This window comes from Cognatishimia activa, assembly GCF_017798205.1.
GTDB lineage: Bacteria > Pseudomonadota > Alphaproteobacteria > Rhodobacterales > Rhodobacteraceae > Cognatishimia > Cognatishimia activa_A.
On record NZ_CP060010.1, the window covers coordinates 3,103,587 to 3,160,152 of the forward strand.

A 56,566-nucleotide genomic window follows, 5' to 3' on the forward strand; every position below is an offset into this window, starting at 1 on the left:
TATTTTTCCTTGTGGTGTTCTTGGCAGTGGGCCTTGTGAGCTATGCCTATATCGGCCCGATCTTTGGCGCTGATTTCAGCGCACCGCAGGCGGAAATCAGACAGTCGGTCACGCTGGATGGGAATTAGACATCCTCTACTGGCATTGATCGCGGCGCTTGCCGCAGGATCCGCGACGGCGCAGGCGCCTTTGTCGGCGATTGATTGGCTTAGCCAGACCCCAACAGTTGCTCTGGACGTTGCGCCTTTTGTCGAAGAACCCCCAATAGATCAAGGCGTTACGACGCCCGAGGTCACGGTCTCGCCGCTTGGAAACGTGGGGCGCGACGCCGTTGGCCTGTTGCCCAGTTCCGTTACGGGTTTGCCGAGCGCCTTGTGGTCGGAAAGCCCCGCGCAGACCTTGGCGGACAGGATTACTGACCTGCGAGTCGAAGGCTCTCCGGCCATGCAGGCACTGCTCTATACGTTGCTTTTGGCCGAGGCGAACCCGCCGCAAGACGCTGGCCAAGCCGATGCGCTTTTGCTGGCGCGGGTCGACAAGCTGGTGGCACTGGGCGCGATTGAGCAAGCCAATGCGCTGCTGGAGCGCGCGGGCCCCAATACTGAAACCCTCTTTCAACGGTGGTTTGACGTAACACTCTTGCTGGGCGAGGAACAACGCGCCTGCGAGGCCCTGAACCCTGCCCCGCATCTATCGCCATCCTACGCCGCTCGGGTATTCTGCCTTGCGCGGGCGGGTGATTGGACGGCGGCGGCGCTGACTTTGGAAACGGCCAATCTGTTGGGGCTTTTGACGCTTGAGGAAGATGCGCTTTTGCTGCGGTTCCTTGACCCAGAGATCTCGGAAGGCGAACCGCTCTTGGTGACGCCAAACGATCCGACCCCGCTGACCTTCCGCCTTTATGAGGCCATCGGAGAGCCTCTGCCCACGACAAGCCTGCCCCGCCCCTTCGCCCATGCAGATCTGCGCAGCACATCGGGATGGAAAGCGCAGCTTGAGGCGGCGGAACGACTGGCTAGCGTCGGGGCTTTGCCCGAAAACCGACTACTCGGGATCTACACAGAGCGACAACCTGCGGCTTCGGGTATGATCTGGGATCGTGTGGATGCCCTGCAAGCCTTTGACGAAGCCGTCGAAGCGGGAGATAGGACAGCCGTAGAAGAAACGCTCGCAGCCGCCTGGAGCGCAGCTCAGCAGGCGCGCGTTGAGGTGCCATTTTCCCGCATTTACGGCCCGGTTCTGGCCGATCTGTCCCTGACAGGCGTTGCGCAAGTGCTGGCGCGCGAAGTTCAACTCTTGTCCCCCGCCTATGAGGTTGCCGCGCAATCAGGACCACGGGATTTTCTGGCAGGTCTTGCACGCGGGTCGCCGCCCAGACGCGGGCAAACGCCCGAGGAACAGGCCGTCGCAGAAGCCTTCAACGGCGCGGGTGTCCCCCAGTCTTTCAGCCACAAACTGGCACGTGGCCAGCTGGGCGAGGTGATTTTGGCCGCGATGGCGCTGTATGAACAGGGGCTGTCAGGTGATCTACGGGCCCTGACCGAGTCGCTGGCGACCTTCCGCGCCTTGGGGCTTGAGGACACAGCGCGACAAGCGGCCTTGCAAGTTCTTCTGTTGGATCGCCGCACATGAGCCTGCAGTGGATTTCGACTTTCCTTGAGGCGCAGGCCGCTGAATTGGGGGCCGCGACCAACACGCAATTGGCCTATGCCCGCGACCTGCGGGATTTCTCAGATTGGCTGAACGGCCATGGCACGGCGTTTGATGCAGTAAGCCGCGACGTGATTGAGGACTATCTGGTCTTTTGCGACGCGCAAGGATTGGCGAAATCCACACGCGCCCGGCGGCTGTCCGCTATCAAACAGCTTTTTCGGTTTGCCTTTGAAGAAGGCTGGATGGAGACAAACCCCGCGATTCAAATCCGCGGACCCGGACGGGACAAACGCCTGCCGAAAACTCTTGAGGTCATCGAGGTGGACCGCCTGATCGGAGCTGCTGAAGCTTCGGGCCGCAACCCGCTGGAAAACGCCAGAAATATCTGCTTAATGCAGTTGCTTTACGCGACCGGAATGCGGGTCAGCGAGCTTGTATCGCTGCCTGTCAGTGCTGCACGCGGAGACCCTCGGATGCTGCTCATTCTGGGCAAAGGCGGCAAGGAACGCATGGTGCCTCTTTCCGGTGATGCGCGCGCGGCTTTGGCGCATTGGCTGACGGAACGTGACGCGGATGAGGTGAAGAAACGAGAAAAGGGGTTGCCCGCGTCAAAGTTCCTTTTCCCAAGTCGAGGCAAGTTGGGTCATATCACCCGCCATCGGTTCTATGCCTTGATCAAGGAACTCGCCGTCGCTGGCGGCGTGAGCCCCGACAAGGTCACGCCCCATACGCTGCGCCACGCTTTCGCAACGCATCTTTTGGCCAATGGCGCCGATTTAAGGTCTATTCAGGTTCTGCTTGGCCACGCCGATGTGGCAACGACAGAAATCTACACCCATGTGTTAGATGAGAGGCTAAAAGAACTGGTGCTGGACCATCACCCTCTGGCGAAAGACTAGCGCCGTAGGGCTTCGGGCAAGACATCCTCGGATGGCCAGATGCCCGTTTGCAATGCGATGTCATAGCCCTGCACCAATCCGACCTCAGTCATGCGCGCTTTTGCTCCCTCGACGTCATAGCTCAGCTCGCAAATCTCGGCCTGCCCCTCTGACAGAACAGCATAGCGCACCTGTACCGCGCCATCATGCGGAGGCATCCCGATCACGCCTGCATTGACCCAGGTGACGCCAACCACGTCTTTGACAAAGGGAATACCGGAATGGCCCGCGATCACGACATCAACCTCTCCGACATGCGCCCGAAGGGCGTCGACTTCTTCGGTGAAAACCTCATCAGTCGACGCGGACCAGATGAAACGGGCGATGTCGGTCACGCCGCCATGGATAGCAGCGAACCTTTTGCCTGATTGCGAAAACAAAATAATATCAGGGCATTGCGCCATGAATCTGCGGTGTTCCAATGACACCTCAGCATTGGCATGCGCATACCAACCCGCGGACAAGAGATCACAGGTCGTCCCGCTCTCAAACCCGCAACCGCAATCCAAAGCCCCTGCAGCCAGTTGCTTTTCGCAATTGCCCGCCACAATCGGAATACCTGCGTCCATGATCAAATCAACCGTCGCAGCCGGATCTCCGCAATAGGCCACGAGATCGCCGGTGCAGACCATATGCTCCGCGTCAATGCCCCTGTGTGCGGCTTCGATCAACAATGCCTCGGTCGCCTGCAGGTTCGAATAGGGTCCGCCAAACAGCAGCATATCCCCATCAATTTCGCCCAGATCTTTGACGTTCATTTCCGAAGCTTTCCCTTGAACCAAGGCGCGCGCGTGCCCATAACACAGTGCAGATAAAGGGATAGCTTACACAATGGAAATCACAACTCCGGTACTGGATTCAGCCTTTTGGATCATGGCAGGCGGCATTGCGCTTTTGCTCATGATGTCGGCGTTTTTTTCCGGTAGCGAAACGGCGCTGACAGCGGCCTCGCGCGGCAAGCTGCGCACGCAGGCCGACAAAGGCTCACGCGGCGCAAAACGTGCGCTCAAGATCACCGAGGACAGCGAGCGTCTGATCGGCTCGGTACTGCTCGGCAATAACCTTGTGAACATCCTGGCAACGTCGCTTGCGACCAGCCTTCTGACACAGGCTTTTGGCGACAGCGGCGTCGCCTTGGCGACCCTCGTGATGACCCTTTTGGTTCTGATCTTTGCCGAAGTGCTGCCCAAGACCTACGCGATCACCGCGCCCGAAACGGCGGCATCGCGCGTCTCTGGAATCATTCAGATCGTTGTCGTGCTCTTTGCACCTGTTGTGTCCGCCGTCCGCCTCTTGGTGCGTGGCGTGTTGCGCATTTTTGGCGTGCGCACGGATCCCGACAGCCAGATCCTCGCCGTTCGCGAAGAAATCGCGGGCGCGCTGCAACTTGGTCATTCCGAAGGGATCGTGGAAAAAGAAGACCGCGACCGAATTCTCGGCGCGCTCGATCTGGGCGAACGCACGGTTGAGGAAATCATGCTGCACCGTTCGGGCATTGAGATGATCAATGCTGACGACGCGCCTGCTGAAATCCTAAGCCAATGTCTGGAAAGCAACCACACCCGCCTGCCCGTCTTTAAAGATGATCCGGAAAACATCGTCGGCGTTGTGCACGCCAAGGACCTGTTGCGCGCGATGCATGCCCATGTCGCAGACAGTGACGGCGCGCCGGATCTTTCCAAATTCAGCCTCTCGGACGTGGCCAAGACGCCCTATTTCGTCCCCGACACCACGTCGCTGGACGACCAGATGCGTCAATTCCTGAAACGCCGCAGCCACTTTGCGCTGGTGGTCGACGAATACGGCGCGCTGCGCGGATTGATCACGCTGGAAGACATCCTTGAGGAAATCGTGGGCGAGATCACCGACGAATTTGACCCTGCGGCCGAGCACCCGATCCGACAGTCCGAGGACGGCCAGTTCCTGATCGACGGGGCCATGACGATCCGAGACCTCAACCGCGCCAGCGACTGGAACTTGCCAGATGAAGAGGCCAACACCGTCGCAGGCCTCGTGATCCACGAAGCCCAGACGATCCCGGTTGTGGGTCAGGTCTTTGCCTTCCACGGGTTCCGGTTCGAGGTCATGGCGCGCAAGGACAACCGGATCACCCGGCTCAAGGTGCGGCCTTTGCAGAAGTAGCCCACCGGGCAAAATTGATTAGCGACACAATGTGTCGCTTTCGGCGCAGCACACTTCGAGCGAAATGGCGAGACCTCTATTGTCTACACAAAACTCGGAGGCCCATATGAAAACCACCACGCGTGTTTGTGTCATCGGCGGCGGCGTCGTTGGCTGTTCTGTGCTCTATCACCTGACCAAGCTGGGTTGGTCTGACGTGATGCTGCTCGAGCGTTCGGAACTGACCTCTGGGTCCACATGGCATGCGGCAGGCGGCTTTCATACGCTCAATGGCGACACCAATATGGCCGCGCTGCAGGGCTATACGATCAAGCTCTACAAAGAACTCGAAGAGATCACCGGCATGTCCTGCGGGTTGCACCATGTCGGCGGTGTGACGCTGGCCGACAACCAAGACCGCTTTGACATGCTGGTCGCAGAACGTGCGAAACACCGGTTTATGGGGCTTGAGACCGAAATCGTTGGCCCCGAAGAGATCAAAAAGATCGCGCCTGTCACCAACACAGACGGCATCATCGGCGCGCTGTATGACCCGCTTGATGGCCACCTTGATCCCTCGGGCACCACCCACGCCTATGCCAAAGCGGCCCGCATGGGCGGCGCGACGATTGAGATCCACACAAAGGTTCTGGAAACCAACCAACGCGCAGATGGCACTTGGGATGTCGTGACCAACAAGGGCACCATCCACGCCGAACATATCGTCAACGCAGGCGGCCTCTGGGCGCGCGAGGTCGGCGCGATGGCCGGGATCTACTTCCCGCTGCACCCGATGGAGCACCAATATATCGTCACCGACGATGTTCCCATGATCCAAGAGATGATGGCCAATGGCATCGAGCACCCCCATGTGATGGACCCCGCTGGCGAAAGCTATTTGCGTCAGGAAGGCCAAGGTCTCTGCATCGGCTTTTATGAACAACCCTGCCGCCCTTGGGCAGTGGATGGCACGCCTTGGGATTTCGGGCATGAATTGTTGCCCGATGATTTCGACAAGATCGAAGACAGCATCGAGTTCGCCTACAAACGCTTCCCCGCATTGGCTGAAAGCGGCGTCAAATCTGTGATCCATGGGCCGTTCACCTTTGCGCCAGACGGCAACCCTCTGGTCGGCCCTGTGCCGGGCGTCAGGAACTACTGGTCCGCCTGTGCGGTCATGGCAGGCTTCTCGCAAGGCGGCGGCGTCGGGCTCATGCTCGCGCAATGGATGGTTGAGGGCGAATGCGAACGCGACACCTCGGCGATGGATTGCGCACGCTACGGCGACTGGATCACACCGGGCTACACGCGGCCGAAAGTCATCGAGAACTACCAGAAACGCTTCTCGGTCGCCTACCCGAACGAAGAACTCCCCGCCGCACGCCCGTTCCGCACAACGCCTATGTATGACATCTTCACGGAGATGGGCGCGGTCTGGGGCCACCAATACGGCCTCGAGGTCGTGAACTACTTCGCCGAAGGCGATGAACCGCGCTTTGAAACCCCGTCATTCCGCCGCTCCAACGCCTTTGACGCCACCGCACGTGAGGTGAAGGCCGTCCGCGAAGCCGTTGGAATCAATGAGGTTCACAACTTTGGCAAATATATCGTCAATGGCCAAGGCGCGCGCGCCTGGCTTGACCGCATCATGGCAGGCCGCGTGCCACAACCCGGGCGCCTCAGCCTGACACCGATGCTCTCTCCCAAGGGCCGCCTCATCGGAGATTTCACGATCTCTTGCCTCACAGAAACAGAATTCCAATTGACCGCCAGCTACGGCAGCCAAGCCTACCACATGCGATGGTTCCTGCAGAACCTGGATGAGGGCGTCACAATTGACAACGTCTCAGACACCCGCAATGGTTTCCAAATCGCGGGCCCCAAGGCGCGCGATGTCCTTCAAGCCTGCACCCGCCAAGACATCAGTGACATGCGCTTCATGGACATCCGCCGCGTCACCGTCGGCATGGTAGACTGCCTCATTCAACGGGTCAGCTATACCGGAGACCTCGGCTACGAGATCTACTGCGACCTCCCCTCCCAACGCGCGCTCTGGGATGTGCTCTGGACCGCGGGCCAACCTCACGGGATGAAGCCCTTCGGCATGCGCGCCATGATGTCACTGCGTCTGGACAAATCCTTCGGCTCGTGGCTCAGCGAGTTTTCCCCCGACTACACCGCCGCCGAAACCGGCCTCGACCGCTTCATCTCGTTCAAAAAGAACGTCGAATTCATCGGTCGTGCCGCAGCTGAAGAGCACAAAACACAAGGCCCAACTCGCAAACTCTGCACCTTCGAAGTCGACGCTGACGACGCCGACGTCAACGCCTATGAACCCATCTGGGTCGGTGACGAGGTCGTCGGTTTCTGCACCTCCGGTGGCTACTCGCACTATGCGGGCAAATCCATCGCCATCGGCTTCCTGCCAGTCGACATGATCGACCCAAGCATCAATGCGGAAATCGAGATCCTCGGATCCCGCCGCAAAGCCACGCTTTTGACCGACGTACTCTTTGACGCAGACGGCGCGCGTATGCGGGGCTAGCCAAACGGGCTTTCTCTTGCCAAAAATATCCCCGCCGGAGGCTCCCACCCACGCCTCCGGCGGTTTCGTTTCTAAAGGCACCCTATGCTCGCAATCCTTATTCTTGCTGCCGGTCAATCCTCGCGCATGCGTGGAGCCGACAAGTTGTTGGAAGAGGTTGATGGCCAGCCCCTCTTGCAAAAGATCACATCCCACGCGCTAGATACTTGCGCGCACGTCTATGTGGCTTTGCAACGCGCGGACGGTCGCCGCGCTGCTGTGCTCCCTCATGGGGTGCAGGTCATAGCTGTACCGCAGGCAAGTGAAGGTATGGGCGTTACGATCGCCACGTCGATTGTGCAATTGCCAGAAGCAGCTTCAGCCTTGATGATCGTTCCGGCGGACATGCCAGAGCTCAGCGCAGAGGATCTCGTCGCGATGAAATCCGCCCATGAGGCCGCTCCAGATCAAATTCTGCACGCCATGTCGGGGGATACTCCTGGCCATCCGGTTGTCTTTCCACGCCGATGTTTTGACGCGCTGAAAACCCTGTCAACAGACCAAGGCGCGCGCGAGGTTATCAAATCTGAAAGCAACAATTTGGGTCGTGTCGCACTTCCGATAGGCCATGCAATCACGGATCTGGACACACCAGAAGACTGGGCCGCCTGGCGGGCCCGGCAAAACCAAAATTAAGGGATTAGATCGTCTTTATTCGGCGCACCTGTGCAAAGACTGAAGGGCGCACGACATGGGCGGCCGCCTGCGACGGGCGGTCGATCATTGGTGACTGAATCTGAATATCTTCGCAGATATCCGTAAAAATATTGTCCGCCAGAGACTCATAAGCCACGGCGGGCTTTGGCCTCTGATTAATCACTCGGATTCTCATAATAGAGCCTTGTTCTGCAGTGCTCGGCATCCGCTTCTGCAGCATGCACGAGCTCGGTTCTACTGATTGAACTGGGCGCAAATTGGGCCAAATCGCGAAGAATTAAGGCAAAATCCCACGCATCCAGCCCAAGAAATCTCTGCACAATCACCGAATTTCTTTCACAGTCCTGCCCCATTTCCGCATCAAAAAGGCCTGTAAATAAGTGCGCCCAAAGCGCCGAAGAGATTTGAGGACGAGACACTATGCCCGTCGTAAATACATTGGATTGGTCCACCGCCAGCGCCAATGGCTCCTATCAAATAGGCGCTGCTGGCGAAGAGATTGGCGTGACGATAGCGACGACCACGAACATCAATGGCCGCACCGCAGCCGTAGATACGCGCGGCACACCATCTGAAGAAGGCCTCTGGGTCTCTGGCCTCAGTGAACCTGTTACCACAGAACTGACATTCGACAGCCCGACAGCGAATGTGTCCTTTGAACTCTTCGATGTAGATCAGGGCGCAAGCTGGGACGATATGGTCACGGTCATCGCCTATGACATCGACGGCAATCCGGTCGAAGTTCAATTTTCTGATCTCGATGGGCTTCATACAGTCACGGGCTCTGTGGTGGACGCAGACGGCGCCGCGAGCGCTGGCGTAGAAACCACTGGAGCCGATGATTCAGTCACAGTTACAATTCCAGGACCTGTGTCTCGCATCGAAGTGATTTTCGACAATGGCGAGTCCAGCACTACCACCGGCTCCATCGGCCTCAGCGACATCACATTCTCTCCTGCCCCTGACGGCATCGTCGAGGGCGATGACACCGCCAATGTGATCGACACGGCCTATCTGCTCGATCCCGAAGGCGACATGGTCACGGATTCCGACACGGTGATTCACGCAGGCGGCGGTGATGATTCCGTGGAGTCCGGCGAAGGCAATGACACGATCCTAGGTGGCGCAGGCAATGACACGATCAAAGGCGATGCGGGCAACGACAGCATCGACGGCGGCACCGGAAGTGACAGCATCGAAGCGGGATTCGGAGACGACACCATAATCGGTGGTGAAGGTGACGACACCGCCAACGGCCATTATGGCGACGATATTCTGGACGGCGGTCTAGGGAATGACTCGATCCGCGGGTCCTGGGGCAATGACACGCTCTATTCCGGCGGCACAGGCGAAGGCGATGATTTCATCTGGGGCGGCTGGGGTGATGACCGCATCATCATGGAAGAAGGGTTCGGCAACGACACCATCCTTGGCGACACCGAGGACGAAGTCTATGGCGATACGCTGGACTTGACCGGAGTCACCAGCGACCTGACCGTCGATATGACCAGCAGCGCTGCAGGCACGGGCACTGTCAGCGACGGAACCAGCACAGCGAACTACACCGATATCGAGCATATCGAGCTGGGCGCAGGCACGGATACGATTGTGCTGGCCGATGGCTCTGGCAGCGACCGTGTCACAGGCTTCACCACCCCGACCGACAATGGTGACGGAACCTATACATCCGGCGATATGCTTGACGTCAGCGCTCTGACCAACGACGGCGGCAGCACCCCTGTGACCTATGAGGATGTCACCGTCACAACCGACGGCGACGGCAACGCAGTCCTGACCTTCCCCGGCGGCGAAAACCTGACTTTGGTTGGCGTTTCAGCCGCAGATGTCTCGTCCAACGAGGCGCTTATGGCCATGGGCTTTCCTGCCCCTCCGGATGGGATCGTCAGCGGTACAGGCGGAGACGACCTGATCAACTATGCCTTCGTGGACGCCGATGGTGACGCGATCGACGCCAACGACGCGCGTTTGCCCGGGTTCACGGGCGATGACGACTATATTCAAGCGGGCGCTGGTGATGACACCGTGGACGCAGGGGCAGGCAATGACTCGGTCGAAGGCGGCATTGGTGCAGATGGTCTGTATGGCGATGCTGGCAATGATCACCTGTTGGGTGAAGACGGTGACGACACTCTGGTCGGCGGCACGGGCAATGACACGCTCGATGGCGGCATCGGCGCGGATTTCATCGATGGCGGCGCGGATCGCGATCTCTTTGTGAATGTGAATTCAGGCGATGAAATCGTGGGCGGTGAGACTGGCGACGACTATGATACGCTCGACCTCACCGGCGCTGGCCCTCTGTCGATCGCCTATAGCCCCGGCACAACCGAAGACGGTGTCGTGACATTCCTTGACGCCCACGGCAACCCAACCGGAACGCTGGAATTCAGCGGTATTGAACACATCGTGCCTTGCTTCACCCCGGGCACGATGATCGCAACAGTCAATGGACTGCGCCCTGTCGAACACCTCGACGTCGGCGACCAGGTCTTTACCCGCGATCACGGCGTGCAAGAGATCCGCTGGATCGGCCACAAAAACGTCAGCGCCAAAACCCTGACTGAGGCAAGCTTCCTCGCCCCAATCCGCATCAAAAAGGGTGCTCTCGGCAATGATTTGCCAGAGCGCGATATGCTGCTGAGCCCCAACCACCGCGTCATGGTCAGCGCGCCAGACCTTGAGATGATGTTTGGCCAATCCGAAGTCCTTGTGGCCGCGAAACACCTCACCCGCATGAAAGGTATCCGCCGCGTCAGAGCCAATGAGGTAACCTATATCCACCTGATGTTTGATCGCCACGAGATCATTTGGTCTGACGGCATCTGGTCCGAAAGCTTCCAGCCCGGCTCTATGGCCTTGGCAGGACTTGAGACCGCGCAACGTGATGAGATCTTTGCGCTTTTCCCAGAGCTCGCGACCCAGAAATCCCCAGCCTACCGCGCCGCGCGTCGTATATTGCGCAAACATGAGGCGGCTTTGCTGCCGCGGGGTCAGGGATAAAAAACAGATCATCAGGACGCCGGATCTGGCGTTCTGAAAATCTAACTTTGCGGAAAATTGGTACCCAAGGCCGGACTCGAACCGGCACGCCCGCAAAGGCGGGGGATTTTGAATCCCCTGCGTCTACCATTCCGCCACTTGGGCACGCTTGACGGGTCTAGCGAAGCCCCGCGCCAAGGTCCAGAGCGAAAACGCACGAAGTCCGCGCAAATTTTACTTGAACTTAGCCGTCAAAGGTCGCAGGCAAGGTCAGGGTAATCAGGAGCAGTCATGCTGAAGCCTTTGTACGATTGGACCATGCGGTTGGCCGAACATCCGCGGGCGCTTTGGGTTCTGGCGATCATCAGTTTCGTCGAAAGTTCGGTTTTTCCGATTCCACCGGATGTCTTGATGATTCCGCTGATCTTGGCCACGCCGCATCGCGCGTGGTTGATCGCACTGGTGGCGACAGTCTCCTCGGTCCTGGGCGGGCTTTTGGGCTACGGCATCGGCTTCTTTGCCTTTGAGCAGATCGGGCAGCCGATCCTTGAGGCGCTTGGCAAGCTGGACCGCATCGAGGAATTCAACGCAACCTTCAATGACGCAGGATTCTGGGCCGTTCTGGGCGCGGGCATCACGCCGTTTCCGTACAAAGTCATCACGATCATGTCGGGCTGGACCGGCATGCCGATCATGACCTTCCTTGTGACCTCAATCGTCGCACGCGGGCTACGGTTCTTTATTGTCGCTGCTTTGCTGTGGAAATTCGGCGCGCCAGTGCGCGACTTTATCGAGCGTCGCTTAGGCCTTGTATTCACAGTGTTTTTCGTGCTTTTGATCGGCGGATTCTTGGCCCTGAGGTTCCTGTAATGCCAAACTCGAAAACGATGACACTGCTGTTGGCTTTGGCCTCTGCAGCCATGCTGATCAGCGCCTGGACTTTTCAGTATTTCGGCTATCCGCCCTGTAAGATGTGCTATTGGCAACGCTACCCGCATATGGCCGCCGTGGCGATTGGGGCGCTCGCCTATGCGCTTGGTCAGCGCTGGCTCGCTTGGCTAGGAACCGTCGCGATGCTGGTCACCTCGGGGATTGGCGTCTATCACTCAGGCGTTGAACGCAAGCTTTGGGAAGGCCCCAGCAGCTGTACCTCCTCAGGGTTTGGCGGCCTGTCGTCTGAGGAACTGTTCGACCAGATTATGAACGCGCCTCTGGTGCGCTGCGACGATATCCCTTGGCAGATGTTTGGGTTCACCATGGCGAATTTGAACGCAATCTTTTCCCTGATCTTCGCGGTCTTGTGGATCCGAGTTGCGCTCAGCCGCGATTAAGTCTGCTTGCGCGTGTTGAGCAAAAGGTTCGTCTCGCTGGTCGCGACGCCTTCAAACCGTCGAATGTGAATGAGGATGCGGTCGAGCTCTTCAAGCGTGTCCGTGCCCAGTTCCACGATCAGATCCCAACGCCCATTGGTGGTGTGAATATTGCGCACGGCAGGAATGCCCCCCAATTGGCGCACGATGCGGTCAATGCCCCTGCCCTCGATACCGATCATCATCAACGCGCGGACCGGATCACGCTGCGCTTCCTTAAGGACCACCGTAAAACCGACAATATCGCCCCGCTGTTGCAGGCGTTCTATCCGCTGCCGCACGGTCGTGCGCGTCACACCAAGCGTGATCGCAAGATCTGACAAAGAAGCGCGCGCGTTATGGCGCAACTCTGAGATGAGGCTTTGATCGAGGCTGTCCATTTCGACACTCATTGGTTTCGTTTTGGGTATTTTACTTTCTTTTTGATCATTTTACCATCTCAATCTCTGCACGTTTCGGGTCGATACTCTGGGAAACCAAGACCCACGAGACACCAATGACCCCGAAAAAATGCATCCTCATCGGCGCACCGATTGATAGCGGCAAACGCCGTCGTGGCTGTTTGATGGGCCCCGATGCGCTGCGCACCGCTGGGCTTGTCGAAAGCCTCTCTGATCTGGGCCATGAGGTCACAGATCTGGGCAATGTAACCCCCGATGTCCCTGCTGTGACTGCACCCGACCAAAAGCTGCACCAATGGGCCGAGAATATCGGCTGGACCCGCGCGCTCTCTGACGCCTCTGAGAGCGCCCTAAAGAATGGCCTCCCGATTTTCATGGGCGGAGATCACTCGATGGCGTCAGGCACTGTGCGCGGCGCGGCGCTGCATGCGCAGGCCGTTGGGCGGCCCTTATTTGTGCTGTGGCTGGACGCCCATAGCGACTATCACACGCCCCAGACCACGGATTCCGGCAATCTGCATGGCACGCCTGTGGCCTATTTCACCGGGCGCGATGGGTTTGACGGCTATCCGGAGGTGACAGCCCCCGTGCCGCAGGACAATATCTGCATGATCGGCCTGCGGTCCGTGGACGCAATGGAACGTGAAGCGTTGCAGGCAGGCCAAATCCATTTCCACGACATGCGCCAGATCGATGAGACCGGCATCGCGAGGCCTTTGGCGACCTTCCTAGATCGCGTCTCCAAGGCAAACGGCATGCTGCATGTGTCCTTGGACGTGGATTTCCTAGACCCCGACGTCGCCCCTGCGGTCGGAACAACTGTGCCCGGCGGCGCGACCGTGCGCGAGGCGCATCTGGTGATGGAGATGCTGCACGACAGCGGTCTTCTCACCTCACTCGATCTGGTCGAGCTAAACCCTTTCCTCGATGACCGCGGCAAAACCGCGAAACTGCTGGTCGACCTCGCGGCCTCGGCCCTTGGCCGACGCGTCTTTGACCGCCCTACCCGGAGTTTCTAATGAGCACCCCTTCTGACAAAGCCCTTGTCCCTTTCGTATCCGTCGACAACATGATGCGGCTGGTGAACAGTGTTGGCATCCCTGAAATGCTGCGTGGCCTGACCGCCTATATCGAAGAAGATTTCCGCCGCTGGGAACTGTTTGACAAAACCCCGCGTGTCGCCAGCCATTCCGACGTCGGCGTGATTGAACTGATGCCAACCAGCGATGGCGAGGCCTATGGGTTCAAATATGTGAACGGTCACCCAAAAAACACCGCCGAAGGCCTGCAGACTGTGACCGCTTTCGGCCTTTTGGCGGATGTCTACACGGGCTATCCCGTGCTTTTGACCGAGATGACCATCCTGACCGCGCTGCGGACTGCTGCCACATCAGCTATGGCCGCTAAGCTATTGGCCCCAAAGGGCGCAACCACGATGGCTATGATCGGCAATGGCGCGCAATCCGAGTTCCAATGCATGGCGATGCAGGCGATTTTGGGGATCCAGACCGTCAAGCTATATGACATCGACCCAAAAGCCACCGCGAAATGCGCAGCAAACCTTGCAGGTACAGGCTTGAACGTCGTGACCTGCACCAGTCCCGAGGCTGCCATCGAAGGCGCTCAGATCCTCACGACCTGCACGGCGGACAAACAATACGCCACGGTTCTGAGCGACAATATGGTCGGCGAAGGCGTTCATGTTAACGCCATTGGCGGGGATTGCCCTGGCAAAACAGAGCTGGCGGCGGGGATCCTCGCGCGCTCGGATGTCTTCGTGGAATTCCCGCCTCAAACCCGCATCGAAGGCGAGATTCAGCAGATGGACGACGATTTCGCAGTCACTGAACTCTGGCAGGTTTTGACGGGCGAAAAACAGGGCCGCATCAGTGAAAAGCAGATCACACTGTTTGACTCTGTGGGCTTCGCGATCGAGGATTTTTCGGCACTGCGTTTCGTCCGCGACAAAATAAAGGGCACTGATTTTTACTTTGATCTCGACATGTTAGCCGATCCGGACGATCCACGTGACCTTTTTGGTATGGTCGGACGCGCAAATGAAACTACTTGCCTCTAGCGTCCAAATTCTGTGGCATACGAGGGGTGTGTCGCAGAACGCAGTGGGCGGGCTCTAGCTTGGTGGGCCCGCCTGCACCTTAGGCATCAAGTTCGGCATCCCAATAAAGGAAATCCATCCAGCTTTCGTGCAAGTAATTGGGCGGGAACTTGCGTCCCATATTGCGCAACTCCTCCGCCGCAGGCTGACGCGGAGGCTTGTTCAGATGCATATTGGCCTGCCGCAGACTTTTAGAGCCCTTTTTCAGGTTACAGCGTGAACAGGCCGCGACAACATTCTGCCAGCTCGTGATGCCGCCAGCCGCGCGCGGAACCACATGGTCAAAAGTCAGATCACCCTTTGCGCCGCAGTACTGACAGCAAAATTCATCCCTCAAGAAAAGATTAAAGCGCGTGAAGGCCACGCGCTTTACCGGTTTGACGTAATCTCTGAGGACGACCACAGAGGGGATTTTGATCTCGGTACTCGGAGAATGAACCCAGGCGTCGTATTCCGCCACGATGTCCACCCTGTCCATATAGACCGCTTTGATCGCATCCTGCCAGGGCCAGAGGCTGAGGGGGTAATAGGACAGCGGACGATAATCCGCGTTCAAAACCAAGGCCGGGTGTTGTTTCAGCCCGCCGGGTCTATGTACAAATTCTGTCCTAAAGTCTCCGTCCATGGGGATCGCGCCCTCCACCATTTGCCTGTTTACAGCATCCGGACGGGGGACACCCGTCCCTGCTCTTATATCTACTATATGTCGGGGAAATCGATAAGCAACCCCCACGATACAGTGGATAGGCTTTAGTTAGGGCGATTCCGTAACGGTGGCGTGACAGCGAAAACCGAGCGGGCGCGAGGGCTGAGGGATCAGAGCCCCAGCTTGTCGCGCATAAAGGCCAAGGCCACGCTCAGACCATCGGGCGCAATGCCATGGGCGGTGCCCTTCATGATATGGGCGAAAACGTCTTTAAAGCCTGCCGCCTGCAAAGCCTCAGCGGCCTCAGGCAAGGATTGCACCGGCACCACGTCGTCCTGATCCCCGTGCACCAACAAGACCGGCGGGCGGCTAACAACCTCATCCGCCAAAAGATCTGGTTCCAGCAGCCGACCGGAAAAGGCCACAACGCCCGCGACCTCATCTTCGCGGCGAGGCGCGACATGCAGGCTCATCATGGTGCCTTGGGAAAAGCCAAAGAGCACAACTTGCTCGGGCAGCACATCCTCATCCACCATCAGCGCATCAAGGAAAGCGTTGAAATCATCGACTGCGGCCATCATCCCGCGGCGGCTTTCTTCCTCAGAGGAGCCATCAATCCAAGGGATCGGAAACCACTGACGGCCCATCGGCATGCCGGGGATTTCTTCGGGCGCGTCGGGAGACAGAAACAACGTATCGGGCAGATGTTCCGCCAGAGGGTCCGCCAGACCAATCAGATCCTGCCCGTTCGCGCCATAGCCATGCACAAAAACAACTACAGAGCGGGTTGTCCCCGACAGCGGCTCTTTGCGCAGCGTATTCAAAACCCGAGTCATCTGATGCCTTCCTTTTGTTTCACCACCCGGTAGTAGGCCCAGAGCGCCCGCGCTGCAACCGATCTCCAGGGGGACCATGGCTCGGCCAAGGTGCGCATTTCACGTTCGGTGGGACGTTTGTCGAGGTTCAGCATATGTTTTGCGGCCTCTTGCAGGGCCAGATCACCATGCGCAAAGACATCGGCGCGGCCAAGGCTGAACATCGCATAGATCTCTGCGGTCCAAACGCCGATCCCGGTAACTTCGGTCAAAGTGGTGATGACCTCATCATTTGGCGCATCGCGCAAGCCTTTGAAATCAATACGAGCCTCGGCCAAGGCGCGTGCATAGCGCACTTTTTGAGAACTCAGCCCTGCGGCACGCAGCTCTTCGTCTTTGGCCCACATGATCTTGCGCGGCCCCGTTAATTTGGCGGCTTCCAACCGCCGCCAGATCGCATCTGCTGCGGCAACAGACACCTGCTGGCCGACGATGGCATTCAACAGCGTTTCAAACCCGTCCTTTTTGCGACGGAGCGGCAGATCCGGGCAGGCCTCAAGCACGGGGCCGAACTCTGGGCGATTAGCGCGCAGCCACTCTACCCCCTCGCCCACGCACTCCAGCGTTTCAATGATACGTCCGACCATGCCTGCCCCCTATCCTCAGCGCACTGTCCCGCGCAGACCCCACACAAGTCAAACCGCTTTTTGCGCTTTATTTTACCCCTCTCAAGAATCCGCTTTTCATTCCACTGAGAGCGCTTTAGCCATTTCACCATGACACAACTCATCGACGATACCCGCGCGAAGAAGACGGTTTTCATTCTGGTGCTGGCGCAAGCCATTATCGGCGCGCAGATGCCGATGATTTTCACCATCGGAGGCCTTGCAGGCCAGTCTTTGGCAAGCAATGCCTGCTACGCGACCCTGCCGATTTCCTTGATCGTTCTGGGCTCCATGTTGGCTGCGAACCCAATGTCGTCGGTGATGCAGCGATTTGGACGTAGGGTCGGCTTCCTCATCGGGGCCCTCTTCGGAGCGCTTGGCGGCATCGTCGGGGCGATCGGGTTGTATTACGCCAGCTTCCCTGTGTTCCTGCTCGCGAGCCTTTTGACTGGCGTCTACATGAGCGCCCACGGCTTTTACCGGTTTGCTGCCGCAGACACGGCATCGGAAGCCTTCCGCCCGAAAGCGATTTCTTACGTGATGGCAGGCGGGCTGGCGGCCGCGATCATCGGGCCTCAGCTGGTGAAAGTGACATCCGACGTGATGGTCGTGCCCTTTATGGGCACCTATGGGGCCATACTTGCGATGAACGTGATCGGCGCCGTACTGTTCCTTTTCCTCGACATCCCAAAACCCGAAGCCCCCAAGGCCGACATGCCCCAAGGCCGCAGCCGGCTCGAGCTGATCAAAACGCCGCGCATTGCCGTCGCGGTGATCGTGGGAACGGTCTCTTATGCGTTGATGAACCTGATGATGACCTCGACGCCTCTGGCTGTCGTGGGATGTGGGTTCACCCAAGGCAATGCCGCTGACGTTGTGACAGGCCACGTGCTCGCCATGTTCGCACCAAGCTTTTTCACCGGTCACCTCATCGCGCGCTTTGGGGTCGAGCGGATCATGGGCCTCGGCGTTCTGATCCTCGCGGCGGCGGGGGCTGTGGCGTTGCAAGGTGTTGATCTGGCGAATTTCTTTGTGGCGCTGGTGCTGCTTGGGATCGGTTGGAACTTTGGCTTTATCGGAGCCACCGCCATGCTCGCCGGCGCACACGAGCCGCATGAGCGCGGACGTATGCAGGGGATGAACGACTTCATCGTCTTTGGCGGTGTGACCGTTGCGTCTTTGGCCTCGGGCGGCTTGATGAACTGTTCTGGCGGCACGGCGGTTGAAGGCTGGAATGCGGTGAATATCGCGATGGCACCGTTCTTGGTGCTGGCAGGTGGAGCTTTGATCTGGCTAACCCTGCGCCCGAAAGCAAACGCGGCTTAAGACACGGCGTTAGTGACCTGATATCACATCACTTTGCGGGAAACACAAAGCAGCGATTGCGGCGCAGCGTAAGCCATTGGCGCGTGCCTTCTGGCGGTAGGAACACATTCGGCACGGTCGCTTTCAGGATGCTGCCATCATGTTCCATGCGGAACTCGACAAGGCTCTCTTTACCCATGAACCGCGCGCGCACGACGACGCCCGCTGCCGCTTGACCATGACTGGCCGTAGGCTCTGGGCCCTTGCCTGCACGGTCAAAATCCAGATGCAAATGCTGTGGGCGAATGACGATGTCAACCCTGGCCCCATCTTCATACCCGGGGGTCAGGAACTGACCAAACGGCGTGTCCGTCAGCGCGCCCTGGCTTGTGCCCGAAATCACATTGATGTCGCTGAAAAACGCCATCGCCTCGCGATCCACAGGGGCGTTGTAGATATTATACGGCGTGCCAAATTGCACGATCGAGCCCTCGCGCATTAGGGCAATCTCTTGCCCCATCCGCAGCGCTTCTTCGGGTTCATGGGTGACCAGAACGACCGCAGTGCCTTCGTCCTTAAGAAGCGCAAGCGTCTCGTCCCGAATGTCATCCCGCAGACGATTATCAAGGCCAGAAAACGGCTCGTCCATCAGCATGATCCGCGGCCGCGGCGCAAGCGCACGGGCCAAGGCGACCCGTTGTTGTTCGCCGCCCGAGAGCATATGCGGGAAGTCGTCCATCGCCCACGCGAGGCCGACTTTCTCAAGCAGCTCCGCGACGCGGGCGCGTTTCTTGGCCTTGGAGCCTTCCAGACCAAAGCTCACATTGTCCGCCACCGACAAATGCGGGAACAGCGCAAAATCCTGAAACATCAGGCCGATACGACGTTTTTCAGGCGGCAGGCTAAAATTCGGTCCGCAGATCATCTCGCCATCGACATAGACCTCACCCGAGGTCTGTCGATCCACCCCGGCAATCATCCGTAAGGTCGTGGATTTCCCGCATCCAGACGGCCCCAAAAGGCAGGTCACCTGCCCCGGCGCGACAGAGAAGCTCACGTCGCGAACAACCTCACGGTCGCCAAAACGACGGGTCAGATTGCGCACCTCAAGGCGGGCTTGCGGGGATTGGGTGTGGTCCTGGCTCACATCGGCCTCTTGTTATGCCCGACGAAACCCGTCGGATTAGAGGCCGATGTAGCAGCGAAAGATTTACGCTTCAACCCTCACCGCGCGTTTGGAGCCCGCGAGGACGGCAGCAAAGCCGATGACCAGAACAACGATACAGATCTGCAGAAGCTGTTCGTATTTATGGCCTTCGACCAGCAGAGACGCCATGAATTCCGAACCACGTGCGAAATAGGCCGCTGCGCCAAGGATGGCCGCGAAGAAGCTGACCAGATAGGCCCAGATCGCCACGCTGCGGCCCATCAGAAGGGTCACGACGATCACAGGGGTCAGGAACATCGAGGCGGTGCCAGATACAGCGACTGCGTCGAACAGAGACTGGGTTTCCGCCAAGGTTAGCGCCGTGCCGAGGACGGCAAAGACAACCATCGCCCCACGGCCGCCATTCAATGTGCGCGGCGCGAGTTTCAGCTCTTCGACCACAAGACGCGAGGCGGAGGCCAAGGCGCTATCCAGCGTCGAGATCGCGGAAACCAGAAGGCTCACCAGCAAGAGCGTAAAGACCCAGCCCGGGAACATAGTCGCCCATGTGCCGATCAACTGGCCTTCGTATTGCGCGCCCTGCAGCGACGCTTGGATACCAAAGAAGCCAAAGAAAATGATGCAAGCGGTGGAAATCCAGAACGCGTGGATAAAGCTTTTTCGGGTGGTTGCTTCATCAGCCACAAAGCCTCGGTCCATCATGACCGGATCATGCACCGGATAAGAAAAGACCTGCAGCGCCGCCACGATCATCAAAACCCAGCCAAGATAGCCGCCACTTGCGCCCGGGGCCGTGATGACTGCACCAAGGCTGAAGCCCGGGCTGAGCAGCAGCGCTACGAAAGCAATCGCGAAAACCACAAGGAAAAGAACCATTTGCACGACATCGGTGCGCAAAGATGCGCTGAGGCCACCCCATGCGGAATAGGCCAAGGCAAAAACTGCGACGATGATGATAGAGGCGTCTTTGGCGATGCCCATCTCGGGCAGAATGGCTGCGAAAATCAGGCCGACAACAATCAGGTTCGCGAAGACTTCGGACAAGAGCCGCAGGGCAATCACGAGGTTATAACACGCCGTGCCGATGGCTCCGTATTCGTCAGACAGCCAGTCCTGAACAGACCGTGCGCCTTTCGCACGCAAGCGCCCCACGATGAAACCGCCGGTTAGGAAGGATCCGTAATAGGCCGCATAGGCCAAAGTACCCGCGATCCCGTAAAAGAACCCAAGGATTGCTGCGTTCATCAAAGAACGCGCGAAAATCCATGTGGTGACCTGGCTGAATACCAACGTCCAAAGGCCAGGTGCCTTGCCGTCTTCGCCTGCACCTCCGAAAAACCCGTCTAGTGAGGCTTTTCTGGGCGCCACATAAAGAGAGGCCGCGATAAGAAGCGCCAGAATGGCGATGATGACAAAAGCTTGCATGGATAACCCCGTGAGATCGCTATTTAGCCCGCTCTAGCAGCGGCAATTTGACCGCGATAGAGAAAAGCCTGTGATCCCACGGAATTGTGAGCATAAGCGAGTTACATGGTGGAGTTTGTTGCACCACCATCCAGCAGAATGTTCTGACCGACCATGAATCCAGCATGCTGAGAGCACATGAAGGCGCAGGTGCGACCAAACTCCATCGACGTGCCATAGCGACGCGCGGGGATAGTTGCTTCGCGGCGCGCTTTGGCGTCGTCCATCGAGATCCCCTCGGCTTGCGAAACGCTGGTGTCCAAAGACTCGGCGCGATCGGTGGCATGAATACCCGGCTGCAGGTTGTTGATCGTCACCCCATGCGGAGCCACCTGCCGAGACGTGCCCGCCACATAGCCCGTCAGACCCGCGCGTGCCGAATTGGATAGGCCCAACACTGGGATCGGCGCTTTGACCGATTGGCTGGTGATATTGACCACGCGGCCCCAGCCCTTTTCCATCATGCCCGGCAACAGTGCTTTCATCAAAGCAATCGGCGTCAGCATATTGGCGTCCAGCGCCTTTATGAAATCCTCGCGCTCCCAATCAGACCAAAGTCCCGGAGGTGGGCCACCTGCATTGGTCACCAAAATATCCACGTTGCCCGCAGCGGCCAGCACTTCGGCCTGCCCTTCCGGCGTGGTCACATCTGTTGCAACCGTCACCACATCCACGCCATAGGTGTCGCGAATATACTGCGCCGTAGCCTCTAGCGCCTCAGAGCCCCGCGCGTTCATCACCAAATCAACGCCTGCCTCTGCCAGAGCCTCCGCGCAGCCCCGCCCCAAGCCTTTTGAGCTTGCACAGACCAGAGAGCGCTTGCCTTTGATCCCCAAATCCATCGTAAATCCTCGCTTCTTTGACACCTCTGCAATTGCGGCAAAACTGTGCAACCGGCGCGGTATCCTACCAAACTTCCGCCATATTTGTGCGTCATCTGGACACAAACGCAAGTCGAAAGGACCTTAGGGGTCATGCCACAGAAACAAAGCTCTGCGCGCGGTCATATGTCCGCCTATCCCGGTGATGCACTTCTGGTCACGGATGGTGCGAATATCGGCGACGGATTTTCCATTTCCCGCGATCTGTGTCTGGGGGATCGGTATGAATTGAACGCGAATGTCCTGCCCCTGCCCATGCAGAAAGTGTACGCGCGCAAGGCAAACGCCAAACCCGGAGGCATGGTTCTGGATTGCAGCATCACGCTAATGTCTGACACGGGTCAGCATATTTCAGCCAACCTTTATGCAAGCCTCGACACTCAGGGCTGCGTAAAGAAGACTCACCTGAGCACGGATATGCTGTTGCATCCAAAAACGCCCTACGAGCTGATCAATATCAAGGCCTAACCCGCCAAGCGATATTGCGCGCGCGCCATTAGCCGCCTATAGCTGCGCTCATGTTAGACAGTGCACCAAATCGCCCCGAATTGCCGCCCGAAATCGCGCGCCGTCGCACCTTTGCGATCATCAGCCACCCGGATGCTGGCAAGACGACCCTGACGGAAAAGTTCCTGCTCTATGGCGGTGCGATCCAGATGGCGGGTCAGGTGCGCGCGAAAGGCGAGGCACGCCGGACGCGGTCTGACTTTATGAAGATGGAACAGGACCGCGGGATTTCCGTGTCGGCCTCGGCGATGTCCTTTGACTTTGACGGGTTTCGCTTCAATCTGGTGGACACACCGGGTCACTCTGACTTTTCCGAGGACACCTACCGCACGCTGACGGCCGTGGACGCCGCCGTCATGGTGATTGACGGCGCGAAGGGCGTGGAAAGCCAGACACAGAAGCTCTTTGAGGTCTGCCGGCTGCGGGATCTGCCGATCCTGACCTTCTGTAACAAGATGGACCGCGAAAGCCGCGATACCTTTGAGATCATCGACGAAATTCAGGAAAACCTCGCGATTGATGTGACGCCTGCAAGCTGGCCCATCGGTGTGGGTCGCGATTTTGTCGGCTGTTATGATCTGTTGCGCGACCGTCTGGAACTGATGGACCGCGCGGATCGTAACAAGGTCGCAGAATCCATTGAAATCAAAGGGCTGGACGACCCAGCGCTGGCGGAACATGTGCCAGCGGATCTCTTGGAAAAGTTCCTCGAAGAAGTCGAGATGGCCAAAGAACTCCTGCCCCAGCTTGACCCGCAAGCGGTACTTGAGGGGCATATGACGCCGATCTGGTTCGGCTCTGCGATCAACTCCTTCGGCGTGCAGGAACTGATGCACGGGATCAGCCAATACGGGCCCGAGCCTCAGCCGCAATCGGCCGAGCCACGCCAAATGGCACCCGAAGAAAAGAAAGTCGCAGGCTTTGTGTTCAAGGTTCAGGCCAATATGGACCCAAAACACCGCGACCGCGTGGCCTTTGTGCGCATGGCGTCGGGCCACTTCAAACGCGGCATGAAACTGACCCATGTGCGCACGAAAAAGCCGATGGCCGTGTCAAACCCTGTGCTCTTCCTCGCCTCTGACCGCGAGCTGGCCGAAGAGGCTTGGGCCGGCGACATCATCGGTATTCCAAACCACGGCCAGTTGCGCATCGGCGATACGCTGACCGAGGGCGAGGCTCTGCGAGTCACCGGCATCCCGTCCTTTGCGCCGGAACTCTTGCAAGGCGTGCGCGCGGGCGATCCGATGAAATCGAAACATCTGGAAAAAGCCCTGATGCAATTCGCCGAAGAAGGCGCGGCCAAAGTGTTCAAACCCGCGATTGGCTCTGGCTTTATCGTCGGCGTCGTCGGGGCGCTGCAATTTGAGGTCCTCGCCAGCCGGATCGAGATGGAATACGGCCTGCCCGTGCGTTTCGAAGCCAGCCAGTTTACCTCGGCGCGTTGGGTGCATGGGCCTAAGGATGCGGTTGAGAAATTCGCCAACGCCAACAAACAGCACATCAGCCATGACCACGACGGCGATATCGTCTATCTGACGCGCCTGCAGTGGGACATCGACCGTGTGGGCCGCGATTATCCCGACGTGACGCTGAGCGCCACCAAAGAGATGATGGTGTAAACCTTGGCACGCTGGGGCATCGTTTCCACGATCAAAGCCTCGGCGGCTGATATCCTGAAATTCGCGGCCTACCACCTCGAGCTTGGTGCGTCGCAGATCACCATCTGCTTGGATGATGACAATCCAGAGGCAGAGGCCGCGCTAAATGCGCACACCAAGTGCCGCGCCATCCGCACCGACCGCGCCTATTGGCGTGAAACCTGCGGCTATGTTCCCAAGAAACACCAAGTGCGCCAGGTCGAGAGCGCCTCGCGCATCTACCGCGAAAGCAAGGATCTGGATTGGCTCGCCCATATCGATGTGGATGAATTCCTCTGTCCTGAAACATCGATTGAACAGGCCCTGATGGGTATGCCCGCCAGCGCCATCTGCGCCCGTGTCTTTCCCTGCGAAAGCCTCTGCGTTGAGGATCACATTGGGCTGGATCCAGAGATCACCTACTGCAAGGCACGCCCGAAAGAGGGTCAGGGCAGCAAGGAACTCGAAGCCGCGCTTTATCCGACGTTTGGCGGCATGTTCAAAGACGGATTCATCAGCCACACCGCTGGCAAGCAATTCCTGCGCATGGGCCAAGGCAGGATCCATTTCGGCATCCACCGCGCCTTTCATCTGGCCGAGGACAAATCAAAGACCGACATCGCCGACCCGCCTCTGCCCGGTGTTGAACTGTGCCACCGGCATATCGAAAGCTGGGAGAAATGGCTCCAGATCATGGAGTTTCGCCTGACCAAAGGCTCTTATCGCGAAGACCTGGGGAAAAATATCAACCCGGCCTCTGGGCGCGTTTCGAAACATGTCATGTTCTCGTCGCTGCAAACCAGCGGCAAAGACGACCTTCGCGCCTTTTTCGAAGAGGTCTGTCTGGCCACGCCAGAGCTGCGCGCGCAGCTGAATGCGCACGGATTGCTGCGCAGCTATGCTCTTGGGCTTTCACAGAAGGTTCAGAAACACTTTCCCGATTTTGTGCTATAGTGTTTCCAGATGGGCAACAATGTGCGTGGTAATTGTCGCACGGGCTGCAATCTTAGAGGTCGCCAAAACTAGGGGCTGGACCGTCTAAGGCTAGTCATATAACCCCTGCCCCGAACGTGCGCTTCTTGCGTGCAAACGACGCTGCAATGGGACGGCAGCATCCGCAAAAAATGGATACAGATGACAAAATTTTCCGACCTTGATTTGAACCCCAAGGTTCTCAAAGCCGTCGAAGACGCGGGCTACGAAAGCCCGACCCCTATCCAAGCTGGTGCCATCCCGCCTGCCCTAGAGGGCAAGGACGTCTTGGGCATTGCTCAGACCGGAACTGGCAAGACTGCCAGCTTCACCCTGCCAATGATCTCGCTTTTGGCCCGTGGCCGTGCCCGCGCACGGATGCCGCGGTCTTTGGTATTGTGCCCGACACGAGAACTGGCCGCACAGGTTGCTGAAAACTTTGATGCCTATTCCAAGAACCTCAAGCTGACCAAAGCGCTCTTGATCGGCGGCGTCAGCTTTAAGGAACAGGAAGCGATCATCGACAAAGGCGTCGATGTTCTGATCGCCACACCGGGCCGCCTTTTGGACCATTTCGAGCGCGGCAAGCTGATCCTCTCGGACGTGAAAGTCATGGTTGTAGACGAAGCGGACCGGATGCTCGACATGGGCTTCATCCCAGATATCGAACGTATCTTTGGCCTCACGCCGTTCACACGCCAGACCCTGTTTTTCTCGGCCACCATGGCACCAGAGATCGAGCGGATCACAGACACCTTCCTGTCTGCCCCTGTGCGCGTGGAAGTGGCCCGTCAGGCGACCGCATCCGAGAATATCGAACAAGGCGTGGTCATGTTCAAAGCCAGCCGTCGCGACCGCGAAGGCAGCGAAAAACGCAAGGTTCTGCGCGAGCTAATCAAGCTTGAGGGCGAGACCTGCACCAACGCGATCATCTTCTGCAACCGCAAGACTGACGTGGATATCTGCGCGAAATCCATGAAGAAATACGGATTGAACGCGGCCCCAATTCACGGCGATTTGGATCAGTCTCAGCGGATGAAAACGCTGGATGAATTCCGCAATGGCGATCTTCAGTTCCTCGTGGCCTCTGACGTGGCCGCGCGTGGTCTGGACATCCCAGACGTGACCCATGTGTTCAATTTCGACGTGCCTGGCCACGCCGAGGACTATGTGCACCGTATCGGTCGGACCGGCCGCGCAGGTCGTTCTGGCAAAGCTGTCATGATCTGCTCGCCACGCGACGAAAAACAATTTGCCGCGGTCGAAGCGCTGATCCAAAAAGAGATCCCGCGCATCGAAAACCCGGTTAAGCCGGCGGAGCGCAAGCCGCGCAAAGCCAAGACCGAAGAGCAATCGCCCGAGCCAAGCGAGGCGCGCAGCGATGAGGCTCCGGTCAAGGAAACCAACGGCAAGTCGCAAAACCAAAGCCGCTCTCGCGGTGGACGTGGCGGCCGTGGAGGTCGCGGGCGCGACGACAATGTCGTGGGCATGGGCGATCATATGCCAAGCTTTATCGCCCTCAGCTTTGACGAGCGCCGCGCGAGCTAAACGCACGAAGACAAACAAAAAGCCCTCTCAAATCGAGAGGGCTTTTTTCGTTTATAGCCAGCGCCTTAGCTCATCCGGCTGATAATCACCGTCACCTCAGGCTTTTTGCCGATCTCGCCCATGGCAGAGTTCCGCAACACACGCCGCATCCCCTCGGTGAGCTTGTCATCATCCGCCAGGGTCTTTTCCCCTGCACGGCCTAGAAATTGGCTTAGGTCTTCTTCCAGCACATCCACCAAAGGCGCAAAGCTGCTGCCTTGCTCTGGCAGACCCATCAACTCAACCCATGGTTCGCCCAATGGCTCGTCGTCCTCATCCAGAATGACATTCACAATCGCATGCCCATTCAGCGCCATGCGGATCCGGTCGCGCACAATACCATCCAGCGCGCCGATCTTGACCTTGCCGTCCAGATAGGTGCGACCAGTTTCGACAAACTCCGTGACCTTGGGTGCATCGCCCGTCAGATCCAGCATCGTGCCATTCACAGCCACCACAGAGGCGCGCCCCTTGGCCTCGGCCAGTTTCGCATGCTGGCGCAGGTGACGGTGTTCGCCATGCATCGGCACAACCATCTTTGGGTTCACAATATCCTGCAACCGCTCCAGATCCGGCCCATTGGCATGGCCAGACACGTGATAGAGCCCCGAGCTGTCATCCACCACATCCACGCCCAATTCCGAGAGTTGGTTGACGATGCGAATGACGCCTTTTTCGTTGCCCGGAATGGTTTTCGAACTGAACAGGAACAGGTCACCCTCTTTCAAGGTCATCCCATTGTGCTTGCCCCGCGCCAGTTGTGCCGTCGCTGCGCGCCGTTCGCCTTGGGATCCGGTCACCAGAAGCATCAAGTTCTCGCGCGGGATATTCTGAGCATCCTCTGGGCTGACGACCTTTGGAAAGTCACTCAGAACGCCGGTCTCAATCGCCGCTTCAATCATGCGCCGCATGGCACGACCCATGAGACAGATCGAGCGCCCTGCCCGATGTCCTGCTTCTGCCAGCGTCTTAACGCGCGCTACGTTAGAGGCAAAGGTCGTCGCCGCCACCATATTGGGCGCAGCCGAGACGAGCTTCTCGATCTCTGGGCCGACCGTGGCCTCAGAACGGCCCTCATGGCGGGAAAACACATTGGTTGAGTCACAAACCAGCGCCTGCACCCCGCCTTTGCTGACCGAGGCCCAAAGGTCCGGATCAAACGGCTCACCCACCACAGGTGTTTCATCCAGCTTGAAGTCTCCGGTGTGAATGACCCGCCCTGCCGGGCCATCAATCACCAAAGCGCCGCTTTCGGGGATCGAGTGGCTTACAGGCAGAAAGCCCACGGTGAACGGTCCTGCGGAAACCGTTTCAGGCCAGGTCGAGGCGGTCTTCACGGCCTCTTCGGGCTGCCCATGATCCACCATCTTGCGCCGCGCCAGATTGGCCGTAAACGTCCGCGCATAGACCGGCGCGCCCAGGCGATCCCAGAAATGACCCACGGCCCCAATATGGTCCTCGTGCCCATGGGTGATAAAGATCGCCTCCAGGCGGTCTTTGTTCTCGATCAGCCAGGTCATGTCAGGGAAAATCAGATCGACACCGGGCGAGGTCTCCATATCTGAAAACGTCACGCCCAGATCCACCAGGATCAGCCGTTCCGACCCCTGCTTGCCATAGCCATACACATAGGCATTCATGCCTATTTCACCCGCCCCACCGAGGGGCAGGTAGATCAATCTTTCACTGCTCATATGTCGTCAGTTGTCCTTGTTATAATCATAGATCACGGTCAGACCGTGCATCGTTAAGTCATCTTCGAATGCGTCAAACAACGCATGGCTCTGTTGGAACAACGGGGCGAGCCCCCCCGTAGAAATCACTTTCATCGGCCGATCGCGCTCGGCTTTGATGCGGTCACAGACCTCACGCACCAGCCCCACATAGCCCCAGAACACGCCCGATTGCATACAGGCCACTGTGTTCGTGCCAATCACCTTCTGAGGCTTAGCGATGTCGATATGAGGTAGGGCTGCCGCCGCCTGATGCAAGGCCTCAAGGCTGAGGTTCACACCGGGCGAGATCACCCCGCCAATATAGGCCCCATCCGCGGCCACAACATCAAAAGTGGTCGCAGTGCCGAAATCCACAACGATCAGATCGCCGCCATGGCGATCATAAGCGCCCGCTGCATTGACCAGCCGGTCAGGGCCAACCAGCGTGCCTTCATCGACACGCGGCTCTATCGGCAACAAGCATTCGGGCTTGCCCACCACCAGCGGACGACAATCAAAGAACCGATCCGCAAAGACGCGTAGGTTAAACACAACCCGCGGCACCGTGGACGAGATGATCACGTCCTTGATGTCCAACTCCAGCTCATAGTGCTTAATAAGCGTCGAGAACCAAGTGAAATAGGCATCCGCCGTACGTGCGTGGTGGGTGGATGTTCGCAGCGTGCAGAGGAATTTTTCCCCGTCCCAAATCGAGAAAACCGTATTGGTGTTGCCGCAATCGATGGCCAGAAGCATGATCTCGCCCCCTTAGAAAAACACATCCGCCGCCGGGATCGCCACGACGCCTTGAGCGGTCTTCAACACGAGATTGCCCTCGTTGTCCACTGTCTCAAAGGTCCCGGTCCATTCCTCGCGCATGGTGCGTGCTGTTATGACCTCACCGATTTTCGCTGCGCGCGAGAGCCAAGCGGTTCGGATCGGCTCAAACCCATAGGTCGCAATCTGCGCCTCCCAACGGGCAAATGCCGGGGCCAAAACGTCCAGAAACTCTTCGGGCGTCACGAGAACACCGGTCTCAGACAACAGCGACACCGGCCGCGTGGCCCAGGCCTCAACCTCGCCCACATCAGGCGCAGCCGCAAGGTTCACTCCCATGCCAATCGCGATATGGCTGATGATCCCGCCCGGCCCACCTGCGCTCTCCAGAAGGATACCCGCAACCTTGCCGCCATTCAGCAAAATGTCATTGGGCCACTTCAGCGAAAACCGCGCGCCCTGCCCGGTCACATCACTCAGCGCATCATGCAGCGCCAGTGCCGCCACAAAACTGCGCTTCGCCATCTCACTGGCCTGCGCTGCTGGCCGCATCACCAGAGAACCGGCAAAATTCCCCTCAGGATGGCTCCAAACACGCCCTCGCCGCCCATGGCCCGCCGTCTGCTTTAGACCCAAGATCCACGTCGGCCCCGCCAGATCCGCCGCCATACGCGCGGCCTCGGCATTGGTGCTATCGACCTCAGCCAAGATCCGCCGCCCATATCCTTCAGGCCACTCCGTCATATTCATCTTGCTCCAAATACTCAAAAGGCGCGCCACTTGCGGGCGCGCCTTTCGTCAATTCGTTTAGCTGCTTCAGTTGACCAAAGCCGCCGCCGCAACCTGTGCCAGAGTCTCAACGCCAAAGAGGTTGATCACACCAAAGAGCATCGCAGCTGCTGAGCCCATCAGGAAGACGCTCAGTACCGGGCTGCGGTTCTTGTCGAGCCCGTCTTGATCCTCACCGAAGTACATAAAGTAGACGATCCGCAGGTAGTAAAACGCGCCAATCACCGAGGCGATCACACCGGCCACCGCTAGCCATGCCAAGCCTGCATCATAGGCCGCGCGCAGCACATAGAACTTGCCAAAGAAGCCTACCAGCGGCGGAACACCTGCCAGCGAGAACAAGAGGATCAGCATCGCCAGCGCTTTGCCTGGCTCGCGTTTTGCGTACATGTTCAGCGCATCAATTTTGCTGACGGGCATCCCGTCTTTTTCCATCGACAGGATAAAGGCAAAAGTGCCGATATTCATGGTCACATAGATCGCCATATAGATCAGCATCGCCTGCACGCCAAAGGCCGTACCAGCCGCCAAGCCCATCAGCGCAAATCCCATATGAGCAATCGAGGAATAGGCCATCAGACGCTTGATATCGCGCTGCCCGATTGCTGCGACCGCACCAAGGTACATGGACAAGAGCGACAGCAAGGCCACGATCTGTTGCCAGTCGCCGACCACGCCACCGAAAGCGTCATGCACAACGCGGGCAAACAGCCCCATCGCCGCCATCTTAGGCGCGGTTGCAAAGAAAGCCGTGATCGGGGTGGGCGCGCCCTCATAGACGTCGGGCGTCCACATGTGGAACGGAACCGCCGAGACTTTGAACGCGAGGCCAGACACGATGAACACCAAACCAAAGAGCAGACCCAGAGGGGTATGGCCCTCACCCACTGCCTGAATGATGCCCGCGAAATTCGTGGTGCCTGCAAAGCCGTAAACCAGCGAAGAGCCATAAAGCAGCAGACCTGAGGACAGCGCGCCCAGCACGAAGTACTTCATGCCCGCCTCGGTCGAGCGCACAGAATCCCGACGCAAAGACGCAACCACATAGAGCGCCAGCGATTGCAGCTCGAGGCCCATGTAAAGCGCCATGAGGTCTCCGGCCGAAACCATCACCATCATGCCGACAACGGCCAGCGCCACCAGCAGCGGGTACTCAAACCGTAGGATGTTCCGGCGCGCCATATAGTCCTGGCCCATGACCAAAACAGCCGCCGCAGACAAGAGGATCGTCACCTTGGCAAAACGCGAGAAGGCATCGTCATTGTACATGCCGTTGAACGCGGTTTGCGTGCCGCCCTCGCCAAAGCCGATCCAGGCCGCCAGCAGCACAAAGATCAGAGATGTCACCCAGGTCAACAGACCCGCAAGCCCGTCTTTGCCTGTGTACACCGCGCCTACCAGCGCGACCATTGCGTAGATCGCCAGTAGAATTTCCGGCAGAACGATTGTCAGATCAGCAGAGATCATTCCCGTCTCTCCTTAATGGTCGCCAGCGTGCGCGGCATCAGCCATATGCGCAACGGCGGTGTCATAGTTAGCAATCAGCGCTTCAACCGAAGGGCCAATGATGTCGGTGACCAGCGATGGATAGACACCCAGGATCAGGGTCATTGCCACCAGCGGCGCGAAAATCCATTTCTCGCGCGGGGTCATGTCTTTGAGGGTCTTGAGGCTCTCTTTGATCAGATCGCCCATGACAACCCGACGATAGAGCCATAGCGCATAGGCCGCCGAGAAGATCACGCCCGAGGTCGCAATCGCTGCGATCCAGGTGTTTTTCTGGAAGGCGCCCATCAGCGTCAGAAATTCCCCGACAAAGCCCGAGGTGCCCGGCAGGCCGACGTTGGCCATGGTAAAGAACATGAAGATCAGCGCATAGGCCGGCATGCGGTTCACAAGACCGCCATAGGCGTCGATCTCGCGGGTGTGCATCCGGTCATAGATCACGCCCACACAAAGGAAGAGCGCGCCAGAGATAAAGCCGTGGCTCAGCATCTGGAAGATCGCACCATCGATACCCTGCTGGTTCACAACAAAGATCCCCATTGTCACGTAGCCCATGTGCGCAACGGATGAATAAGCGATCAGCTTCTTCATGTCTTCCTGCACCAGCGCCACCAGCGAGGTGTAGACAATCGCAATCGCGGACATCCACAGGACGAGGTCGGTAAGGACCTCGGACCCGATCGGGAACATTGGCAGGCTAAAGCGCAGGAAGCCGTAGCCCCCCATTTTCAACAGGATCGCAGCCAGAACCACAGACCCCGCCGTCGGCGCCTGAACATGCGCATCTGGCAACCAGGTGTGCACGGGCCACATCGGCATTTTCACCGCAAAAGAGGCAAAGAAGGCCAGGAACAGGAGCGTCTGCAGACCGCCAACGATATGCACGCCTAGGATCGAGAAGCTCTCGGACGCGAAGGTGTGGTTCATCAGGGTCGGAATGTCAGTCGTGCCCGCATCAGCAAACATCGCCACCATCGCCACCAGCATCAGCACAGAGCCAAGGAAGGTGTAGAGGAAGAACTTAAAGCTCGCATAGATGCGGTTCTTGCCGCCCCAGATACCGATGATCAGGAACATCGGGATAAGGCCTGCTTCAAAGAACAGATAGAAGAGCACCAGATCCAGCGCCATGAACACGCCAAGCATCAGCGTTTCCAGCAGCAGGAAGGCAATCATATATTCTTTGACGCGGTGCTTTACGTCCCAGGACGCGGCAATCGTCAGCGGCATCATGAAAGTCGTCAGCATCACAAACAGAACCGAAATCCCGTCCACGCCCATCTTGTACTGAAGCCCCAAGAGCCACTCGCGTTCTTCGACAAACTGCATGCCGGTGTTGTTCGGGTCGAACTCAGCCAGAATGAACAGAGAAACAAGGAAGGTGATCGTGGTCGCGATCAAGGCCACCCATTTGGCGTTGCGTTGCGCAGCAGCGTCGTCTCCGCGCAGGAAGACGAGCAGGATAGCTGCAGCCGCCAGCGGGATGAAGGTCACAATGGAAAGAAGGTTATCCATTAGTGGGATCCTCCGGAGAAGGTCATCCAGGTCACGAGAACGGCGATGCCGATCACCATGGCGAATGCGTAAGTAAAGATGTAGCCCGACTGCGCGCGGCCAGCGAGTTTGGTGAAGAAGGGCACGATGCCCATGGCAACGCCATTGAGGAAGCCATCAATGACCGTTCCATCTCCGCGTTTCCACAGGAAGCGGCCCAGGGCCTGCGCGGGACGCACGATGAGGAAGTCATAGATCTCGTCAAAGTACCATTTGTTCAAAAGGAACAGGTAGAGCGGACGCTGGCTCTCGGCCACTTTGCGCGGCATGCTTGGGTCCCAAATGTAGAACCAAAGCGCGACGATTAGGCCCAGAAGCATCGACACAAACGGCGAGAGTTTCACCCAGGTCGGCACGTAGTGCGCTTCGTGCAGAATGGTGTTTTCTGGTTTGATATAAATCGCTGCTTCGCCCGGCTCATCCGCCATCACGTATTTCAGCTTGGACGCTTTCGGGTTGTTCTCGGCAACGGCTGCAGCCAGCTCTTTTGCGGGTTCTTCATAGTGACCGCCAAAGAACTTCACGACCTCATTGGTTTTGCCAAAGAAGCTGCCATACCAGATCGCACCGGCAAAGACCGCGCCAACCGCCAGAACCCCAAGTGGGATCAGCATGACGCGCGGGCTTTCATGCGCGTGTTCATGGGTGTGCATGTCGCCCCGTGGTTTTCCGTAAAAGGTCAGGAAGATCAGACGCCAGCTGTAGAAAGACGTGAACAGAGCCGCCACGACCAGCATCCAGAAAGCATAGCCGCCGTTGGTTGCCGCATAGGCGCTCTCGATCACTGCGTCTTTCGAAGCAAAGCCCGCGAAGCCGATGTAGCCGCTGAGTGGAATACCAACGCCGGTGATTGCGAAAGTACCGATCATCATCGCCCAGAACGTATAGGGCAGCTTTTTGCGCAGACCGCCATAGTTCCGCATGTCCTGCTCGTGGTGCATGCCGTGAATGACGGAGCCCGCGCCAAGGAAGAGCATCGCTTTGAAGAAGGCGTGTGTGAACAGGTGGAACATTGCGACCGAATACACGCCAACGCCTGCGGCTACGAACATGTAGCCGAGCTGCGAACAGGTCGAATATGCAATCACGCGTTTGATGTCGTTCTGAACGAGGCCCACGGTCGCCGCGAAAAACGCAGTGGTCGCACCGAGGAAAGTCACGAACATCATCGCCTCAGGCGCGAACTCCATGATCGGAGACATGCGGCAGACAAGGAAAACACCTGCGGTCACCATGGTCGCCGCGTGGATCAGCGCGGAAACCGGGGTCGGGCCTTCCATCGCGTCGGGCAACCAGGTGTGCAGGATCAGCTGCGCCGATTTGCCCATTGCGCCAACAAACAGCAGGAAGGCGATCAGGTTTGCCGCGTTCCAGTCGGTCCAAAGGAACCGCACGGAGGTTTCAGCTAACATTGGGCCAGAGGCAAAGATCACATCAAAGTTGATGCTGTCGGTCAGCATGAACAGCGCGAAAATCCCCAGCGCAAAGCCAAAGTCACCCACACGGTTCACCACAAAGGCTTTGATCGCCGCCGCCCCTGCGCTCTGTTTCTTCCAGTAGAACCCGATCAACAGATAGGACGCGACGCCCACGCCTTCCCAGCCAAAGAACATCTGAACAAGGTTGTCAGAGGTCACCAGCATCAACATCGCAAAGGTGAAGAAGCTGAGGTAGGCGAAGAAGCGCGCTTTGTAGTTTTGATCGTGATCAAAGTTCTCGTCATGCGCCATGTAGCCGAACGAATACAGGTGCACGAGCGCGGAAACCGTGGTCACAACGATCAACATGGTCGAGGTCAGACGGTCCAGACGGATCGACCAGCTGGTGTCCAAAGACCCTGATTGAATGAAGTTCAGGATGTGGATCTGCTCGGTTTCAGACCCGTGGGTCAGGAACACAATCCAGCTCAGCAGAGCGGCAAGGAACAAAAGGCCGGTGGTCACATATTGCGCCGCCGTTTCTCCGATGTATCGCCAGCCAAAGCCTGCGATGATGGCGCCCACCAGTGGGGCAAAAAGGATGATCGTTTCCATGCCCGATTAGCCTTTCATCACGTTGACGTCTTCGACCGCGATCGTGCCGCGGTTTCTGAAGAAGCTGACGAGGATCGCGAGACCAATCGCCGCTTCTGCCGCCGCAACCGTCAGGACAAAGAGCGTGAAAACCTGCCCGACCAGATCTCCGAGGAAACTGGAGAAGGCTACAAGGTTGATGTTCACCGCCAAGAGCATCAGTTCGATTGACATCAGCAGGATGATCACATTCTTCCGGTTCAAAAAGAGCCCGAAGATGCCGATGACGAACAGCGTGGCTGCCACCGTAAGATAATGTTCTAGACCTATCATTTTTGTCCCTCGGTCTTTGCGTCGGTCCCGTTTTCTTGCAAAGAAAACGCGTCGATTTCTTTCAGAAATCGGGTCAGAGTCCCTGCCCCGGTTTCACATCTTTCAATTCCATAGCTTGCGCCGGATCACGCCACATCTGCTCCAATACGTTCTGACGCTTGATGTCGCGACGGTGGCGCAGGGTCAGCACGATGGCTCCGATCATCGCCACCAACAGGATCAACCCCGCCAGTTGGAACAGCATGAAATATTGATCATAGATCAAAAGGCCCAGAGCCGCAGTGTTCGTCACACCCTCAGGCGCAACCGCCTCACGCAGCGCCTGCGCGTTCTCGGCTTCGGTCCAGGCGCCAAAGGCCAGACCGAATTGCATCAGCAGAACCACCCCAATCAGCAAGGCAATCGGCAGATATTGCGCCATGCCGGCCTTAAGCTCGGCAAAGTCGACATCCAGCATCATCACCACGAAGAGGAACAGCACCGCGACCGCCCCCACGTAGACGATGATCAAGAGCATCGCGACGAACTCAGCCCCCAGCAGAACGAAAAGCCCGGCAGAGCTGAGGAAAGACAGGATCAGCCAGAGCACAGAATGCACCGGGTTCTTGCTGATCACGGTAAACAGCCCGCCTGCGACCACTGAGATCGCGAAAAGGTAAAAGGCAAATGCAGCGATAGTCATGTGTCATCTTCCTCGGATTCAGCCAGAACCTCTTGCGCGAGTTCCATCACTTTGGTCATGGCAGGGATGCCGGCGAACATGGACATCTGTCCGATACATTCGACGATTTCCTGTTTCGTCGCGCCCGCCTCAAGCAGGTGGCGCACGGTCAGGCGGACCTGAGATTCAGCCTGCCCGCCTAGAACGGTCAAAGCCGCGAGCGTCAGCAAAAGGCGCGTCTTGGCGTCCAGCCCGTCTTTGTTCAGCGTATTGCCAAAGAACATTTCCATCATGTCTTTGGGCATGGTCGGCCAGAGGTTTTCAAACCCCTTAGGCGTGAAGGATTCCAGCGCAGGGTTCATGGCCTTGGCCATGTCCTGATACTGCGCGATCATCGCTTCGAATGGGTTCTTTGGATCGCTCATCGGTAGGGTGCATCCAATTCCAGATTGCGCGCGATCTCGGCTTCCCAACGGTCGCCATTCGCAAGCAACTTTTCTTTGTCGTAAAACAGCTCTTCACGGGTCTCGGTGGCGAATTCGAAATTCGGGCCTTCGACGATCGCATCCACCGGGCAGGCCTCTTGGCAGAAGCCGCAATAGATGCATTTCGTCATGTCGATGTCATAGCGCGTGGTCCGGCGGCTGCCGTCTTCGCGGGGTTCCGCGTCAATGGTGATCGCCTGCGCCGGGCAGATCGCTTCGCAAAGTTTACAGGCAATGCAGCGCTCTTCGCCGTTGGGATAGCGGCGCAGCACGTGTTCACCGCGGAAACGCGGGCTCAGCGGCCCTTTTTCATGCGGGTAGTTCAGCGTCGCTTTGGGGGCGAAGAAATACTTCAGACCCAGCTGGAAGCCTTTGATGAAATCCGCCAGCAGAAAGTATTTCGCGGCGCGGGTGTAGTCGATGTTTGCCATCCTTAGCCTCCGATCGCCCAGCGGGCATAGGCGCCGCCAAAGGCCTCAAATTTCGCGAGGAACGCCACGATCACGACCCAGATCAGAGACATCGGCAGGAAGACTTTCCAACCAATACGCATCAGCTGGTCATAGCGGTAGCGCGGGGTGATTGCCTTTACCATCGCAAAGACAAAGAAGAAGAAGGCCATCTTAGCGACCATCCAAAGTGCACCATCCTCAATGCCCGGGATCGGGGACAACCAACCGCCAAAGAACAAGAGCGACGTAAGCGCGCACATCAGGAAGATGGCGATATATTCACCGGCCATGAACAAAAGGAACGGCGTTGAGGAATATTCCACCTGATAGCCAGCCACCAGTTCGGATTCCGCTTCGGGCAGGTCGAACGGCGGGCGGTTGGTTTCCGCCAAGGCGCTGATAAAGAACAGGAAGACCATCGGGAAATGCGGCAGCCAGTACCAGCTGAAGAAGCCATAGTCTCCGTCCTGCGCGCGGACGATGTCGCCGAAGTTCATGGAGCCAGAGGAAATGATGATGCCGATGATGATCAGACCGATAGAGACCTCATAAGAGATCATCTGAGCTGCAGAGCGCAAGCTCCCTAGGAATGGGTATTTCGAGTTAGACGCCCAACCGCCCATGATCACGCCGTAAACCTCAAGCGATGAGACCGCGAAGACATAGAGGATCGCCACGTTGATGTCGGACAAAACCCATGTGTCATTAAACGGGATCACCGCCCAGGCAATCAGCGCCAGCACAAAGGACGTCAGCGGCGCCAGCATAAAGACCGTTTTATCCGCACCCGCAGGCACAACGATCTCTTTCACCACATATTTCAACGCATCCGCGACGGTTTGCAAAAGGCCCCAGGCCCCCACCACGTTCGGGCCACGCCGCATTTGCACAGCCGCCCAGATTTTGCGGTCCCCATAGACAAGGAACAGAAGCGAGATCATCACAAAGCCCACAACAGCAAGCACTTGCGCGACGATGATGACGCCTATTCCAAGAGGGGTTGTCAGAAATTCAGCCATTGGTCCTCACACCGTGGGTATTCCGTTTTCTTCGCAGGCCGCGACCGTGACTTCTGCGTCAATGGTCTTAAGCCCACGGGGCAAAGCAGGCGACACGGTATAGACCGCATCTCCGAGCCATTTATCGCCCTCGATTTCAATTGTTGTGCGCACGTGGCGCGCAAATCCAAAGCCGCGGATCAGCGCATATTGCGCGGCGGCACATTCGGCATAGTCATCCAGCGCTTCGGGGTCTCGGGCGTTCTGCATTTCCACGTGGAAATTCACCAGATCACCATCCAAAAGCGTGGTTTGAATACCGTCATAGCTTGGGGACAAATCCGACACCTCGCGGGTGACAGAGCCCTCTTGCATCGTGCAAGCCGACAGGCCGGCGACCAGCGCCAGCGAAGTCAGTGCCTTATGCAATGTTGCCCCCATTCTCGGTCTTACTCCGCAGCCAGCGGCGCATCTTTGCGCGCTTTGGCATTGGCCGATAGCTCTGCCATCAAGGTTGAGGCGCGGGCAATCGGGTTGGTCAGATAGAAATCATTGATCGCGTTGCGGAAATCCGCATTGCCGAGGCTGTCCGTCGCCAGCGCTTCGCCTTCGTTTTCAATGACTTCGTCGATTTTCTTGAGGTGCGGCACGTCCGTCACCAGCGCATTGCGCAGTTGCGCGAGGCTGTCGTAAGGCAGCGTCGCCCCAAGTTCGGCAGAGAGCGCCCGCAGGATCGCCCAGTTCTCTTTCGCCTCACCCGGCGCAAAGTTCGCGCGCATGGCCAGCTGTGGGCGGCCTTCGGTGTTCACGAACAGACCGTTTTCCTCTGTGTAGGCGGCACCCGGCAGGATCACATCCGCGCGCATCGCGCCACGGTCGCCGTGAGAGCCCTGATAGATCACAAATGGGCCTTGGTCGATGTCGACCTCATCGGCGCCCATGTTGTAGATGACCTCGGCACCCTCGGTTGCGGCCAAAAGCCCGCCCTCGGTAACCGCACCCACATCCATTGCACCCACACGGCTGGCTGCGGTGTGCAGAACCAAGAGTTTCGACTTGGTTTCCGCAGCGAGCTGTTGAGCGGCCGCGAGGACCGCGAGCCCATCCGCTTCGTTCAAAGCACCCTGGCCGACGATCACAACGGACGGCACATCCAGCACCGGACCATGCTTCCCGCCCAACAGAGTGCCGAGCGCTTTGCGGTCGGTGCCTGCGTGGTGGTAGTCATAAGTCAGATCAGCGGCTTCACCCACCAGACCTACATTCGCGCCATTGATCCACGCCTTGCGGATCCGTGCATTCAGAACCGGAGCCTCTACCCGAGGGTTCGTGCCGATCAGCATGATGTATTTGGCGGCATCGATGTCTTCGACAGAGGCCGTGCCCACGTAACCCGCGCGGTTGCCAATCGGCAGGCGCGCATTGTCGGTGCGGCATTCAACGCTACCGCCCTGCCCTTCGACCAAGGCCTTGAGCGCATACGTCGCCTCAACAGACACCAGATCGCCGATCAGACCCGCGACTTTCTTGCCCTTCATGGCCTCGGCCACTTTGGTCAGAGCCTCAGGCCAGCTTGCCGGACGCAACTTGCCGTTTTCACGCACATAGGGGCGATCCAGACGCTGACGGCGCAGGCCGTCCCAGACGAAACGGGTTTTGTCGGAAATCCACTCCTCATTCACGCCATCATGGTTGCGCGGCATGATCCGCATGACTTCGCGACCCTTGGTGTCCACGCGAATGTTGGAACCCAAAGCGTCCATCACATCGATGGTCTCGGTCTTGGTCAGCTCCCATGGGCGGGCGGTGAAGGAATATGGCTTAGACGTCAGCGCACCAACTGGGCAGAGGTCAATGATATTGCCCTGCAGGTTGCTGTCCAAAGTCTGGTTCAGATAGCTGGTGATCTCGGCGTCTTCGCCACGACCAGTCTGGCCCATCTGGTTGATGCCCGCGACCTCAGTCGTGAAACGCACGCAGCGGGTGCAGGAAATGCAGCGGGTCATCACAGTGCCGACCAGCGGACCCAGATCCAGATCATCCACCGCGCGTTTGGCTTCCTTAAAGCGGGAGCCTGACACACCATAGGCCATTGCCTGATCCTGCAGATCGCATTCACCGCCTTGGTCACAAATCGGGCAATCCAGCGGGTGGTTGATCAGAAGGAACTCCATCACGCCTTCGCGCGCCTTCTTCACCATTGGCGAGTTGGTCTTGACCACAGGCGGCTGGCCCTCGGGACCAGGCCGCAAGTCACGTACCTGCATCGCACAGGACGCTGCAGGCTTCGGAGGCCCGCCGACCACCTCTACAAGACACATCCGACAGTTGCCCGCGATAGACAGGCGCTCGTGATAGCAGAAGCGCGGCACCTCGACCCCGGCCTGTTCACAGGCCTGGATCAGCGTCAGCGCGCCGTCTACTTCCACTTCTTGCTCGTCGATGATGATCTTGCGTAGGTCTGACATACTCAGTTGGCCCTTAACAGCCTGCCGATTTGGCTGGATTTTGCGATTTCAGCACGCCCAAGCGCGCAATAGGTTTCCGCGTCGCCTTTAACGACACCGTTGTTCTTCATGTAGGCTTCGCCCTCGGCCCGCATCGCGGCCTTATTGGCCTCGCTTTTGCGAAAGGCATCGATTTCAGCCTGGCTATAGCCCATGCCCTCTGCTTCGTTCTGAATAGAGTTCAGACGCAGAGCCGCCCGCACCATCCGTGCGGAAATCGACGGGCATGTCTCGCGGATCTCATTGGCGATCCCGATGTTCAACAGACCGTTCCAGACGGATGGAACATCTTTCAGATCCTGCTTCGCCTGAGCCGCGCCTGCCGCAACGACAAATCCTGCAATCAACATCATGCGCATGTGTTTTCTCCTTCCATGGCAAATGCCCCGCGCTTCACTATGCGCGAAGGCCCATTTCCAAAGGAAAAATCGGGCGCTGTTATGCAATAACACGAGCTATTCCCGCCCATTTCGGCGCGGAATTGCCCAGTGTCGGCAAGGATTGACCCAGGATATGAAACAATCAGTCTCACGGACGGCACTGCCCCTTTAAGATCAGGCTGTCGCGATTAACTTGGGTGGCGGCCTCTTCGCTCAGGGGATCAACGTCCCATTTGATGGTCGAGGTGCCGAAGTTCTCAATGCAGTATTCGGTGCCACCATAATGCGCAGCCCCTTTCGCGCCCTCAAGCGAGCGCGACACAGGACCGGCGGTCACGGTGAAAAACGTGCGGTCGTCTTTATCAATCCGCTTGGCGCTAATCCGCATACGCTCGCCATCAAAACGCAAGCCGTCGTCTTTCTTAAGACGGCTACAGCCTGACATCGCAGTCAGAGCCAAAGCGGCGCAGAGGCCGAAGGTTACGTATGAGGACGTCCGCATGGGGTTTCTCCTTACTCGGCAGCGATCGCCGAACGGCGACCCTTTTGCTGTGCCTTGATGCGGTCTTCGATCTCATCGCGGAAGTTGCGGATGAGGCCCTGGATCGGCCAAGCCGCCGCATCGCCAAGAGCACAGATGGTGTGGCCTTCAACCTGTTTGGTCACATCCCACAGCATGTCGATTTCTTCTGGATCCGCATTGCCCTGCACCAGACGATCCATCACGCGCATCATCCAGCCGGTGCCTTCGCGGCAGGGCGTACACTGACCGCAGCTCTCGTGTTTATAGAATTTCGACAAACGCCAGATCGCTTTGATGATGTCGGTGTCATTGTCCATGACAATAACCGCTGCGGTGCCAAGGCCCGAGCCCAGATCGTTGCGCAGGTAGTCGAAATCCATGATTGCGTCGCGCATGTTCTCGCCGCGCACACAAGGCACGGACGAGCCACCCGGAATAACCGCTTTCAGATTGTTCCAACCGCCCCGGATTCCGCCGCAATGCTTTTCGATCAGCTCTTCAAAAGTGATCGACATAGCCTCTTCGACGACGCACGGGTTGTTCACATGGCCCGAGATCGCAAAGAGCTTAGTGCCCGCATTGTTCGGGCGGCCAAAGCCCGCGAACCACTCGCCGCCACGGCGCAGGATCGTCGGCACAACGGCGATGGATTCCACGTTGTTCACGGTGGTCGGACAGCCATAAAGCCCAGCCCCCGCCGGAAACGGCGGTTTCATGCGCGGCATGCCTTTTTTGCCCTCAAGGCTCTCAATCAGCGCGGTTTCTTCACCGCAGATATAAGCGCCAGCCCCGTGATGCAGGAAGATATCGAAATCCCAGCCGGAACCAGCGGCATTGCGACCCAACAGACCCGCGTCATAGGCCTCATCAATAGCGATCTGCAGCGCCTCGCGCTCGCGGATATATTCGCCGCGCAGATAGATATAGCAGGTATGCGCCTGCATCGCGAAAGAGGCGATCAGACAGCCTTCAATCAGCGTATGCGGATCATGGCGCATGATCTCGCGGTCTTTACAGGTGCCAGGCTCGGATTCATCGGCGTTCACGACCAGATAGGCCGGACGACCGTCGCTTTCCTTGGGCATGAAGGACCACTTAAGGCCTGTCGGGAAACCCGCGCCGCCGCGACCGCGCAGACCAGAGGCCTTCATCGTGTCGATGATCCAGTCACGACCCTTTTCAATGATCCCCGCCGTGCCGTCCCAATGGCCACGCTGCTTCGCGCCCGCAAGCGTGCGCTCGTGCATACCGTAAAGGTTGGTAAAGATGCGGTCTTGATCCTTGAGCATCCGGTCTACCCTTTTTCTGCCTGACGCATGCGCCAGATCTGATAAATATTCACAAACGCCCAGATGAGCGCCGCTAAGGCCGCGAAATCGAACAAGAGCGCATAGCGCCCCGCCAGTCCGACCATTGGCCCGATGACTTGAAGAAGCATCCAGACAATCAGCGTTCCGGCGATCACAAGGCTGACTGTACGTCCCTTGCGTGCCATGGCTGTGTCCTTCTCGCGCTCCATCTCGTCCCTCGTGTTGCATCAAGGCGCGACGATCCGCGCCCTGACATGTTCTGTTTTACTTCGCCATGTCCTTGGCCTGCGACACCCAATCGTCCCGCGTGATCCGGCCTTTGAACTTGAGGCGTGCATCGACCCATTCGATGTCAGACGGGCCCCAGGCCGCGATCTGTGAGAAATGGTAAATGCCAAGTTCATTCAGTGTTTTCTCAAGACCTGGGCCCACGCCTTTGATCATTTTCAGATCATCCGCGACGCCGCCTTTCGGCCCATCCAGAACTTCTGGGCTATCGCTTGCCTCAGCAGGTGCCTCGGCGGCAGGTTCAGGCGCGGCCTCTGGTTCAGCTTCGGCGGCAGGCTCAGGCTCTGCGACCGGCTCAGGTGCTGCCTCTGGCTCCGCAGCCTCTGGCTCGGGCGCTGGTTCGGGAGCCGCTTCTGGCTCAGGCGCGGCTTCTGCAACAGGTTCCGCCACAGGCGCTGGCGCAGGTGCGGGATCTGCCGCTGGGGTCGAGGTCGCAGCAGGCACATCATCACCGCCAAGCAAAAAGCCGATCAGCCAATAAGCTATGAAACCAGCAATCAGACCTAAGATCACGGCCAGAAGCCACGCCATGGCGTCTTCGGCAACGAAGTAAACGATCAAAAACACCCCGATGGCGATGACCCATCGAAGAATGCTATGCGTTGAATTTCCGTTTCCGTTTGCCATGTCTAGCTCCTTTTACCCTGTCTTATTAGTCACTTAGTAGACGTCACCTTTAGATACTTTCTTAGAGAACTCGGTCTCTCCACCCTCTGCCAAAATCTTGGCTTGCTCGATCCAACCATCGCGTTCAATGCGACCTTTGAATTTCAAGCGAGAGTCGACCCACGCCACTTCGGCCTCGGTCCATTTTGCAATTTGGTCAAAGTGATAGAAGCCAAGCTCGTTGAGCGTCTGCTCAAGCTTTGGTCCCACACCTTTCAATTGTTTCAGATCGTCTGCACCGGCTTTGCGCGCAGCTTTCATGCGGCGCGGTGCTTTTTCCTTAACCTCGGTAGCCCCTGCGGCGGCTTTCTCGGCCTTGGGCGCGGCTTTCTTTGCAGGTGCTTTCTTGGCAGGTTTTTGGCCTTGCTGCGCGGCTGACTTCGGACGTTCTGCCGCCGCGGGCGTCGGATCCGCCGCATCGCGACCCGCGACTTTGCCGTCTTTGCCAATCCAAGGCGTGGTCAAAGGCACCTCAGTGCCATCGATCCGCTTGATGCTGTCGCCCAAATCGGTCGCCAGTTGTGCAGACGCGTTGTACTTGGTTTTGCCAGAGTCAAACTCACCCAAAGAGGTTAACCCGTTCAGAGGCTCTGCCGCGTAGCGACCGTTCTGAGGACCCGGGACCGGAACCTCGCCACGTGCCATTTCGTCGATCATTTCGCCAAGGCGTGCAGCCGTCAGGTCTTCGTAGTAGTCCTTGCCGATCTGCGCCATTGGAGCGTTTGCACAGGCGCCAAGGCATTCGACCTCTTCCCATGAAAACTTGCCATCTGCAGACAGCTCATGCGGGCGTTCGGCGATCTTTTCTTTGCAAACTGCGATCAGATCTTCGGCGCCGCAGATCATGCAGGACGTCGTGCCGCAAATCTGCAAATGCGCAACGGAACCAACAGGTTGCAGTTGGAACATAAAGTAGAAGGACGCGACCTCAAGCACACGGATATAGGCCATGCCCAAGAGATCCGCGACCGCCTCGATGGCTGGCTTAGACAGCCAGCCCTCTTGCTCCTGCGCGCGCCACAAAAGTGGGATCACGGCAGAGGCTTGGCGACCCTCAGGATACTTAGTCATCTGCGCTTCGGCCCAGGCCTGATTGGCGGCTGTGAAGGCAAAGCTTTCAGGTTGTTCGTGATAAAGACGACGCAGCATTAACGGTCAATCTCCCCAAAAACGATATCCATGGTGCCGATGATCGCGGCCACATCAGCCAGCTGGTGGCCTTTGGACAGGTGGTCACAGGCCTGCAAATGCGCATATCCCGGCGCGCGGATCTTGGCGCGATAGGGCTGGTTTGTGCCGTCGGCGACCAGATAAACGCCAAACTCACCTTTCGGTGCTTCAACCGCAGCATAGACCTCGCCCGCAGGGACGTGGAAGCCTTCGGTGTAAAGCTTGAAGTGATGGATGAGGCTCTCCATCGAGGTCTTCATATCAGACCGTTTTGGTGGCGTCAGCTTGCCCCGCGCCAACACGTCGCCGGTGGCTTCGCGCAGTTTCACGATAGCTTGGCGGATGATCGATACAGACTGGCGCATTTCTTCCATACGCATAAGGTAACGGTCATAGCAGTCGCCGTTCTTGCCCACAGGGATCTGGAACTCGAACTCGTCGTAGCACTCATAAGGCTGTGCACGACGCAGGTCCCACGCAAGGCCAGCAGAGCGTGCCATGACGCCAGAGAAGCCATATTGCAGCACGGTTTCCTGATCCACGACGGCGATATCAACGTTACGCTGCTTAAAGATCCGGTTTTCGGTCAACAGCCCATCGATATTGTCCAGACGCGCTGGGAAGGTAATCGCCCATTCCTCGATATCGTCCAAGAGCTTGTCGGTGATGTCCTGATGCACGCCGCCGGGACGGAAGTAGTTCGCGTGCAGACGCGCGCCACAGGCCCGTTCGTAAAAGATCATCAGCTCTTCGCGGTCTTCAAAGCCCCAGAGCGGCGGGGTCAGCGCGCCGACGTCCATCGCTTGGGTGGTGACGTTCATCAAGTGGTTGAGAACACGACCGATTTCGCAGAACAAAACGCGGATCAGCTGGGCGCGACGCGGCACCTCGGTACCTGTCAGCTTTTCAATGGCCAGACACCAGGCGTGTTCCTGATTCATCGGCGCCACATAATCCAGCCGGTCAAAATACGGCAGGTTCTGCAAATAGGTGCGGCTTTCCATCAGCTTTTCGGTGCCACGGTGCAGCAGGCCGACGTGCGGGTCGCAGCGTTCTACGATCTCGCCGTCCAGTTCCAGAACCAGACGCAACACGCCGTGCGCCGCAGGGTGCTGCGGGCCGAAGTTGATGTTAAAGTTGCGGATTTTCTGTTCGCCCTGCAGCGCGTCTACGCTGCCGTCGTCAAACTTGGAGCCGTCCATCATTTCGCCTCCTCCTGCTTTTCGTCACCCGGCAGGATGTAATTCGCGCCCTCCCAAGGGGACATGAAATCAAACTGACGGTATTCTTGCGTCAGGCTCACCGGCTCATAGACAACACGCTTGAGCTCTTCGTCGTAACGCACTTCCGTGTATCCAGTGGTTGGGAAGTCTTTGCGCAACGGATGGCCACGGAACCCATAGTCAGTAAGCAGGCGGCGCAGGTCTGGGTGATCTGTGAAGATAATCCCAAACATATCAAAGACTTCGCGTTCAAACCAATTCGCGCCTGCATGGACAGGTACGATAGACGGCACCATATCCTCTTCGCGGATCGAGACCCGCAAGCGCACCCGTTGGTTCTGGTGCATGGACAGGAAGTGATAGACCACGTCAAAGCGTTTCGCCCGCTCTGGATAGTCCACAGCGGTAATGTCGATCAGGGTCGAGAATTTGCAGGTCGGCTCGGTTTTCAGGAACTCGACAAAGGCCAAGAGGTTGCTTGGGGCCACGTCAATGTTCAGCTCGCCGAAGCTGACGTCCCACGCCAGGACGCAATCGGTACGTTTGGCCTCGATCAGAGCGCCCAGTTCGTTCAGTGCTTCACTCATCGTACCAAAGTCCCTGTGCGGCGGATCTTACGTTGCAACTGCAGGATCCCGTAAAGCAGTGCTTCCGCTGTCGGAGGGCAGCCTGGTACATAGACGTCGACAGGAACAACCCGGTCGCAGCCGCGCACAACCGAATAGGAATAGTGATAGTAGCCACCACCATTCGCGCAAGATCCCATGGAAATCACATAACGCGGCTCTGGCATCTGGTCATAGACCTTGCGCAGCGCAGGGGCCATTTTGTTGGTCAGGGTTCCGGCCACGATCATCAAATCCGACTGACGCGGAGACGCGCGCGGCGCGGTGCCAAAGCGTTCCAGATCGTAACGCGGCATCGACAGCTGGATCATTTCCACAGCACAGCACGCCAGACCAAAGGTCATCCAGTGCAGCGAGCCGGTCCGGGCCCAGTTGATAATGTCCTCGGTCGAGGTCAGCAGAAAGCCCTTGTCCTGTAGCTCGGCATTCAGAGCCTGCGTCGCGACTTCTTTGTCAGCACCCGCAGAGTTCGCACCTGTCACTACTCCCATTCCAAGGCCCCCTTCTTCCACTCATAGGCAAAGCCAATTGTCAGAACGCCCAGGAACACCATCATCGACCAGAAGCCGACCATCGAGATGTCCTTAAAGGCCACAGCCCAAGGGAAGAGCATCGCGATCTCGAGATCGAAGATGATGAAGAGGATCGAGACCAGATAGAACCGGACGTCGAACTTCATCCGCGCATCGTCAAACGCGTTGAAACCACACTCGTAAGCGCTGACTTTTTCAGGGTCGGGATTTCGAACGGCAACAACAACAGCGGCGAGAATAAGAACAAGGCCAAGTGCAATGGCGATGGCCAGAAACACGAGGATCGGGAGGTACTCCCTCAGCATCTCTTCCACAGGGTGGCTCCTTTCATGCACAGCAGCGTGCAGTCTAGATGGCTGTATCAATCATCGTGGGTTTACCTGTGCCCTCTTGCGTGGTCAACCAAAAGGGCGCTTTCTCACCTTAAATTGTGAACCATTTGTAAACCCACACTAGATATGCGCTGAGCGTCCTGCGGGCGGCGGTGAGGTGATCGGCCTTTGGGAAAGGCAGATTTCCTCAAGAAGCCAGCAAAATCGCCTTAAAAACATAGTATTTCTACGGGTGCAGAAAACGCGCGTTGAAAGGCCAGTCATCAGAGCGGGATTGTAAATTATTTTTCCACGGTCTTGTTGACTAATTTTCTAAGAAACCCAACGCGGTTTCCGCTTTTCAAAAAACGCAGAAACGCCTTCCTTCGCGGTCTCGGTTTCCCAGCATGAAACCAGCTCGGAAATGCTGTGATCGATGGTCTCTTCGGTGATGTTACCCCCAAGTGCGAGGGCCAGACGTTTGGCCCGCGCAACGGCTTCAGGTGCAGCGCTCAGGTATGGCAAAATCTCGGCCTCAACGGCCGCATCGATCTCGTCTTTGGCCACCACCTTGGCGAGCAACCCAAGCTCTTTTGCCTCGCCTGCATCAAACAGACGCGCCGACATGAACACGCGTCGCGCATTGGCCTCTCCCATACGGGCGAGGACATAGGGGCCGATGGTGGCCGGGATCAAACCAAGTCGCGTCTCAGTGAGACCCATTTTGATCCCCTCAACCGCAATCGCCACATCACAGACCGAGGCCATCCCAACGCCGCCGCCAAAGGCATTGCCTTCAATACAGCCGATCAAAGGTTTGGGCAGTGTGTTTAAAGCATTGAGCATCATTGCGAGCGCTTTGGCTTCGCGCGCACGGGTCTCGGCATCCGCCGCCATCTGTTCTTGCATCCAGCCAAGATCACCGCCTGCGCAGAAACTCTTGCCGGCCCCCTTCAGCACAACGACCCGAACATCCGCGTCCTGCCCCAATTGCCTTGCCGCTTCCGTCAACTCTTGGATCATCAGGGCCGAAAGCGCATTGTGCTTTTCCGCTCGGTTCAACAAAAGCGTCGCCACGCCGCGCGAGTCAGTCTCCATCCGAATTGTTTGAAACGCGCTCATTTTATTCTCCTGTGCGCATGGCCCGTGCCATGTCAGCCGCTTTTGCCAGAACGTCGGCATCTAAACCGGTGTCATACCCCAAAGCCTCAAGCCGTGCCTGAACCCCTTCGGTAGCAACATTACCCGCGGCGCCCGGCGCATAAGGGCAGCCCCCTAGCCCACCGACCGCCGCATCAAAGACGCGAAGGCCTTGATCCAGCGACGCCTCGATATTGACCAACGCACGACCGGATGTGTCGTGATAATGGCCTGCGAGTTTTTCGACCGGAACCTCTTGGCTCACCACCTTCAGCATCGCGGTAATCCGCTCGGGCGTGGCTTGTCCGATTGTGTCACCCAGCGAGATCTCATAGCAGCCCATGTCAAACAGATCCCGCGCGACCTTCGCAACCTGCTCTGGCGCGACGGGCCCGTCATAGGGGCAATCCGAAACGCAGCTTACATAGCCGCGCACCGGGATGCCCTGCGCTTTGGCCGCCTCAGCGACTTGTGCAAATCGTGCGAGGCTTTCTTCGATGCTGGCGTTGATATTGGCCTTTGAGAACCCCTCAGACGCCGAGCCAAAAATCGCGATTTCATCCGCTTTGGCCGCAACCGCGCCGTCAAACCCGCGCATGTTGGGAGTCAGCGCCGCATAGGACACGCCATTTGCCCGCGTGATACCCGCCAAAACATCCGCAGAATCCGCCATCTGAGGCACCCATTTCGGGGACACAAAACTCGCCACTTCGATGCGACGAAACCCGGCAGAGCTTAGGCGATCGACCAGCGCAATCTTGTCCGCCGTTGCGATCTGTTGTTTTTCGTTCTGCAGACCATCGCGCGGGCCCACCTCGAATATCTCAACAAACTCAGACATCTAAACCTCGGGAACAGGATAAAAATCCTGCGCATAGAAGTTTTGCGGCCCTTCTTTGGCCAATACGGATTGATAGGCGGGGCGCGCCTCAATGCGGTCGATATAGGCGCGCACGTTTGGAAATGGCGCGAGGTCGACAAAGAATGGCACAGCGAAAAGGTTAAACCCCAGCATAGTATCCGCCGCCGAAAAGCCGCTTGGCAACAGCCAGTCCTGCCCATCCAAAGCTGCCTCAATAACCTTCACAGACGCCTTTAGCCGAGCGACTTCGAGCTTTAGAACGACTGGCGAAGCTTTGGCAGGCGGGCGTAAGAACACCATCTGCAAATTCAAGGACGCAATCGTGCTGGCCTGGGTTTCCGCATAAGACAGCCACTGAAGAAAGGCGATGCGCTCAGCCTCTCCGGCCAGACGTCCCAATGCGTGCTCCGGCCGCGTTTCACAAAGGTATTCGGTGATAGCGGGGCTTTCAAAAATCACCTGCCCGTCGATCTCTAACGCAGGCGCACGACCACCCGGGGATTTTGCGAGATAGGCCGGATCGCGCAGGGATCCATCCGTGATCGCGTAGGTCTCGACATCATAGTCGAGCCCCATTTCTTCCAGCAGCCACATAATGCGCATCGAGCGCGAGTAAGGAATATGATGCAGAGTGATCATTCGGCGCCCTCTTCCATTAGGATCAGAACATCGCCCGCATTGACCTGAGCCCCTTCCGAACAAGGTACTTCAGACACCACACTATCCATGCCAGCAAGCAAAGCGTGCTCCATCTTCATGGCCTCGAGCACCGCAAGCCGGTCGCCTTTCTTGACCACATCGCCGGGCTTAACGAAGAGCGCCTTGACCACGCCCGGCATCGGAGCGGCCACAGAATTCCCTGCAGCATCGGCATCGGTCTGACAATCCAAAGGATCAACGACCTGAAACGCCACGCTTTGACCCGCAAAGACTGTAATTACACGCCGCTCCGCCGCATGCGCATGAACAGGCTGCCCGTCACAAGTCCATACTCCCGCCGCGCAGCCAAACTCAAAGGTGTCGCCCAGCGCTTGGACCGCAATATGGGACGGGCTATGTACCTCGACAGCAACGGGATAGACCTCTTCCTCAAGCGACAGATCAAAGCTTTGGCGCAGAGCGCCCCAAAGCGAGAACCCGCTTTCTGGGGTCAAAGATGGCAGAACCGCAAACAACCCGGCCTGCGCAACAATCAAAGATGTGACACCCTGTGCTGCGATCAGTTGGTCATAGTCCCGCGCGATCAGGCCCGTGTCGACCTCACCTTTGGAAAACCCCTCATGAGCAGCCAGTTTTGCCAAAAACCCGAGGTTCGTCACTGTCCCAGCAAGCTCGGTCTCGCCCAGCGCACGGCGCATCTTGGCAAGCGCAATCTCGCGCGTCGCCCCATGGGTGATCAACTTTGCCACCATCGGATCATAGAAAGGCGAGATCTCATCTCCGGCCCGCACACCACTGTCCGCGCGACAGCCGTCCGAGAACTTCAGGTGCGAAATCCGGCCAATCGCTGGCAAGAAATTATTGTTCGCATCCTCCGCATAAAGGCGCGCCTCAAAACTGTGTCCCGTGATCGTCAGATCCTCTTGCGCCATAGGGATCGGCTCCCCGCTGGCCACGCGCAGCTGCCATTCCACCAGATCCACGCCCGTAATGGCCTCAGTCACAGGATGCTCCACCTGCAAGCGCGTGTTCATCTCCATAAACCAGAAACGATCCGCCCTAAGACCGTCCGAGCCGTCCACGATAAACTCAACAGTACCCGCGCCCTTATAGCCAATCGCCTCCGCAGCCCTGACGGCCGCCTGCCCCATAGCTTCACGCACTTCTTCGGTCATGCCAGGCGCTGGCGCTTCCTCAAGCACCTTCTGGTGACGACGTTGCAAGGAACAGTCGCGTTCAAAGAGATGCACGGCACGCGTCCCGTCTCCAAACACCTGAATTTCAATATGACGCGGGTTCTGGATGAACTTCTCGATGAGAACATCTGCATTGCCAAAGCCCGTCATGGCCTCGCCCTGCGCACTCGCCAAGGCCTCCGCAAAATCAGACGCGGTTTCAACGATCCGCATCCCTTTGCCACCACCTCCAGCAACAGCCTTGATCATAACCGGATATCCAATGCGCGCGGCTTCCTCGGCCAAGAAAGCCGCATCCTGATTGTCCCCATGATACCCCGGCACAACAGGAACACCCGCCTCAACCATCAAAGCCTTCGCCGCATCCTTAAGCCCCATAGCCCGGATCGCAGTAGAGCTTGGCCCAATGAACACCAGTCCCGCAGCCTCTACCGCATCAACAAACTCAGGATTTTCCGACAAAAACCCATAGCCCGGATGAATAGCCTCTGCCCCCGTGGCCAGCGCCGCCTCAATAATGGCATCCCCACGCAAATAGCTCTCTGCAGGCGCAGCTCCGCCAAGGCTCACCGCCTCATCCGCCATCGCCACATGCTTCGCGCGCGCATCCACATCCGAATGCACCGCCACACAGGCCACACCCTTCGACTGAGCGGTCTCTATCACGCGGCAAGCGATCTCTCCGCGATTGGCAATCAGGATCTTTTGAAACATCACCTGAACCTCGTTTCTCTTGCATCAAATATCCCGGGGGAATTGGCCGCCAGGCCAAGGGGGCAGCGCCCCTTACATCCGGAACACACCAAACTTCGTCTCTTCAATCGGCGCACAAAGCGCCGCCGACAGGCTCATCGCCAAAACATCGCGGCTCTTGCGCGGATCAATGATCCCATCATCCCACATGCGCGCCGAGGCATAGAGCGGGTGGCCCTGCGCCTCAAACATATCAATCGTAGGCTGTTTGAATTCGGCTTCCTCTGCCTCAGACCAGCTTCCGCCTGACCGCTCAATAGCCTCTCGCTTCACGGTGGCCAGAACCCCCGCCGCCTGAGGCCCACCCATCACGGAAATCCGCGAATTCGGCCAGCTCCACAAGAAGCGCGGAGAATACGCCCGCCCCGACATCCCATAGTTGCCAGCCCCAAAAGAGCCCCCAACCAGCATCGTCACCTTAGGCACGTTGGTGGTCGCCACAGCCGTCACCATCTTGGCCCCATGGCGCGCAATACCTTCGTTCTCGTATTTCCGCCCGACCATAAAGCCCGTGATATTCTGCAGAAACACCAGTGGTATATTGCGTTGGCTGCACAGCTCGACGAAATGCGCACCCTTCTGCGCGCTTTCTGAAAACAGCACCCCATTATTGGCAACAATCCCAACAGGGCATCCTTTCACATGCGCAAAGCCCGTCACCAAAGTCTCGCCAAAGCGCGGCTTGAACTCATCAAAGCGCGAGCCGTCGACCAGACGCGCGATCACTTCGCGAATGTCATAGGGCTGACGCAGGTCGGTGGGCACCACACCCAAGATCTCAGCAGGATCATAAGCAGGCTCCTCTGAGCTCTGCCAAGCCACGGTCTTGGGCTTTTCAATATTCAGATTACCCACAGCCCTGCGCGCCAAAGCCAAAGCATGGGCATCATCCTCTGCCAGATAATCCGCAACGCCAGAGAGCCGTGTATGCACGTCCCCGCCGCCCAGATCCTCGGCACTCACCACCTCACCCGTCGCGGCTTTCACCAAAGGCGGCCCCGCAAGGAAAATCGTTCCCTGCTCTTTCACAATGATCGAGACATCCGACATCGCAGGCACATAAGCGCCGCCCGCCGTACAAGAGCCCATAACGACCGCAATCTGAGCAATCCCCTTAGCGCTCATCCGCGCCTGATTGTAAAAGATCCGCCCAAAGTGATCGCGGTCGGGGAAAACCTCATCCTGATTGGGCAGGTTCGCCCCACCACTGTCCACCAAATAGATGCAAGGCAGACGACATTCCTCGGCAATCTCCTGCGCCCGCAGATGTTTCTTAACCGTCATCGGATAATAGGTGCCGCCCTTCACAGTGGCATCATTACAGACCACCATGACCTCATGGCCCATCACGCGGCCCACACCGGCAATAGCTCCAGCGCAAGGTGCCGCACCATCATACATCCCATGCGCCGCCGTCGCCCCGACCTCCAGAAACGGAGACCCCGGATCCAGCAAATTCGCAACCCGCTCACGTGGCAGCATCTTGCCTCGGCTCAGATGACGCTGACGGGATTTCTCACCACCGCCCAAGGCCGCCGCTGCCGCTACATCATTAATCTCTTTGAGTGCCGCCAGATGCCCTTCGACATTGGCCTTAAAGCCCTCAGAGCTTGGAATTGCAGAAGACGAGAGCTTCATCACATCTTCCCCATCAACTCGCGGCCAATCAGCATCCGGCGGATTTCAGACGTGCCAGCCCCGATCTCCATCAGCTTCGCATCACGGAATATCCGGCTCACGGGCGTTTCATTCATGAACCCCATGCCGCCCATGGCCTGCACCGCCTGATGCGCAACCTTCATGGCCTCCTCAGAGGCATAGAGAACACAAGCCGCCGCATCCTGCCGCGTGACCTCGCCTCGATCGCAGGCCTTGGCGACCTCATAGACATAGGCGCGCGAGGAATTCATCGCCGTGTACATATCGGCGATCTTGCCCTGCATTAGTTGGAAGTCGCCCAGAGACTTCCCGAACTGCTTGCGCTCTTTCAAATAGGGCATCACCTCATCCAAACAGGCCGCCATAATCCCTGTGCCAATGCCCGACAGCACCACCCGTTCATAATCCAGCCCTGACATCAGCACCTGAACGCCTTTACCTTCTTCGCCCAGGACATTCTCAAAGGGCACCTCAACGTCCTCAAAGATCAGCTCGGCCGTATTGGACCCGCGCATCCCCAGCTTGTCGAAATGCTTGGAGGTCGAGAAGCCCTTCATCTCTTTCTCAATCAGAAAGGCGGTCATCCCGCGCGACCCGGCATCGGGGTCCGTCTTGGCGTAAACCACCAGAGTATCTGCGTCCGGCCCATTGGTGATCCAGAACTTATTGCCATTCAGCACATAGCGGTCATTGCGCTTCTCGGCCCGCAGCTTCATCGACACCACATCTGAACCCGCGCTCGTCTCTGACATTGCCAACGCGCCAACATGCTCGCCGGAAATCAGCCGTGGCAGATACTTCGTCCGCTGCTCATCGGTGCCGTTGAGCTTAATCTGATTCACACAGAGGTTGCTATGTGCCCCATAGGACAAAGACACCGAGGCCGAGGCCCGCGCGATCTCTTCCACCACGATCACATGCGCCAAATAACTCATGCCAGCGCCGCCGTATTGCTCATCCACCGTGACGCCCAGCAACCCAAGCTCGCCCATTTCGCGCCAGAGTTCATTGGGAAAGGCGTTGCTCGCATCAATCTCGGCAGCCAAAGGCTTCACCCGCTCCTGCGCCCATCGGTGGGTCACCTCGCGGATCGCCTCGATATCCTCGGGCATGTCAAACTTCATCGTGTGCAAAAACATGGGCTGATCCATTTATTGAACATTTGTTCATTTATAACCACAAGACAAACACTCTGACAAGCGCGCCGCAAATGTTGCGACGCGACGTCCTAAAGCGTTTCGCGATAAACTTGGCGCTCAAGTTTGACGCGAAACGCTCGTAACCTATTGATTTTGTGAACGTTTCCCAATCAACCTGAGTCTGAGGTTAATCGCGAAACGCTTTGTCTTTCTCTTGCCAAAAATATCTGCGCCGCAGGCTTATCCCGCCTGAAACACCGCGCTGACCTCTGCCTTGATGATCCGCGCAATCAAGGCACAATCCTCTTCGCTAAAGGTCAAAGGAATACGCATATCGATAATGCCATCCAAAACCCGATCCGTGCGCGTCATCGGCTCTGACGGCGCATATCGCCAGGAATCATAGCGCGAGGTAAAGGCGACAGGCTCACGCCCACCGAACCACTTGAGCTCAACCCCACGCGCCTTACAGCGGTCTATGACCTCATTCACTTTGTCCGCCGTCCAATCGAGTAGTAGAAACTGGATCGACGAGCCAACGAAATATTCCTCTTCCGGCCGCTCTACGATTGTCAGCCCAGGAGTCTCGCGCAGCCCCGCCTCAACCACCTTATAGCGCGCATTCCAGCGCTCGGCCTGCTCGGGCAAGGCCTGCAGTTGAGGCCGCAAGATCGCAGCTCTCAGATGATCCATTCGGCCCGAAACATTCGGCGTCGTGTATTTGACCTTTTCAAAGACCTCAGCAGGCGGCACCGCCCCGTGGCGCTCATAGAGCATGTAAGACCCGCTCAGGATCGTCGCCCGCGCCATCAGGTCGGCATCATCTGACACCAGCAAACCACCCTCGCCGGAGTTGGCGTGCTTATAGGTCTGCGTGGAGTAGCACGCCATATCGCCCCAAAGCCCAGACGCTTTACCGCGCCAAGAGGCCCCCATCGTATGTGCGCAATCTTCAATGACGCGGATCTTCTTGGCCGCGCAGATCTCCATCAAAGCATCCATGTCACAGAGATGCCCGCGCATGTGGCTCAACATCAGCACATCAGCCTGATCTGCTTTCGCCGCTAAGTCCTCAAGATCAATGACCAATTCCTCGGTGACGCCCACAAAGACCGGCACCGCCCCAACAGAGGCAATCGCACCCGGCACAGGCGCCAGCGTAAAGGCATTGGTCAGAACCTTATCGCCTGGACCGACCTCCATCGCGCGTAAGGCTGCGCCCATGGCATAGCCACCAGAGGCCACCGCCAGACAATAGCTCACCCCAAGCTGCGCCGCGAATTCTTGCTCAAGCAGCGAAACCTCACCCAGCTCGCCCTCGGCCACATTGTAACGATGCAGCCGCCCGCTTTGCAGCACAGCCATCGCGGCGTCGATCCCTTCTTGAGGGATCGGTTCTTGTTGGGTGAAATTGCCGGTAAAGATCTCTGTCATGGCGTCACTTTTTCAAGGCATGCGCGGATTGGCAAGAGGCGTTACGCCGTACCGATCAAGCGCTCTACGATCTCGGGCAGCTCTGCGTAATCAGACATCAGCGCCTCCGGTGCAAGTGCAGCCATATCCTCGCCGCTCGGCCCAAAAGTCACGAGGATCGAAGGCACGCCCGCAGCCTTGGCTGTATTTCGATCCGTATCGCTGTCGCCCACCAATACCGTATGCGGCATCTCTCCACCCAGCCGCGCAACGGTTTCCACCAAGGGGGCCGGATCAGGCTTGCGCACGGGCAGCGTATCTGCTCCCACAAGCGCCTCAAATGCATCCCGCACGCCCAGTTCTTTCAGCAACTGATCCGCCAGACCCTCGGGCTTATTGGTGCAAATCCCGACGCCATAGCCTTGCGACTTCAGCGCT

56 protein-coding genes and 1 tRNA gene (2 of these 57 only partly in view) are annotated in these 56,566 nt (G+C 57.9%); 16 read left to right on the plus strand and 41 right to left on the minus strand.

The genetic code is table 11. The annotated features are described in order from the left end of the window. The 3 genes in view from HZ995_RS15355 to HZ995_RS15365 are tightly spaced (each overlapping or abutting the next) and all read left to right on the plus strand, a layout consistent with a single transcriptional unit that may run on beyond the window. A protein-coding gene (locus tag HZ995_RS15355; RefSeq protein ID WP_209356525.1) for a hypothetical protein crosses the window boundary here: on the plus strand, window positions 1–128 show its 3' portion. Its footprint begins 22 nt before the window's first position; the window shows 128 of its 150 coding nt (coding positions 23–150); the start codon falls outside the window, past its left edge; it ends in the stop codon at window positions 126–128. Next, window positions 118–1,632 (plus strand): hypothetical protein, encoded by a 1,515-nt coding sequence (locus tag HZ995_RS15360; protein ID WP_209356526.1) that lies wholly within the window; start codon window positions 118–120, stop codon window positions 1,630–1,632. The genes HZ995_RS15355 and HZ995_RS15360 overlap by 11 nt, the downstream gene beginning before the upstream one ends. After that, window positions 1,629–2,552, plus strand: a complete 924-nt coding sequence (locus HZ995_RS15365; RefSeq protein WP_209356527.1) for a tyrosine recombinase — start codon at window positions 1,629–1,631, stop codon at window positions 2,550–2,552. Before HZ995_RS15360 ends, HZ995_RS15365 begins: the two co-directional genes overlap by 4 nt. Here HZ995_RS15365 and HZ995_RS15370 read toward each other — a convergent pair. After that, window positions 2,549–3,349, minus strand: coding sequence for a metallophosphoesterase family protein (locus HZ995_RS15370; RefSeq protein ID WP_209356528.1), 801 nt, complete (start codon window positions 3,347–3,349; stop codon window positions 2,549–2,551). The genes HZ995_RS15365 and HZ995_RS15370 overlap by 4 nt on opposite strands. A 73-nt stretch (window positions 3,350–3,422) precedes the next feature. Between HZ995_RS15370 and HZ995_RS15375 the strand changes: the two genes are divergently transcribed. The 3 genes from HZ995_RS15375 to HZ995_RS15385 all read left to right on the plus strand — a co-directional run bounded on the left by HZ995_RS15375 (window position 3,423) and on the right by HZ995_RS15385 (window position 7,932). Next, a complete protein-coding gene (locus HZ995_RS15375) occupies window positions 3,423–4,733 on the plus strand; it encodes an HlyC/CorC family transporter (RefSeq protein ID WP_209356529.1) in 1,311 nt (436 codons plus the stop codon). A 106-nt stretch (window positions 4,734–4,839) separates the two neighbouring features. Then, window positions 4,840–7,257, plus strand: coding sequence for a GcvT family protein (locus HZ995_RS15380; protein WP_209356530.1), 2,418 nt, complete (start codon window positions 4,840–4,842; stop codon window positions 7,255–7,257). A gap of 84 nt (window positions 7,258–7,341) precedes the next feature. Next, window positions 7,342–7,932: a nucleotidyltransferase family protein gene (locus HZ995_RS15385; RefSeq protein ID WP_209356531.1), complete on the plus strand. Its 591-nt coding sequence runs from the start codon at window positions 7,342–7,344 to the stop codon at window positions 7,930–7,932. A gap of 4 nt (window positions 7,933–7,936) precedes the next feature. On the opposite strand, the gene HZ995_RS15390 is transcribed toward HZ995_RS15385, so the two are convergent. Then, on the minus strand, window positions 7,937–8,173 hold the full coding sequence (locus HZ995_RS15390; RefSeq protein ID WP_209356532.1) for a hypothetical protein: 237 nt from the start codon (window positions 8,171–8,173) through the stop codon (window positions 7,937–7,939). Between the two features lie 200 nt (window positions 8,174–8,373). Here HZ995_RS15390 and HZ995_RS15395 point away from each other — a divergent pair, with 200 nt between their 5' ends. Then, window positions 8,374–10,974: a Hint domain-containing protein gene (locus HZ995_RS15395; protein WP_209356533.1), complete on the plus strand. Its 2,601-nt coding sequence runs from the start codon at window positions 8,374–8,376 to the stop codon at window positions 10,972–10,974. Between the two features lie 58 nt (window positions 10,975–11,032). On the opposite strand, the gene HZ995_RS15400 is transcribed toward HZ995_RS15395, so the two are convergent. Then, window positions 11,033–11,118 (minus strand) — tRNA-Leu (locus HZ995_RS15400). A gap of 126 nt (window positions 11,119–11,244) precedes the next feature. Here HZ995_RS15400 and HZ995_RS15405 point away from each other — a divergent pair. Both HZ995_RS15405 and HZ995_RS15410 read left to right on the plus strand, forming a co-directional pair. Further along, a complete protein-coding gene (locus HZ995_RS15405; RefSeq protein WP_209356534.1) occupies window positions 11,245–11,823 on the plus strand; it encodes a YqaA family protein in 579 nt (192 codons plus the stop codon). Beyond that, window positions 11,823–12,284: a disulfide bond formation protein B gene (locus HZ995_RS15410; protein ID WP_209356535.1), complete on the plus strand. Its 462-nt coding sequence runs from the start codon at window positions 11,823–11,825 to the stop codon at window positions 12,282–12,284. The genes HZ995_RS15405 and HZ995_RS15410 overlap by 1 nt, the downstream gene beginning before the upstream one ends. Here HZ995_RS15410 and HZ995_RS15415 read toward each other — a convergent pair. Continuing rightward, window positions 12,281–12,703 (minus strand): Lrp/AsnC family transcriptional regulator, encoded by a 423-nt coding sequence (locus HZ995_RS15415; RefSeq protein ID WP_209358292.1) that lies wholly within the window; start codon window positions 12,701–12,703, stop codon window positions 12,281–12,283. The two genes, HZ995_RS15410 and HZ995_RS15415, sit on opposite strands and share 4 nt — an antisense overlap. 116 nt (window positions 12,704–12,819) lie before the next feature. Here HZ995_RS15415 and rocF point away from each other — a divergent pair, with 116 nt between their 5' ends. Both rocF and HZ995_RS15425 read left to right on the plus strand, forming a co-directional pair. Then, complete coding sequence (gene rocF / locus HZ995_RS15420) at window positions 12,820–13,743, plus strand: arginase (RefSeq protein WP_209356536.1); 924 nt, start codon at window positions 12,820–12,822, stop codon at window positions 13,741–13,743. Then, window positions 13,743–14,801, plus strand: a complete 1,059-nt coding sequence (locus HZ995_RS15425) for an ornithine cyclodeaminase (RefSeq protein ID WP_209356537.1) — start codon at window positions 13,743–13,745, stop codon at window positions 14,799–14,801. Before rocF ends, HZ995_RS15425 begins: the two co-directional genes overlap by 1 nt. Before the next feature lie 79 nt (window positions 14,802–14,880). Here HZ995_RS15425 and HZ995_RS15430 read toward each other — a convergent pair whose 3' ends face one another. The 3 genes from HZ995_RS15430 to HZ995_RS15440 all read right to left on the minus strand — a co-directional run bounded on the left by HZ995_RS15430 (window position 14,881) and on the right by HZ995_RS15440 (window position 16,948). Continuing rightward, complete coding sequence (locus tag HZ995_RS15430; RefSeq protein ID WP_209356538.1) at window positions 14,881–15,465, minus strand: HNH endonuclease; 585 nt, start codon at window positions 15,463–15,465, stop codon at window positions 14,881–14,883. A gap of 191 nt (window positions 15,466–15,656) precedes the next feature. Then, window positions 15,657–16,322, minus strand: coding sequence for an alpha/beta hydrolase (locus tag HZ995_RS15435; RefSeq protein ID WP_209356539.1), 666 nt, complete (start codon window positions 16,320–16,322; stop codon window positions 15,657–15,659). Beyond that, on the minus strand, window positions 16,319–16,948 hold the full coding sequence (locus HZ995_RS15440; protein WP_209356540.1) for a DNA-3-methyladenine glycosylase family protein: 630 nt from the start codon (window positions 16,946–16,948) through the stop codon (window positions 16,319–16,321). Before HZ995_RS15440 ends, HZ995_RS15435 begins: the two co-directional genes overlap by 4 nt. A gap of 129 nt (window positions 16,949–17,077) precedes the next feature. On the opposite strand from HZ995_RS15440, the gene HZ995_RS15445 reads away from it, so the two are divergent. Next, window positions 17,078–18,292, plus strand: coding sequence for an MFS transporter (locus tag HZ995_RS15445; protein WP_209356541.1), 1,215 nt, complete (start codon window positions 17,078–17,080; stop codon window positions 18,290–18,292). A gap of 28 nt (window positions 18,293–18,320) precedes the next feature. On the opposite strand, the gene HZ995_RS15450 is transcribed toward HZ995_RS15445, so the two are convergent. The 3 genes from HZ995_RS15450 to HZ995_RS15460 all read right to left on the minus strand — a co-directional run bounded on the left by HZ995_RS15450 (window position 18,321) and on the right by HZ995_RS15460 (window position 21,745). Further along, window positions 18,321–19,418: an ABC transporter ATP-binding protein gene (locus HZ995_RS15450; RefSeq protein WP_209356542.1), complete on the minus strand. Its 1,098-nt coding sequence runs from the start codon at window positions 19,416–19,418 to the stop codon at window positions 18,321–18,323. Between the two features lie 63 nt (window positions 19,419–19,481). Beyond that, window positions 19,482–20,864, minus strand: a complete 1,383-nt coding sequence (locus HZ995_RS15455; protein WP_209356543.1) for a sodium:proline symporter — start codon at window positions 20,862–20,864, stop codon at window positions 19,482–19,484. 101 nt (window positions 20,865–20,965) lie between these two features. Beyond that, window positions 20,966–21,745 (minus strand): SDR family oxidoreductase, encoded by a 780-nt coding sequence (locus HZ995_RS15460; protein WP_209356544.1) that lies wholly within the window; start codon window positions 21,743–21,745, stop codon window positions 20,966–20,968. Window positions 21,746–21,877: 132 nt separating this feature from the next. On the opposite strand from HZ995_RS15460, the gene HZ995_RS15465 reads away from it, so the two are divergent. The 4 genes from HZ995_RS15465 to HZ995_RS15480 all read left to right on the plus strand — a co-directional run bounded on the left by HZ995_RS15465 (window position 21,878) and on the right by HZ995_RS15480 (window position 26,448). After that, complete coding sequence (locus HZ995_RS15465; protein ID WP_209356545.1) at window positions 21,878–22,252, plus strand: hypothetical protein; 375 nt, start codon at window positions 21,878–21,880, stop codon at window positions 22,250–22,252. A gap of 50 nt (window positions 22,253–22,302) precedes the next feature. Beyond that, window positions 22,303–23,910 carry a peptide chain release factor 3 gene (locus tag HZ995_RS15470; RefSeq protein ID WP_209356546.1) on the plus strand — a complete coding sequence of 536 codons (1,608 nt, stop codon included), beginning with the start codon at window positions 22,303–22,305 and terminating at the stop codon, window positions 23,908–23,910. A gap of 3 nt (window positions 23,911–23,913) precedes the next feature. After that, a complete protein-coding gene (locus HZ995_RS15475; RefSeq protein WP_209356547.1) occupies window positions 23,914–24,882 on the plus strand; it encodes a glycosyltransferase family 2 protein in 969 nt (322 codons plus the stop codon). 180 nt (window positions 24,883–25,062) lie between these two features. Beyond that, the gene (locus tag HZ995_RS15480) at window positions 25,063–26,448 is read left to right on the plus strand and encodes a DEAD/DEAH box helicase (RefSeq protein WP_209356548.1); all 1,386 of its coding nucleotides are present in this window, start codon (window positions 25,063–25,065) and stop codon (window positions 26,446–26,448) included. A gap of 65 nt (window positions 26,449–26,513) precedes the next feature. On the opposite strand, the gene HZ995_RS15485 is transcribed toward HZ995_RS15480, so the two are convergent. From HZ995_RS15485 to HZ995_RS15635, 31 genes are all read right to left on the minus strand, one after another. Then, complete coding sequence (locus HZ995_RS15485) at window positions 26,514–28,181, minus strand: ribonuclease J (protein ID WP_209356549.1); 1,668 nt, start codon at window positions 28,179–28,181, stop codon at window positions 26,514–26,516. 6 nt (window positions 28,182–28,187) lie between these two features. Then, window positions 28,188–28,958, minus strand: a complete 771-nt coding sequence (locus tag HZ995_RS15490) for a type III pantothenate kinase (protein WP_209356550.1) — start codon at window positions 28,956–28,958, stop codon at window positions 28,188–28,190. Window positions 28,959–28,970: 12 nt separating this feature from the next. Then, complete coding sequence (locus HZ995_RS15495) at window positions 28,971–29,723, minus strand: biotin--[acetyl-CoA-carboxylase] ligase (protein WP_209356551.1); 753 nt, start codon at window positions 29,721–29,723, stop codon at window positions 28,971–28,973. Between the two features lie 72 nt (window positions 29,724–29,795). Next, window positions 29,796–31,235: an NADH-quinone oxidoreductase subunit NuoN gene (nuoN, locus tag HZ995_RS15500; protein WP_209356552.1), complete on the minus strand. Its 1,440-nt coding sequence runs from the start codon at window positions 31,233–31,235 to the stop codon at window positions 29,796–29,798. A gap of 12 nt (window positions 31,236–31,247) precedes the next feature. After that, window positions 31,248–32,789 (minus strand): NADH-quinone oxidoreductase subunit M, encoded by a 1,542-nt coding sequence (locus tag HZ995_RS15505; RefSeq protein WP_209356553.1) that lies wholly within the window; start codon window positions 32,787–32,789, stop codon window positions 31,248–31,250. Beyond that, window positions 32,789–34,861 (minus strand): NADH-quinone oxidoreductase subunit L, encoded by a 2,073-nt coding sequence (nuoL, locus tag HZ995_RS15510; RefSeq protein ID WP_209356554.1) that lies wholly within the window; start codon window positions 34,859–34,861, stop codon window positions 32,789–32,791. Before nuoL ends, HZ995_RS15505 begins: the two co-directional genes overlap by 1 nt. 6 nt (window positions 34,862–34,867) lie before the next feature. Continuing rightward, complete coding sequence (nuoK, locus tag HZ995_RS15515; protein WP_072794219.1) at window positions 34,868–35,173, minus strand: NADH-quinone oxidoreductase subunit NuoK; 306 nt, start codon at window positions 35,171–35,173, stop codon at window positions 34,868–34,870. A gap of 73 nt (window positions 35,174–35,246) precedes the next feature. Then, window positions 35,247–35,855 carry an NADH-quinone oxidoreductase subunit J gene (locus tag HZ995_RS15520; RefSeq protein WP_209356555.1) on the minus strand — a complete coding sequence of 203 codons (609 nt, stop codon included), beginning with the start codon at window positions 35,853–35,855 and terminating at the stop codon, window positions 35,247–35,249. After that, window positions 35,852–36,259, minus strand: coding sequence for a carboxymuconolactone decarboxylase family protein (locus HZ995_RS15525; protein WP_209356556.1), 408 nt, complete (start codon window positions 36,257–36,259; stop codon window positions 35,852–35,854). The genes HZ995_RS15520 and HZ995_RS15525 overlap by 4 nt, the downstream gene beginning before the upstream one ends. Continuing rightward, a complete protein-coding gene (gene nuoI / locus HZ995_RS15530; protein WP_209356557.1) occupies window positions 36,256–36,750 on the minus strand; it encodes an NADH-quinone oxidoreductase subunit NuoI in 495 nt (164 codons plus the stop codon). The genes HZ995_RS15525 and nuoI overlap by 4 nt, the downstream gene beginning before the upstream one ends. 2 nt (window positions 36,751–36,752) lie before the next feature. After that, a complete protein-coding gene (gene nuoH / locus HZ995_RS15535) occupies window positions 36,753–37,790 on the minus strand; it encodes an NADH-quinone oxidoreductase subunit NuoH (protein ID WP_209356558.1) in 1,038 nt (345 codons plus the stop codon). A gap of 6 nt (window positions 37,791–37,796) precedes the next feature. Beyond that, entirely contained in the window at window positions 37,797–38,210 is a 414-nt protein-coding gene (locus tag HZ995_RS15540) for a hypothetical protein (protein WP_209356559.1), read from the minus strand. 8 nt (window positions 38,211–38,218) lie between these two features. Continuing rightward, window positions 38,219–40,237, minus strand: coding sequence for an NADH-quinone oxidoreductase subunit NuoG (gene nuoG, locus HZ995_RS15545; protein WP_209356560.1), 2,019 nt, complete (start codon window positions 40,235–40,237; stop codon window positions 38,219–38,221). Between the two features lie 2 nt (window positions 40,238–40,239). Continuing rightward, entirely contained in the window at window positions 40,240–40,635 is a 396-nt protein-coding gene (locus HZ995_RS15550; RefSeq protein WP_209356561.1) for a DUF5333 domain-containing protein, read from the minus strand. Between the two features lie 169 nt (window positions 40,636–40,804). After that, window positions 40,805–41,158, minus strand: coding sequence for a hypothetical protein (locus HZ995_RS15555; protein WP_209356562.1), 354 nt, complete (start codon window positions 41,156–41,158; stop codon window positions 40,805–40,807). Window positions 41,159–41,169: 11 nt separating this feature from the next. Continuing rightward, on the minus strand, window positions 41,170–42,468 hold the full coding sequence (gene nuoF, locus HZ995_RS15560) for an NADH-quinone oxidoreductase subunit NuoF (RefSeq protein ID WP_209356563.1): 1,299 nt from the start codon (window positions 42,466–42,468) through the stop codon (window positions 41,170–41,172). A 5-nt stretch (window positions 42,469–42,473) separates the two neighbouring features. After that, window positions 42,474–42,698 (minus strand): DUF5337 domain-containing protein, encoded by a 225-nt coding sequence (locus HZ995_RS15565; RefSeq protein WP_209356564.1) that lies wholly within the window; start codon window positions 42,696–42,698, stop codon window positions 42,474–42,476. 55 nt (window positions 42,699–42,753) lie between these two features. Then, the gene (locus tag HZ995_RS15570; RefSeq protein ID WP_209356565.1) at window positions 42,754–43,404 is read right to left on the minus strand and encodes an NADH:ubiquinone oxidoreductase; all 651 of its coding nucleotides are present in this window, start codon (window positions 43,402–43,404) and stop codon (window positions 42,754–42,756) included. Between the two features lie 33 nt (window positions 43,405–43,437). Then, a complete protein-coding gene (locus tag HZ995_RS15575; protein WP_209356566.1) occupies window positions 43,438–44,592 on the minus strand; it encodes an NADH-quinone oxidoreductase subunit E in 1,155 nt (384 codons plus the stop codon). After that, entirely contained in the window at window positions 44,592–45,815 is a 1,224-nt protein-coding gene (locus HZ995_RS15580; protein WP_209358293.1) for an NADH-quinone oxidoreductase subunit D, read from the minus strand. Before HZ995_RS15580 ends, HZ995_RS15575 begins: the two co-directional genes overlap by 1 nt. Beyond that, window positions 45,815–46,423: an NADH-quinone oxidoreductase subunit C gene (locus HZ995_RS15585; protein WP_209356567.1), complete on the minus strand. Its 609-nt coding sequence runs from the start codon at window positions 46,421–46,423 to the stop codon at window positions 45,815–45,817. The genes HZ995_RS15580 and HZ995_RS15585 overlap by 1 nt, the downstream gene beginning before the upstream one ends. Continuing rightward, window positions 46,420–46,953, minus strand: a complete 534-nt coding sequence (locus HZ995_RS15590; protein ID WP_245168688.1) for a NuoB/complex I 20 kDa subunit family protein — start codon at window positions 46,951–46,953, stop codon at window positions 46,420–46,422. The genes HZ995_RS15585 and HZ995_RS15590 overlap by 4 nt, the downstream gene beginning before the upstream one ends. Beyond that, window positions 46,944–47,309 (minus strand): NADH-quinone oxidoreductase subunit A, encoded by a 366-nt coding sequence (locus HZ995_RS15595; protein WP_209356568.1) that lies wholly within the window; start codon window positions 47,307–47,309, stop codon window positions 46,944–46,946. The genes HZ995_RS15590 and HZ995_RS15595 overlap by 10 nt, the downstream gene beginning before the upstream one ends. Window positions 47,310–47,639: 330 nt before the next feature. Further along, on the minus strand, window positions 47,640–48,428 hold the full coding sequence (locus tag HZ995_RS15600) for a crotonase/enoyl-CoA hydratase family protein (RefSeq protein WP_209356569.1): 789 nt from the start codon (window positions 48,426–48,428) through the stop codon (window positions 47,640–47,642). A 1-nt stretch (window position 48,429) separates the two neighbouring features. Further along, window positions 48,430–49,287, minus strand: coding sequence for a hydroxymethylglutaryl-CoA lyase (locus HZ995_RS15605; protein ID WP_209356570.1), 858 nt, complete (start codon window positions 49,285–49,287; stop codon window positions 48,430–48,432). Further along, window positions 49,288–49,947, minus strand: coding sequence for a glutathione S-transferase family protein (locus tag HZ995_RS15610; RefSeq protein ID WP_209356571.1), 660 nt, complete (start codon window positions 49,945–49,947; stop codon window positions 49,288–49,290). Next, window positions 49,944–51,878 carry an acetyl-CoA carboxylase biotin carboxylase subunit gene (locus HZ995_RS15615; RefSeq protein WP_209356572.1) on the minus strand — a complete coding sequence of 645 codons (1,935 nt, stop codon included), beginning with the start codon at window positions 51,876–51,878 and terminating at the stop codon, window positions 49,944–49,946. Before HZ995_RS15615 ends, HZ995_RS15610 begins: the two co-directional genes overlap by 4 nt. Window positions 51,879–51,950: 72 nt before the next feature. Next, entirely contained in the window at window positions 51,951–53,555 is a 1,605-nt protein-coding gene (locus tag HZ995_RS15620) for a carboxyl transferase domain-containing protein (RefSeq protein ID WP_209356573.1), read from the minus strand. Then, complete coding sequence (locus HZ995_RS15625) at window positions 53,555–54,715, minus strand: isovaleryl-CoA dehydrogenase (RefSeq protein WP_209356574.1); 1,161 nt, start codon at window positions 54,713–54,715, stop codon at window positions 53,555–53,557. The genes HZ995_RS15620 and HZ995_RS15625 overlap by 1 nt, the downstream gene beginning before the upstream one ends. 240 nt (window positions 54,716–54,955) lie before the next feature. Then, window positions 54,956–56,149: a DegT/DnrJ/EryC1/StrS family aminotransferase gene (locus HZ995_RS15630; RefSeq protein ID WP_209356575.1), complete on the minus strand. Its 1,194-nt coding sequence runs from the start codon at window positions 56,147–56,149 to the stop codon at window positions 54,956–54,958. A 41-nt stretch (window positions 56,150–56,190) separates the two neighbouring features. After that, on the minus strand, window positions 56,191–56,566 hold the 3' portion of the coding sequence (locus HZ995_RS15635) for an HAD-IA family hydrolase (RefSeq protein WP_209356576.1). Its footprint extends 296 nt past the window's final position; only the last 376 of its 672 coding nucleotides appear in the window; its start codon lies beyond the right edge, outside the window — the gene reads right to left on this strand; its stop codon occupies window positions 56,191–56,193.

Bases quoted from the DNA above. Each gene is read 5' to 3' on its own strand.
- HZ995_RS15375 (WP_209356529.1), top strand. From the start codon at position 3,423: ATGGAAATCACAACTCCGGTACTGGATTCAGCCTTTTGGATCATGGCA.
- HZ995_RS15605 (WP_209356570.1), bottom strand. From the start codon at position 49,287: ATGTCTGAGTTTGTTGAGATATTCGAGGTGGGCCCGCGCGATGGTCTG.
- HZ995_RS15540 (WP_209356559.1), bottom strand. From the start codon at position 38,210: ATGGGGGCAACATTGCATAAGGCACTGACTTCGCTGGCGCTGGTCGCC.
- HZ995_RS15490 (WP_209356550.1), bottom strand. From the start codon at position 28,958: ATGCTTCTGGCCATCGATTGCGGCAACACCAATACGGTTTTCTCGATT.
- HZ995_RS15495 (WP_209356551.1), bottom strand. From the start codon at position 29,723: ATGACGGAGTGGCCTGAAGGATATGGGCGGCGGATCTTGGCTGAGGTC.
- HZ995_RS15555 (WP_209356562.1), bottom strand. From the start codon at position 41,158: ATGCGGACGTCCTCATACGTAACCTTCGGCCTCTGCGCCGCTTTGGCT.
- HZ995_RS15480 (WP_209356548.1), top strand. From the start codon at position 25,063: ATGACAAAATTTTCCGACCTTGATTTGAACCCCAAGGTTCTCAAAGCC.
- HZ995_RS15430 (WP_209356538.1), bottom strand. From the start codon at position 15,465: ATGGACGGAGACTTTAGGACAGAATTTGTACATAGACCCGGCGGGCTG.
- HZ995_RS15575 (WP_209356566.1), bottom strand. From the start codon at position 44,592: ATGCTGCGTCGTCTTTATCACGAACAACCTGAAAGCTTTGCCTTCACA.
- HZ995_RS15620 (WP_209356573.1), bottom strand. From the start codon at position 53,555: ATGAAGCTCTCGTCTTCTGCAATTCCAAGCTCTGAGGGCTTTAAGGCC.
- HZ995_RS15455 (WP_209356543.1), bottom strand. From the start codon at position 20,864: ATGCAAGCTTTTGTCATCATCGCCATTCTGGCGCTTCTTATCGCGGCC.
- HZ995_RS15415 (WP_209358292.1), bottom strand. From the start codon at position 12,703: ATGGACAGCCTCGATCAAAGCCTCATCTCAGAGTTGCGCCATAACGCG.
- HZ995_RS15460 (WP_209356544.1), bottom strand. From the start codon at position 21,745: ATGGATTTGGGGATCAAAGGCAAGCGCTCTCTGGTCTGTGCAAGCTCA.
- HZ995_RS15600 (WP_209356569.1), bottom strand. From the start codon at position 48,428: ATGAGCGCGTTTCAAACAATTCGGATGGAGACTGACTCGCGCGGCGTG.
- HZ995_RS15425 (WP_209356537.1), top strand. From the start codon at position 13,743: ATGAGCACCCCTTCTGACAAAGCCCTTGTCCCTTTCGTATCCGTCGAC.
- HZ995_RS15525 (WP_209356556.1), bottom strand. From the start codon at position 36,259: ATGAGCGATCCAAAGAACCCATTCGAAGCGATGATCGCGCAGTATCAG.
- nuoL (WP_209356554.1), bottom strand. From the start codon at position 34,861: ATGGAAACGATCATCCTTTTTGCCCCACTGGTGGGCGCCATCATCGCA.
- HZ995_RS15445 (WP_209356541.1), top strand. From the start codon at position 17,078: ATGACACAACTCATCGACGATACCCGCGCGAAGAAGACGGTTTTCATT.
- HZ995_RS15470 (WP_209356546.1), top strand. From the start codon at position 22,303: ATGTTAGACAGTGCACCAAATCGCCCCGAATTGCCGCCCGAAATCGCG.
- HZ995_RS15550 (WP_209356561.1), bottom strand. From the start codon at position 40,635: ATGCGCATGATGTTGATTGCAGGATTTGTCGTTGCGGCAGGCGCGGCT.
- nuoH (WP_209356558.1), bottom strand. From the start codon at position 37,790: ATGGCTGAATTTCTGACAACCCCTCTTGGAATAGGCGTCATCATCGTC.
- HZ995_RS15590 (WP_245168688.1), bottom strand. From the start codon at position 46,953: ATGGGAGTAGTGACAGGTGCGAACTCTGCGGGTGCTGACAAAGAAGTC.
- HZ995_RS15520 (WP_209356555.1), bottom strand. From the start codon at position 35,855: ATGACTATCGCTGCATTTGCCTTTTACCTTTTCGCGATCTCAGTGGTC.
- HZ995_RS15465 (WP_209356545.1), top strand. From the start codon at position 21,878: ATGCCACAGAAACAAAGCTCTGCGCGCGGTCATATGTCCGCCTATCCC.
- HZ995_RS15360 (WP_209356526.1), top strand. From the start codon at position 118: ATGGGAATTAGACATCCTCTACTGGCATTGATCGCGGCGCTTGCCGCA.
- rocF (WP_209356536.1), top strand. From the start codon at position 12,820: ATGACCCCGAAAAAATGCATCCTCATCGGCGCACCGATTGATAGCGGC.
- HZ995_RS15610 (WP_209356571.1), bottom strand. From the start codon at position 49,947: ATGATCACTCTGCATCATATTCCTTACTCGCGCTCGATGCGCATTATG.
- HZ995_RS15565 (WP_209356564.1), bottom strand. From the start codon at position 42,698: ATGGAGCGCGAGAAGGACACAGCCATGGCACGCAAGGGACGTACAGTC.
- HZ995_RS15395 (WP_209356533.1), top strand. From the start codon at position 8,374: ATGCCCGTCGTAAATACATTGGATTGGTCCACCGCCAGCGCCAATGGC.
- HZ995_RS15580 (WP_209358293.1), bottom strand. From the start codon at position 45,815: ATGGACGGCTCCAAGTTTGACGACGGCAGCGTAGACGCGCTGCAGGGC.
- HZ995_RS15385 (WP_209356531.1), top strand. From the start codon at position 7,342: ATGCTCGCAATCCTTATTCTTGCTGCCGGTCAATCCTCGCGCATGCGT.
- HZ995_RS15485 (WP_209356549.1), bottom strand. From the start codon at position 28,181: ATGAGCAGTGAAAGATTGATCTACCTGCCCCTCGGTGGGGCGGGTGAA.
- HZ995_RS15380 (WP_209356530.1), top strand. From the start codon at position 4,840: ATGAAAACCACCACGCGTGTTTGTGTCATCGGCGGCGGCGTCGTTGGC.
- HZ995_RS15625 (WP_209356574.1), bottom strand. From the start codon at position 54,715: ATGTTTTTGCACACGATGAAGTTTGACATGCCCGAGGATATCGAGGCG.
- HZ995_RS15505 (WP_209356553.1), bottom strand. From the start codon at position 32,789: ATGGATAACCTTCTTTCCATTGTGACCTTCATCCCGCTGGCGGCTGCA.
- nuoG (WP_209356560.1), bottom strand. From the start codon at position 40,237: ATGTCAGACCTACGCAAGATCATCATCGACGAGCAAGAAGTGGAAGTA.
- HZ995_RS15440 (WP_209356540.1), bottom strand. From the start codon at position 16,948: ATGGTCGGACGTATCATTGAAACGCTGGAGTGCGTGGGCGAGGGGGTA.
- HZ995_RS15370 (WP_209356528.1), bottom strand. From the start codon at position 3,349: ATGAACGTCAAAGATCTGGGCGAAATTGATGGGGATATGCTGCTGTTT.
- HZ995_RS15390 (WP_209356532.1), bottom strand. From the start codon at position 8,173: ATGCTGCAGAAGCGGATGCCGAGCACTGCAGAACAAGGCTCTATTATG.
- nuoN (WP_209356552.1), bottom strand. From the start codon at position 31,235: ATGATCTCTGCTGATCTGACAATCGTTCTGCCGGAAATTCTACTGGCG.
- HZ995_RS15615 (WP_209356572.1), bottom strand. From the start codon at position 51,878: ATGTTTCAAAAGATCCTGATTGCCAATCGCGGAGAGATCGCTTGCCGC.
- HZ995_RS15410 (WP_209356535.1), top strand. From the start codon at position 11,823: ATGCCAAACTCGAAAACGATGACACTGCTGTTGGCTTTGGCCTCTGCA.
- HZ995_RS15570 (WP_209356565.1), bottom strand. From the start codon at position 43,404: ATGGCAAACGGAAACGGAAATTCAACGCATAGCATTCTTCGATGGGTC.
- HZ995_RS15405 (WP_209356534.1), top strand. From the start codon at position 11,245: ATGCTGAAGCCTTTGTACGATTGGACCATGCGGTTGGCCGAACATCCG.
- HZ995_RS15435 (WP_209356539.1), bottom strand. From the start codon at position 16,322: ATGACTCGGGTTTTGAATACGCTGCGCAAAGAGCCGCTGTCGGGGACA.
- HZ995_RS15630 (WP_209356575.1), bottom strand. From the start codon at position 56,149: ATGACAGAGATCTTTACCGGCAATTTCACCCAACAAGAACCGATCCCT.
- nuoK (WP_072794219.1), bottom strand. From the start codon at position 35,173: ATGATAGGTCTAGAACATTATCTTACGGTGGCAGCCACGCTGTTCGTC.
- nuoI (WP_209356557.1), bottom strand. From the start codon at position 36,750: ATGGCAAACATCGACTACACCCGCGCCGCGAAATACTTTCTGCTGGCG.
- nuoF (WP_209356563.1), bottom strand. From the start codon at position 42,468: ATGCTCAAGGATCAAGACCGCATCTTTACCAACCTTTACGGTATGCAC.
- HZ995_RS15585 (WP_209356567.1), bottom strand. From the start codon at position 46,423: ATGAGTGAAGCACTGAACGAACTGGGCGCTCTGATCGAGGCCAAACGT.
- HZ995_RS15365 (WP_209356527.1), top strand. From the start codon at position 1,629: ATGAGCCTGCAGTGGATTTCGACTTTCCTTGAGGCGCAGGCCGCTGAA.